Annotated in this window: 43 protein-coding genes and 1 pseudogene; 12 read left to right on the top strand and 32 right to left on the bottom strand. The window is 53.6% G+C overall.

Features of this window, described 5'->3' with window-relative positions; all coding sequences use genetic code 11:
- Positions 1-433: 433 nt before the first annotated feature.
- Positions 434-1582, top strand: a complete 1149-nt coding sequence (locus EKM97_RS04580; protein WP_125571103.1) for an HNH endonuclease — start codon at positions 434-436, stop codon at positions 1580-1582.
- A gap of 156 nt (positions 1583-1738) precedes the next feature.
- On the opposite strand, the gene EKM97_RS04575 is transcribed toward EKM97_RS04580, so the two are convergent.
- The 7 genes from EKM97_RS04575 to EKM97_RS04545 form a co-directional block, all read right to left on the bottom strand.
- On the bottom strand, positions 1739-2170 hold the full coding sequence (locus EKM97_RS04575; RefSeq protein WP_125571102.1) for a PTS sugar transporter subunit IIA domain-containing protein: 432 nt from the start codon (positions 2168-2170) through the stop codon (positions 1739-1741).
- Between the two features lie 162 nt (positions 2171-2332).
- Positions 2333-3130 carry a PTS galactosamine transporter subunit IID gene (agaD, locus tag EKM97_RS04570; RefSeq protein ID WP_125571101.1) on the bottom strand — a complete coding sequence of 266 codons (798 nt, stop codon included), beginning with the start codon at positions 3128-3130 and terminating at the stop codon, positions 2333-2335.
- The gene (gene agaC / locus EKM97_RS04565; RefSeq protein ID WP_125571100.1) at positions 3120-3926 is read right to left on the bottom strand and encodes a PTS galactosamine transporter subunit IIC; all 807 of its coding nucleotides are present in this window, start codon (positions 3924-3926) and stop codon (positions 3120-3122) included. The genes agaD and agaC overlap by 11 nt, the downstream gene beginning before the upstream one ends.
- 30 nt (positions 3927-3956) lie before the next feature.
- A complete protein-coding gene (agaB, locus tag EKM97_RS04560) occupies positions 3957-5183 on the bottom strand; it encodes a PTS galactosamine transporter subunit IIB (protein WP_225419209.1) in 1227 nt (408 codons plus the stop codon).
- Between the two features lie 430 nt (positions 5184-5613).
- Positions 5614-7362 (bottom strand): glycerophosphodiester phosphodiesterase, encoded by a 1749-nt coding sequence (locus EKM97_RS04555; RefSeq protein ID WP_125571098.1) that lies wholly within the window; start codon positions 7360-7362, stop codon positions 5614-5616.
- Between the two features lie 74 nt (positions 7363-7436).
- On the bottom strand, positions 7437-7670 hold the full coding sequence (locus tag EKM97_RS04550) for a hypothetical protein (RefSeq protein ID WP_125571097.1): 234 nt from the start codon (positions 7668-7670) through the stop codon (positions 7437-7439).
- Positions 7670-8716: a hypothetical protein gene (locus EKM97_RS04545; protein ID WP_125571096.1), complete on the bottom strand. Its 1047-nt coding sequence runs from the start codon at positions 8714-8716 to the stop codon at positions 7670-7672. The genes EKM97_RS04550 and EKM97_RS04545 overlap by 1 nt, the downstream gene beginning before the upstream one ends.
- 718 nt (positions 8717-9434) lie before the next feature.
- Here EKM97_RS04545 and EKM97_RS04540 point away from each other — a divergent pair.
- A complete protein-coding gene (locus EKM97_RS04540) occupies positions 9435-10352 on the top strand; it encodes a helix-turn-helix domain-containing protein (RefSeq protein WP_125571095.1) in 918 nt (305 codons plus the stop codon).
- A gap of 236 nt (positions 10353-10588) precedes the next feature.
- Here EKM97_RS04540 and EKM97_RS04535 read toward each other — a convergent pair whose 3' ends face one another.
- From EKM97_RS04535 to EKM97_RS04520, 4 genes are all read right to left on the bottom strand, one after another.
- A complete protein-coding gene (locus EKM97_RS04535) occupies positions 10589-11161 on the bottom strand; it encodes a GNAT family N-acetyltransferase (protein WP_125571094.1) in 573 nt (190 codons plus the stop codon).
- Between the two features lie 63 nt (positions 11162-11224).
- Positions 11225-11746: an O-acetyl-ADP-ribose deacetylase gene (locus tag EKM97_RS04530; RefSeq protein WP_125571093.1), complete on the bottom strand. Its 522-nt coding sequence runs from the start codon at positions 11744-11746 to the stop codon at positions 11225-11227.
- Positions 11747-11895: 149 nt separating this feature from the next.
- Positions 11896-12546, bottom strand: coding sequence for a histidine phosphatase family protein (locus EKM97_RS04525; RefSeq protein ID WP_125571092.1), 651 nt, complete (start codon positions 12544-12546; stop codon positions 11896-11898).
- A gap of 9 nt (positions 12547-12555) precedes the next feature.
- Positions 12556-13308: a phosphosulfolactate synthase gene (locus EKM97_RS04520; RefSeq protein ID WP_125571091.1), complete on the bottom strand. Its 753-nt coding sequence runs from the start codon at positions 13306-13308 to the stop codon at positions 12556-12558.
- Positions 13309-14097: 789 nt separating this feature from the next.
- Here EKM97_RS04520 and EKM97_RS12200 point away from each other — a divergent pair.
- The 3 genes and pseudogenes from EKM97_RS12200 to EKM97_RS04505 all read left to right on the top strand — a co-directional run.
- Positions 14098-14661 (top strand): annotated as a pseudogene (locus EKM97_RS12200) (DNA/RNA non-specific endonuclease); the annotation flags it as partial.
- A 444-nt stretch (positions 14662-15105) separates the two neighbouring features.
- Entirely contained in the window at positions 15106-15573 is a 468-nt protein-coding gene (locus EKM97_RS04510) for a DUF2975 domain-containing protein (RefSeq protein WP_125571089.1), read from the top strand.
- Between the two features lie 201 nt (positions 15574-15774).
- A complete protein-coding gene (locus EKM97_RS04505) occupies positions 15775-16059 on the top strand; it encodes a type II toxin-antitoxin system RelB/DinJ family antitoxin (protein WP_225419211.1) in 285 nt (94 codons plus the stop codon).
- Positions 16060-16499: 440 nt separating this feature from the next.
- Here the strand turns inward: EKM97_RS04505 and EKM97_RS04495 are convergent, their stop codons facing one another.
- From EKM97_RS04495 to EKM97_RS04455, 9 genes are all read right to left on the bottom strand, one after another.
- On the bottom strand, positions 16500-17186 hold the full coding sequence (locus EKM97_RS04495; RefSeq protein WP_125571086.1) for a Crp/Fnr family transcriptional regulator: 687 nt from the start codon (positions 17184-17186) through the stop codon (positions 16500-16502).
- A 121-nt stretch (positions 17187-17307) separates the two neighbouring features.
- Positions 17308-17865: a ferritin-like domain-containing protein gene (locus tag EKM97_RS04490; RefSeq protein WP_125571085.1), complete on the bottom strand. Its 558-nt coding sequence runs from the start codon at positions 17863-17865 to the stop codon at positions 17308-17310.
- A gap of 432 nt (positions 17866-18297) precedes the next feature.
- Positions 18298-18522 carry a heavy-metal-associated domain-containing protein gene (locus EKM97_RS04485; RefSeq protein WP_125571084.1) on the bottom strand — a complete coding sequence of 75 codons (225 nt, stop codon included), beginning with the start codon at positions 18520-18522 and terminating at the stop codon, positions 18298-18300.
- A gap of 81 nt (positions 18523-18603) precedes the next feature.
- A complete protein-coding gene (locus EKM97_RS04480; RefSeq protein ID WP_225419208.1) occupies positions 18604-20469 on the bottom strand; it encodes a heavy metal translocating P-type ATPase in 1866 nt (621 codons plus the stop codon).
- A gap of 386 nt (positions 20470-20855) precedes the next feature.
- Positions 20856-21980: a DUF2075 domain-containing protein gene (locus tag EKM97_RS04475; RefSeq protein ID WP_404820202.1), complete on the bottom strand. Its 1125-nt coding sequence runs from the start codon at positions 21978-21980 to the stop codon at positions 20856-20858.
- 175 nt (positions 21981-22155) lie between these two features.
- Entirely contained in the window at positions 22156-24018 is a 1863-nt protein-coding gene (locus EKM97_RS04470; protein ID WP_225419210.1) for a diguanylate cyclase, read from the bottom strand.
- 152 nt (positions 24019-24170) lie between these two features.
- Positions 24171-24830: an EAL domain-containing protein gene (locus EKM97_RS04465; RefSeq protein WP_125571081.1), complete on the bottom strand. Its 660-nt coding sequence runs from the start codon at positions 24828-24830 to the stop codon at positions 24171-24173.
- A gap of 192 nt (positions 24831-25022) precedes the next feature.
- A complete protein-coding gene (lepB, locus tag EKM97_RS04460) occupies positions 25023-25724 on the bottom strand; it encodes a signal peptidase I (protein ID WP_225419207.1) in 702 nt (233 codons plus the stop codon).
- A 638-nt stretch (positions 25725-26362) separates the two neighbouring features.
- Entirely contained in the window at positions 26363-28138 is a 1776-nt protein-coding gene (locus EKM97_RS04455) for a heavy metal translocating P-type ATPase (RefSeq protein WP_191985984.1), read from the bottom strand.
- Between the two features lie 444 nt (positions 28139-28582).
- Here EKM97_RS04455 and EKM97_RS04450 point away from each other — a divergent pair, with 444 nt between their 5' ends.
- From EKM97_RS04450 to EKM97_RS04440, 3 genes are read left to right on the top strand one after another with little or no spacing between them, the layout of a single operon-like run.
- Positions 28583-29785 carry an acyltransferase gene (locus EKM97_RS04450; RefSeq protein WP_225419206.1) on the top strand — a complete coding sequence of 401 codons (1203 nt, stop codon included), beginning with the start codon at positions 28583-28585 and terminating at the stop codon, positions 29783-29785.
- The gene (locus EKM97_RS04445) at positions 29782-31317 is read left to right on the top strand and encodes an AMP-binding protein (protein ID WP_125571079.1); all 1536 of its coding nucleotides are present in this window, start codon (positions 29782-29784) and stop codon (positions 31315-31317) included. Before EKM97_RS04450 ends, EKM97_RS04445 begins: the two co-directional genes overlap by 4 nt.
- Positions 31305-32276 carry an aliphatic sulfonate ABC transporter substrate-binding protein gene (locus tag EKM97_RS04440; RefSeq protein ID WP_125571078.1) on the top strand — a complete coding sequence of 324 codons (972 nt, stop codon included), beginning with the start codon at positions 31305-31307 and terminating at the stop codon, positions 32274-32276. The genes EKM97_RS04445 and EKM97_RS04440 overlap by 13 nt, the downstream gene beginning before the upstream one ends.
- 66 nt (positions 32277-32342) lie before the next feature.
- On the opposite strand, the gene EKM97_RS04435 is transcribed toward EKM97_RS04440, so the two are convergent.
- On the bottom strand, positions 32343-33437 hold the full coding sequence (locus tag EKM97_RS04435) for a glycerate kinase family protein (RefSeq protein ID WP_125571077.1): 1095 nt from the start codon (positions 33435-33437) through the stop codon (positions 32343-32345).
- Positions 33438-33806: 369 nt separating this feature from the next.
- On the opposite strand from EKM97_RS04435, the gene EKM97_RS12020 reads away from it, so the two are divergent.
- A complete protein-coding gene (locus tag EKM97_RS12020; protein WP_191985983.1) occupies positions 33807-34562 on the top strand; it encodes a hypothetical protein in 756 nt (251 codons plus the stop codon).
- A gap of 133 nt (positions 34563-34695) precedes the next feature.
- Here EKM97_RS12020 and EKM97_RS04425 read toward each other — a convergent pair whose 3' ends face one another.
- Positions 34696-36057 (bottom strand): cytosine permease, encoded by a 1362-nt coding sequence (locus EKM97_RS04425; RefSeq protein ID WP_125571076.1) that lies wholly within the window; start codon positions 36055-36057, stop codon positions 34696-34698.
- A 161-nt stretch (positions 36058-36218) separates the two neighbouring features.
- Complete coding sequence (locus EKM97_RS04420; protein WP_125571075.1) at positions 36219-39992, bottom strand: MMPL family transporter; 3774 nt, start codon at positions 39990-39992, stop codon at positions 36219-36221.
- A gap of 986 nt (positions 39993-40978) precedes the next feature.
- Here EKM97_RS04420 and sstT point away from each other — a divergent pair.
- Positions 40979-42220, top strand: coding sequence for a serine/threonine transporter SstT (gene sstT, locus EKM97_RS04415; protein ID WP_125571074.1), 1242 nt, complete (start codon positions 40979-40981; stop codon positions 42218-42220).
- A gap of 62 nt (positions 42221-42282) precedes the next feature.
- Here the strand turns inward: sstT and deoD are convergent, their stop codons facing one another.
- From deoD to EKM97_RS04380, 7 genes are all read right to left on the bottom strand, one after another.
- Positions 42283-43005, bottom strand: a complete 723-nt coding sequence (gene deoD / locus EKM97_RS04410) for a purine-nucleoside phosphorylase (RefSeq protein WP_125571073.1) — start codon at positions 43003-43005, stop codon at positions 42283-42285.
- A gap of 29 nt (positions 43006-43034) precedes the next feature.
- Positions 43035-44237: a phosphopentomutase gene (locus tag EKM97_RS04405; protein ID WP_125571072.1), complete on the bottom strand. Its 1203-nt coding sequence runs from the start codon at positions 44235-44237 to the stop codon at positions 43035-43037.
- Entirely contained in the window at positions 44230-44901 is a 672-nt protein-coding gene (deoC, locus tag EKM97_RS04400) for a deoxyribose-phosphate aldolase (RefSeq protein ID WP_125571071.1), read from the bottom strand. The genes EKM97_RS04405 and deoC overlap by 8 nt, the downstream gene beginning before the upstream one ends.
- Before the next feature lie 130 nt (positions 44902-45031).
- Positions 45032-45325 (bottom strand): hypothetical protein, encoded by a 294-nt coding sequence (locus EKM97_RS04395; protein ID WP_125571070.1) that lies wholly within the window; start codon positions 45323-45325, stop codon positions 45032-45034.
- Positions 45326-45354: 29 nt separating this feature from the next.
- Complete coding sequence (locus EKM97_RS04390) at positions 45355-45831, bottom strand: DUF805 domain-containing protein (RefSeq protein WP_125571104.1); 477 nt, start codon at positions 45829-45831, stop codon at positions 45355-45357.
- Positions 45831-46322, bottom strand: a complete 492-nt coding sequence (locus EKM97_RS04385) for a DUF805 domain-containing protein (RefSeq protein WP_125571069.1) — start codon at positions 46320-46322, stop codon at positions 45831-45833. The genes EKM97_RS04390 and EKM97_RS04385 overlap by 1 nt, the downstream gene beginning before the upstream one ends.
- Before the next feature lie 361 nt (positions 46323-46683).
- On the bottom strand, positions 46684-47163 hold the full coding sequence (locus EKM97_RS04380; RefSeq protein ID WP_125571068.1) for an effector binding domain-containing protein: 480 nt from the start codon (positions 47161-47163) through the stop codon (positions 46684-46686).
- 91 nt (positions 47164-47254) lie between these two features.
- On the opposite strand from EKM97_RS04380, the gene EKM97_RS04375 reads away from it, so the two are divergent.
- On the top strand, positions 47255-48202 hold the full coding sequence (locus tag EKM97_RS04375) for a helix-turn-helix transcriptional regulator (RefSeq protein WP_125571067.1): 948 nt from the start codon (positions 47255-47257) through the stop codon (positions 48200-48202).
- 1167 nt (positions 48203-49369) lie between these two features.
- Here EKM97_RS04375 and EKM97_RS04370 read toward each other — a convergent pair.
- Positions 49370-50350 carry an AEC family transporter gene (locus EKM97_RS04370; protein ID WP_125571066.1) on the bottom strand — a complete coding sequence of 327 codons (981 nt, stop codon included), beginning with the start codon at positions 50348-50350 and terminating at the stop codon, positions 49370-49372.
- Positions 50351-50425: 75 nt separating this feature from the next.
- Positions 50426-52084 (bottom strand): malolactic enzyme, encoded by a 1659-nt coding sequence (locus tag EKM97_RS04365; RefSeq protein WP_125571065.1) that lies wholly within the window; start codon positions 52082-52084, stop codon positions 50426-50428.
- A gap of 147 nt (positions 52085-52231) precedes the next feature.
- Here EKM97_RS04365 and EKM97_RS04360 point away from each other — a divergent pair, with 147 nt between their 5' ends.
- The gene (locus EKM97_RS04360) at positions 52232-53098 is read left to right on the top strand and encodes a LysR family transcriptional regulator (RefSeq protein WP_164507431.1); all 867 of its coding nucleotides are present in this window, start codon (positions 52232-52234) and stop codon (positions 53096-53098) included.
- Positions 53099-53371: the final 273 nt, after the last annotated feature.

The raw sequence follows: 53371 nt of genomic DNA, 5'->3' as shown, positions 1-53371 counted from the left end.
CAAGAATAGGTCTTCATGACCTTTTTGTGCAAATTGGTCTGCTTTATCAGGTGTTGCACTTCGATTTTAAACCAGGGTATTTTTTAAAGACATCAATACGTTGTACAAACTAGTACTCCGCAGTCCTTCTTCTTCATTTATTTTGGTTAATAACTTCGCCAATGTATTTTGCAACTGGCGCGTGAGTTCATTCATAAACACAAGACCTTTCCTGATCCTATTTTTTGGTTATATACTTTAAATTTTAACATGCATAACCATTATAATGTTAGCTGTATTAACAAAAGTTATCGTACATTTGCAATCGTTGTCATAAATTGGAATGATTGCTTATTGAGTAAAAAGCCTCATCCAAAGATACCAAGTCTGCTTGGTATCTTCACATGAATACTGGCTCGTATGATAAGAGAAAACAATAAATGGGATTGGTAAAATGAACAGTCTAAATATCAAAAACCAGTACGGTGAGGCCTTATACCGACTCAGAATTGATACACATCGTTCTCGTCAAGATGTTGTCAATCACAATGACATTTCTCTCAATGCACTTTCTAGTATCGAAAATGGTCAAGCACTTGTTAAACTAGACACTCTTACAATGCTACTAAATTACTATGCAATGAGTCTTTCTACTTTCACGGACCGCTATTTAACCCCCGTGACTACAACAGAAGACAATTTTTTTAGTTCACTACCAATCGACGCAAATTTCTTCATCTTCGACACTCGCGGTGCCGTTAGTGAGAATAAATATGCAGATGAAGACTTCAAGAATTATCAGTGGAATGCACACCAGTTCAATAAGGTCCAAGAGGGGGACTGGTTCATTTACCGCCGTCCCAAAACAAGCAAGCGGCAATTCATGCTATTTGGAGCGGGCCAAATTGAACATATTGCACGTGAAGTTGACGGTACCTGCACAGCAACGTTAACTAACACCTTCTCCTTCACTCACTATTTACTCGGTAACGAAGATTTACTAAATTATTCCTGGTCATTTAAAAAGCGTGAGCGTGAAGACTGGCAGCACTTTTTCAATCAATACGGAATGACCCAAATCAACCGAACTGATTTCACCGAGTTGGTAAAGTTAGGAACAGGCAACAATGAACTTTTACCAACCTCACTCGTTGCAGAAGAAAGTGCCATCTACAACAACATACAGCTTGGCAACTACAAACTAACTAATAGAGTCTCACTGGCTAATCAGCGAATAGGCCAAAATGTCCTAGCCGAAATTGTCAAGAACAACTATGACTATCGCTGCGCAGTTACCGGAATTAATACTCGAGAATTTCTAATTGCTTCACATATCATTCCTTGGGCAAAAAGCAGTAATCGCCGTCTCGATCCGAGCAATGTTATTTGCCTGTCTCCTCTGTGGGACAAAGCTTTTGATCAAGGCTTCATTACCATAGATGCGAGAACCAAAGCTATTCGTGAATCTCCACGAGTTCGGCGTGATTCAAACCTTCGTGCGGAATTGGATCGGTTTGCCGGGAACACTATTTATCTACCCGCAGTTGGCGCCCCCAGTGCTGACGCCCTCGAATATCATAACGATGTTGTCTTCAAAGCCTAACTTACTAGGGGCATGGTGACGTTGCATACTCCCTGTTCCACGCAAAAAGGAGCCCGACCAAGTCGAGCTCCTTTTCCATATTCAAGTTGTCACCGATTCGCAACCAGCCGTTGCTTAGCCAATCGCAGAGGCGTCGAGGCAATTTTGGAGGAATGCCTAGATACCGTCTTCGTCAGTGTCTTCTTCTGGTTCATCGGGCGTCAGGTCGAGTACCTGTGCGGCGCGCTTCGTGGCATCCACAAGGGCGTTCGCGTACTCACTGGCGTTAGCGTAGTCGTCGAACATGGTCTCTAAGAGAGATGCCAGGTTGCAGCCGGCCACGACCGCGATGTCTTGCTCCGGGTGTGCCACTGCCAGCTTGGCAGCGCACTTGTACGGTGTGCCCCCGAGCAGATCAGCGAACACAAGCAGTGGTTCGCCGCTCGCGTTCAGCTCATCAAGCTTGGCGCTCACGTCTTCTTCAGACATGTTCTCAGTGAAGTCCAGGAAGTCGAAGTTATCAGGAACTCCGGCAAGCAGCTTCACGGAGCTACGCATGCCGCTGGCAAAGTTACCATGCCCTGTAATAATCGTGTGAATCTTTGCCATGTGTTACCTCCTGGTAAGTGTGCGGAGCGGGACGTTTAGACTTTGAGCATTAGCATGACTTTGGAATTGACGCGGGTTTTGCGTCAGTTTCAAAGTCGGGCTAAGCGCAGAAGTCTGCCCCACATAGCCGTTCTAATAAGGGTGCTATCCCGTGCAACTGTCCTACATGATCCCGAAGAATGAGCAGGCGATGCAGAGTACGAACACTACACCAATCAGCACAATTGGGGATACCTTCTTCTTCAGCAGCCAGAACAGCAGGAAGGTGAAACCAAGTGGCAAAATGTTAGGAAAAATTTTGTCCAGGAAGTCCTTCTGCAGTGAGACTGAACCAATCTTGAGCTTGAGTGACAGACCAACGTAAGAGCTGATCAGCGCCCCGATAACGGTCAGACCCATGATGGTTGCAACACGGGCAATGATTTCGGAGTTATCCTGGATGACATCGATTGCCTTAGTCCCCAGGTTGTAACCCAAGTGTGCGAACGGAATCCGGCAAAGGAAAATGCCCAGGTACACGATGAAGAACAGCAGTGGGCCGAGGATGTTCCCCTTCGAAGCGAAGGAGGCCGCAATCCCGCCGACGATTGGCATCAGCGTGAACCAGTAAATGGCATCCCCAATCCCAGCCATTGGGCCAAACAACCCGTTCTTCAAACCACGGATGGTCTGCCGGTTAACGTGCTTTTCTTCCAAACTGGTGAGCAGACCCATCAGGATGGAAACCAGTGGTGGTGAGGTGTTGATGAATTCCATGTTGTCGGTCATGGCCTCGGACATGCCCTTCTTGTCATCACCAAAGATTTTCTTCCAAACTGGCACCTGAGCCCATGCCCAGCCACCGGCCTGCATGCGTTCGTAAGAGAATGCCGCTTGCAAAAGTGAGGAGCGAACCCCCAGCATGGTAATGTCATGGCTGGTCAGCTTACCGCCTTGCGTCTTCTTGTCGTCAGATGCCATCCTCTTCGCCTCCATTCACACCGGATTCCTTCAGTTCCTCAATCTGCGCTTGCAGATCCTTGTTCTTCTTGTCACGGAAGAATTCAATCATTGCGAACACAATCCCGATAACGGCTGCTGGCAGCACGTTGGAGAAGTTGATGAAGCTTGCCACCACGAAACCGAGCAGCAGGTATGGGACGTACTCCACACGGAGCAAGACCTTGAGCAACATCGCGAACCCTACGGCTGGCAGTGCGCCCCCGGCGAGTTCAAAACCATGGATGAGCCATGTTGGCATAGCCTTAACAAGGGCTGCCATTGGTGCCTGAGCGGCGTATGCGGACAGGAAGATGACGATGAAGAAGGAGATGCTAACGATGGTCATAATCAGGTAAGGAATACGTGCAAACTTCTTCGTATCAGCTTCTGCCGCTGCCTTGTCCATAACGGGCATGAATACTGAGAATACTGAGTAGAACATCAAGAGAATGTATTGCATGAGCATTGCGAATGGCAGTGAGAGCCCAATCGCAGTTGCGGGCGCAACGCTTGTCGTGTGCGCAATCACAACGGTCATAATACCGCAGACCGCTGGGTTAGGTGGCTGGGTCCCACCGGCTGGGGTCAAACCTGCAAAGGCAAGTTCGGTGAGCCCACCGGCGATGATTCCGAGGCGCAAATCGCCGAGAATCAAACCAGCCACTGTACAAGAAATAATCGGACGGAAAATATAGAATACTTCAAGCCAAGAGTCCAGCCCCGCTAAGATAGCGAAGACCCCAAGCATGATGCCTTGTGTCAAGGTTATTGCCATGACAATTCCTCCTCAAAAGAAGACAGTGATTTAAAAGTTAACAGACGTTTTGCGGTCGCCAGGGACATCCTGAATGTAGACGTTAACGCCCTTGTTGACCAAAGCCATGAGGTCATCTTTATCCTGCTGGTCGACGTAAACCTTCTTCGTCACTTCAACCTTGCCAGGGGCGAAGTGCATATTACCGACGTTCAGTTCGGTAATTGGCACGCCGCCTTCAACGAGCTTCAGCGCGTCGCCTGGGGTCTTCACAACGATGAAGATCTTCTGCCGGTCAGCAGCCTTGCTGATCACCTGAATGGTTTTCTCAAGTGTGAAGAAGCGAATGCCAGCGCCTGAAGAATCCGCGGTGCTCTTCATTAGTTTCTGCTGAAGCACGTCCTGCGCTGCCTCATCGTTGGCAACCAGAATCAGGTTGGCGCCCAGAGTCTTGGTCCAGGTCACGCCCACCTGTCCGTGGACAAGACGATTATCAATGCGAGTTAACAAAATATGTGGTGTTGACATACTAACTTCCTCCTTATGGCCAACGAGGAAAATCCGGGCCGTTGATGGTGAGATGGTGCGACTCATATACGCGATATGGCCGGCCTCATTCCGGTACTCAGTGCGCGCTTCAACGAAGGAGCCGCGCGGCGCCGTGTTCGGCAGTCCTAGCCAGGCGCGGGTGTGGGAATCCACTCCCGAAATAATCTGGTGAACCATCTGCGTGGTGTCCATCCCGAAACGCTTCTCCAGCATCGGAATGATTTCTCTATCAGCGGCTTCGGCGGCGGTAATCATCGGGAAATCCGCAAAACGCATAAACGTTGTGCGCCAGATGACGTCCACGCCGTCCAAACTGTACACATGACTGATGAAGTACAAGTAGTCGTACGGGCCTAGGCCCATCTCTGTGCGTACGGTCGGTTCCTCGCCGTTAGCCAAAATCTTAAAATCGCGCAAACTAATTTGAACCTTGTAACCCCGCCGCGCCAATTGCCGACCAGGCATTTCAAAATAATCAACTTCAGCGTCCGCGGTTTGAGGATCCTTGACGAAACTTCCTTTACCCTGTCGTTTCTCGATGTAGTTCTTTTCCTCGAGTTCGGCCAAGGCCTTACGAATCGTGATGCGGCTGACGCTGTACAGTTCGCCAAGCTGCTGTTCACTCGGAAGCTTCGATCCCACCTCAATCTCGCCGGAATCGATTTTTCTGATTAAGTCTTCACTAATTTGCTCATATTGCCAAAATGGCTGCCTATTCAAAATAATCACCTAACTTGTATTACCTGTATGACAACCATGGCTAGAGTATATGACGCTACCCCATTAATTGTCAACGCTTACATTACAATTTGTTCGGTACTTTTGTTCCACAATTGATGAAAACTCATGTGGCACAAGCGTTCCCGAACACGACATTTTCACGAATTAATTTGTTTGTACTTGTTATCTCGATGAGCAACTACTGTTTAGGTCATAATACAAGTTCGTAAACCGTAATTAACCTGTACACAAATACTTGTCATATCGACTAGATAACTTATCCAACATGGTTAATATTTTAAACCACAATCCACATTAACAGCCACTATTCACTGCCAATTGCTCGTTTCGTGCACAACTGCATTTTCCCGAGTGTGCAAAAAAACGTGTTCGCGATTGTGAACACGCCATTTGCTGACTTCATTCATAGCTATCCTGACTACTCCAATAAGCCACCCAACCACAAGTCATCCCCGCTATCACTGATCAAGCGGAGCCACTGTGCGTATGCCGGTCGGCGCTGTTGCTGGTGCATAACGGCCTGCAACGTACTCGAGCGGTCCGTCACAATTCCGTCGCTACCGGCAAACATCATCTGCACCATGCTGGCTTGGTCGTTCACCGTCCACGCCCAGACTGCCTGCCCGCGGGCATGTGCCTGGCTTGTGAACACCGTATCCAGCATTGGCGTACCCATCGAGTAAGCATTCAACCGCGTGTTGGGGAACATCAGACTGCCGCCAAGTACGTAACTGGTATAAAGGCCGGGAACCAGCCGGCGGATTTTCTGCATGGCGGCATCATTTAGCGAGTGCACCTTGCTGCCGCGTTGGCGCAAGCGCTGTCCATAGCGCTCAGCAAAACGCGTCAGCACGTCCGAACTATCCCCCCGCGTTATCTTGAGTTCCACAATGAGTCGCTGGTGCAGACACTCAGCTGTGCGCAAATACTCAGCAAAACTAGCCAGTTTCGCGCGGCGACCATTTTCACGCACCGTGACAGCCTGCAGCTGGCGTAAAGTGAGTTGCCGCGGCGTTTTGTTGACATCCGCTAACTGGCGTAAGTTCTCGTCATGCAGCACCACAAACTGTTTGTCCTTGGTCTCGTGCACGTCCATTTCGACATAATCCGGATGGTGCGCGGCAGTGCGGCGGAGCGCGGAGATGGTGTTTTGCACGCCATCATGACCGTCAACACCACGATGGGCAATCGTTAACGGGTGCGGATTGAACTGGTAAGTGGCCAGTGCAGTGGTGAGCGGGACAACTGTCATCACTGCGCTCAAAAGCAGCAGTGGCCAGCACGATTGTTTTTGGCGCGTAGTTGCCACCAGCGCCGATTTTGCCAGCGGTGTGTTCAGCCACAGCAAGAGCAGTGCGCAGCTCGCCGCGGCGATTAGTGATTTGCCAAGTAGCAAAATTGTCGCCAGTACCACGGCACTGCGAAATGCCCAGGGATTGCCATCAAGTAGCGATTGCACCCCCGCAATTAGTGCGGTCCAGCCGTAACTGCAAGCGGTAATAACAGCGAGTAGTACAGCCAAAGTCCTGGTGTGCGACCAGAAATGACCGCGCGTCTGCCGCCAACTTTTGGCCAGTGCCGTGGTGGTGCTGGCGTTCTGACACATGTATTGCAGAGCCAGCAGCCAGCGGATTCCCAGCCAGTAGCACAACAAATACAAGACCAGCACACTAAGGGCAAGCGCCGGCCGTAAACTTAACCACCAAGCCAGAAAGAGCGGCAAGCGGAACTTGGCCACCCAGCTGCCATTCAGAATCAAACCGGTCAGCGGCAGCAGTAGCAGGCTGAACGTCGTCAGCAGGGGAACACTGCTTAAGCGCAAGCTGTGCGCCCCTTGCCAGCCGGCACGCACAGCCATCAGTAGCGGGCGCGTCTGCAGTGTACGCACGGCTGCCACCAAAAACATCAATTGTGCGCAAGCAGCAACCGCGACACCGCAAAACACAAGTAGTAATGCGCCGCTCACCAAGGGTTTGGTGCGCAACACCATTAGACCATTGCTGAGCGCCAGAAGCGGCACACCGCCGACGCGCAGCAGCGCCCCAACCAGCAGGCGCAGCAGCGGCATGACAATCATTAAGGGCACAAAACCGCAAGAAAGTATCAGCAGCAAATCGCGTGCCCACTGCTGGCGGAACTGTTTGAGTATGCTCAGCGCTCGGTGCACAATCTTCCCTCCTCACTAATTATCACCGCTGCAAAATAAAAGCCCCGGCTGCACGCCAGGGATTCATTTACCGCTTATTCCACAATCTCTTCTTGCTGCCAGCGCATGTTAATGCCATAACCATCAAAGAAATCGCCGTGGTCCTCTTCATCATTGAGCACCATGTCCAGCGACACTTCGTCCTGTTTGGCGAGCAGACCGTTCACCAGGTTCTGGAAATCGGTGCGGCATTTAGCAGCGTGTGCGTACACAGAACTTTCCACCTGGTCGGGGCTAGCGAGGGTCAACACGTAAACTGATTTAGCCATTAATTCTTCTCCTCTAATTTCTTGCGGGCATCGGCCAGGTCAATCACCTTAGCCGGCTTGTGGGGGGCAGTCTTCACAGTTGGGACGTGGTTTGCTTGGCCGAAGCGTTGACCGGCACGCGCCTGGTCAAACTCGTCCGTGGCACTGGCATCCGGATTAAAGCCGAAGTAACGCCGCAGAACCTTATCGTGGCGGGCAAAGAAACGCATTTGCGACGCGGCGTCGACGATTGGGTCCCCATCGATGCGGGCGGCGAACTGCATCCGAATTTCACTCGGCAACTCGCTCGGGTCGTTCACGAAACTATCCAGCACCATCTTCTCGGCCTTGCGCCGTTGCTCTGGCTTTGTCAGGTTCAGCTTGTGCTCACTGGCGATACTATCAAAGTCAATCTCCGGCCGCACCACCTGATCGAACCAGCGATTCAGAAACTCATCACTAGGACTCGCCTGGCCAGCAGCCAGTGCGCTCAACAGAATCAGATCCATTCCGTCTGCGCCGTCCGCGAGCATGACCAGCTCGCTGAGATGATCATGTGCAAAAGCCGTGATGTCACCTTTTGCCTGCTCATCTTCCCCGTACAGCGCGGCCAGTTTCATAATCGGAATGGACGGGTTGAACCCATCGCCGGTCGCCTTAGTGCCACCGAAGTCGTCATCGTCTTCCATATCGGAGAAGGAGAATTGGGCGTCACCAAAATCATCCAGTGCGGATGAAATCGTGTCCGCGTTGTCCATGTGGTGCTGGTTCTGCAAATAAGCCATGTACGCGTACATGACACTCGCTGCGTCCAACCACTGCTCATCAGTGAGCTTCAACCAACTGGAACCTTTTTGGTTCAGCATGGCCAGCACGCTCTTACGCGTCCAGCGCCGCACTTCCCGTCCGCTGCTAGCGAACATGTCGCGGGTGAATTCTTCAATGATCAGCCGTGCGTCGTCGCTGTCAATGCCAAACTGTTCCAGCATCCCCTGGTTTTCAGCTTGCGCAAAGAAGCCATCGGCCCACTGCTGCAACGTTTCTTCCATGTGCTTTTTATCTGCCATCGTGCTTCCTTACCTTTCAGTGAGGGCTGCCGTCTGGTGCGCGACAGCGCTGTGCATCTTCCCGCGCACCGCTTGCCTCACCAACAAAACTTTCCAGTCCCAGTATACACTAGGCCACTGCCAGCGTCTGCTCCGCACGGACGACATTATTTTGGCGAAAATGAGAACAACACACGCAAACGTTCGATTTTCAGTTATGTAAAGCTACTTGAAAATCTAATCGTTCGCGAACCGTGCACATTTACGGGAAGGTGTCTTTACAAGTATTCGGAATTATTGACGAGAATGTTTCACCCGCAGCCGTCAAAAAAGAGTCATCTATCCCCGTCATGTCGGTAATTAGGCGCTTCGAGACAGTAATTTTTTGCGGAGATGGTTTACGAACGTAAATTGCGACTTGCTTAATCCGTGTTCGGGAGTAGCAGCCACTGCCTGAACCAAAGTTTGTCAAAGTTCATCATAGGCACCGCTTTCAATAACGATTACAAAAGCTTGTATGCACACGTATTCCGTATTTGAATTTTGATTTTCAAAGCAAAATGCCGCTATTTAACCATTTGTGCGCCACTTAATCGGCTTTTATGCAATTTCTACCAATTTCGCCAAATAACATTTTTCTCGTTTATTTGCTTGACTTAACCACCCTGCCGTAGTTTATACTGTTAGGCGGGGAAACTTAGTATTACAGGATTGATACTTTATTTAGGAGGAGTCTACATTGGAAGACTACGATTCAGAATTAGGTCCGTTTTTCAGACATATTCGTAAACGGCGTGGACTCAAAATCCGGGACGTGGCCAGTGGGGTCTCTGAGACCACATTGTCACGTTTCGAACGGGGACAAATCGATTTAACCATCGCCAAACTGGCACCAGCGGTTGAAGCAGCAGAGATTGATCCAAGCGACCTGCTCTTGCAATCCAACCAGGCAACGAAGGCATACGCCCTGGCGCAGCGCCGCGTCGACGCCGCCATCATTACCGGCGACATCGAACAGGCCGAGCTCGCCTACCGCACTTACCGGACGGGCACCCAGCACTTGCAGCTCCCATTGCGCGAGTACAACCTGTTGATGCTGAAGTACGCAGTCGCCTACATCCGCGACCCACTTGTGCGCATGAGCGGCGATGACGAGAAGCTTGTCGTTGACTTTCTCACCCGCGATGATGACTGGCACCGGTTTGAATACAACATCGTTCAGCGGCTGATCTACTTCATGGATGGCCACGCTGCTGAGCGGTGCCTGCGCCTCATGCGCCGGTCGTTCATGCAGCGGCGGCACCCTGAAGATGATTCACTTGCTTACCGCGATGCCCTGCTTAACGCCATCCGCCGGCCGCTTGCCGACCGCAATGTGGCGATGGCTGAAGAGATTGCCGAGATGCTCACCGCGCTGAACATCGACCCAACCCAGCCGGAGCAGAACTACCGCCGCAAGTTGTACATGGATGTCCTGACTTACATCAAGTCCGAGTCCAGCGTGAACCTGAACGCCATCCAGCAGCTTGTTGACGCACTGGGCATGGCTGGCAGTTGCCAGCTCGCCAACATGACCGCCAGCTGGCTGATCATGATTGGCATTCCGCTGCGTAGCGACGCCGCCGAAGACATCGAACGCCAAAGCAACGTCATCTAACTGAATAATCAAAGGGGCTGTGCCAAAAGGCGGTTAGCTCCCGATATACAAGCAAGCACCGGCCGGAATCCCGAACTTAGGATTCTGGTCGGTGCTTGTTTGTATGTTAGGGAGCCCTTCGGTGTCCGTCTCACTACGCGCTAAAGCGCGAGGTCGACTGGCTGCCTTTTGGCGCGCGACCACGATGTAACATTCGCGTGCTAAATCTTTTTGTCACGGCCCCTTTTGTTCTCGCCTTAGTCCGCAAACTTCTCCACCATGTGCACGGTCGACTGCTGCCAGTAGAGTGGAAACGCTGGCCGCGTCTTACCATCGAGACTCAGTTGATAGAGCCGGAAAGTCACCAGCTCATTCTTCGGCTGCCACTGCTCCTCATAACTGTACTGATAAATCATCCCCAGCCGTTGCATCACCGCGCCGCTCTTCGGGTTCCGCACATCATGCGTGGCCGTCACGAATGGCCAGCCCAGCTCACACAGCCGTGCCAGCACCGCACCTGCAGCTTCGGTCATGTAACCATGCCCTTGCGCACGGCGCGTCAGGCCGTAACCCAAATCATGCGCGCCACTGTCATCGGCGTTCACGTAGCCGAGAAGCTCACCAGTCTGCCGTAAACACACGGCCAGGTGCAAGCCGGCCGTCGCGTTTTGCAATTCCGCCAACATCTGGGCCGCCTCAGCCGCGGTCGCCGGCGGAAACCAAGGCAAGAAACGATTCACTTGTTTGTCTGCCTGCATGGCAAAAAATTCCGGCAAATCTGTCATTGTGAACGGCCGCAAGGTCAGTCGCTGCGTCTCAATTACCGTCATCCTGTTTCCTCCAAAAACACCCCGCGCACGCAAATGCACGGGGTGATAATCATCATGTTTGTTTTAGAGCACACTTGCGGACAGCGCCTGCTCGTAGGCCTGTTCGGTCACGCGGTCGTACGCGACCATGCGTACCCGCCGAATCGTGCCGGGATTCGTGGCGAGAAACTCGTCAATGGTGCGCACCGCCACACTCGCCGCCCGATCCATTGGGTAGCCGTAGATGCCAGTACTAATCGAGCAAAAATCAACGGTACGGCACCGGGTTGCGGCCGCCAGCTCAAGACTCTTGCGGTAACAAGCCGCCAGAATCCGCGGCTCACCATCGCCGCCGCCTTGCCAAACTGGCCCCGGTGTGTGGATAACGTAGTGCGCGGGTAGTCCAAACCCGGCCGTGATGCGCGCATCGCCGCGCTGGCACGGGCCAACTTGGCGGCAAGCCGCTGTTAGTTGTGGCCCCGCGACGCGGTAAATGGCGCCACTGACGCCGCCGCCACCGAGAAGGTTGGGATTGGCTGCGTTGACGATGGCGTCAACGCGACTTCGAGTAATGTCGCCACGAACGACTTCAAATTTTGCACGCATAGTAACCAACCTTTCTCACGAATCACTGGCCCCCACCAGCAGTTACTCCTCTAAATTAATATCATTATAGAAGAATAACTTCGTGATTAAAGCACCTCAGCAGCTCTTTAATATAACTGTATTAATACTGCGATTTTGTCTGCAAACCGTCACAATATCGAGACGTTGCCTTCGTTTAGATCCACGTGCGTGAGGTAAGCGGTCTGGTTGTAAACATCGAGGTAAAACCGCTCATCCTGCACGCCAACAATGGATGTCGACAAGTTCTTCAGCCCGAGCAGCCGTTCATTACCGGTCACGGCCTTGATTCCCAGTTGGCCGATACCGCCGTGCGTGAAGATAAGCGCGTTGCTGTCTGCTGGCATGGCAGCGGCAATCGCGCGCAGGCCCGTAACGAAGCGCACCCGAGCGCTGGCAAAATTCTCCATGCCTAAAGCGGCCAGGCCGGGATCGTCGCGGCGCTGCGACATAGCGCGAAACATGGCTTCATTCTCCGCAATGAGTTCCTTGCGCGTACGCCCTTCCCACTGGCCAAATGATAACTCGCGCAAGTGTTCATCCGTTTGAATCGGCAAGTTGCGTGCGCCCGTCATCGCCAGGGTCAGGCGAGCACTGTCCACACTGCGCTTAAGCGGACTAGAGTAGACTGCGGTGAATTCGTACTGATCGAGGTAAGCCGCCAATTGGCCATAAGGCGTGATGTCATCGGTGATAATGGGGCTATCGGCGCCCGCGCCTTGCAGCCGTTTCGCCTTATTCCATTCTGTTTTGCCGTGCCGAACGATAAATAGTCGTTTCATCGGCGCACCTCAGACTCGGCCAAGGGTATCGCCGCGTAAGCCGCGACGCAGCGTCGTCAGCGCGGTCACCTCATCAGCGGCGATGTTGCCCAAGTTCACCTGCGGGCCGAACTTCAGAATGAGCGCGGCTTGCTGACTTTTGAGTGGTGCTTCGAAAATGAGTTTGTCCGCGCCGACACTGGCCAGCGCATCCAGCTCGTCCTCGATAATTGCACCGTTGGCGTCGTAAAAGCCGATGTTCTTACCGGCCTCGCGCGCCTCCATAATCACGTAACTCGCGCCGCTGTCCAGGTCGGTCTGAATCAGGTGCAAGCGCTCGGCAACACCCAGTTCGTGGTCCGCCTCTGGGTTCTTTTTGCCGACTTCCGTGATGACCGCAAAACCGGCTTCACGTGCCCGGTCAATCACCCGTTCACGTGTCTGCGCCCCAATTTGCGTTGAGCCATCACTCACTTCAACGGCCAAAAAGCCCAGGGCGCGTGCTTCAACCAAGAACTCGGCATATTTGTCCTGCGCGAGTGCGGCCTCGAGCAAGGTGCCACCAGGATATGGTGTGACGCCCGCTGCCGTGTACAGATCAATCTTGGCAGCAACCAAATCGCGGTCCATCGTGGCCGCCGTCCCGAAACCAAACTTGGCATAGTCAAGCTCAGCACCTGATGTCTGCAGCAAGTCGGTGACAGCGTTCATCCCCAGCCCCTTGTCGAGCATCATGGTCTTACCCTTTGTCTGTGTGTGATTTAAGAAATCAAAAGCCAGCATATTATTGTCCCCCAAGGAATTATTGTTGGCTTTAGCATAGTCACTGAATGTGTCATACTCGGTGCGAAAATGCGATAAAAGTGTGAAGGCTGCGAATCGGAGCGGGGTGCCAGTCGCACTTGGTGCTTTAGCACCTAGTAAGACGGACATCGAAGAGGTCCGGTCGCGTAAGATACCCGAGGTGTAAACCCCGGGCTTAGGATTTACGCCTTGGGTGTCTTACACGTTGAGGACCAGCTCCGGTGAGCGCGACTACGAAGGCCGCGAACGTGAGCGGTTTGCCACGTTTACATGTTGAGGGGCAGCTCACGGGAGCGCGACTGTGCAGTTGCGCGCTTGCCGACCCAGATGTGACTGCTCCGCGCCCACTCTCGCAATTCGTGACAGTTTGTATTTTGTAATTTCAATTCCTGCACCACGTAACCATTCCCACCAGCTAAAGGGCCATTGCCCAGTGCCTGCATTTACGCAACAATCCCCGTTGCAGCAAGGTTCATCCTCCGCAATCTTTTCGCAAAAACTCATCCAATTTCTGTTGAAATTACTCGTGAATTGTCGCACGATTAGAGACGGAAAAACGCGGACGGGGCGCGTGCTCGCATGACTTTTGTAGACACACGCAGTTGGGTTCCGTGAACCTATTGGAGGGTAAAAATGAATAAAGCAACGCATCGCGCGCGGCTAACTGGGCTCATTGCCTTGTTTGCTGCAACCGTCGGCATGGCCTTTGGTCAGCCGGCCCAGCAAAACGCACAGGCCGCAGCCAAGACTGGGACTTACGCCTGGTTTGCCGCCCAGAACTACAAGGGCAAGCAAGTTGTCACCGTTAGCGGCAACAAGACAACCTTCAGCAAAGCTGACCTGTCCACCAGCAAAGGTGCCTGGCAGAAATACGGTAACTTAGACCGCTACAACCGCGTCACGGGTGCCAACGCGCTCTTAAACAAGCGCCTCATGCCTAGCGCCAAGCGCCAGGAACTGACCGTGACACCAACTGGCTGGCACAACAAGAAGATTGGTACCGGCTACTTGTACAACCGCAGCCACCTCATCGGTTACCAGCTGACCGGTCAAAACAACAACTGGAAGAACCTGATGACCGGGACTGCTTCTTTGAACGCACCATCCATGGAGCACTACGAAAACCAGGTCGCCGCTTTCCTGAAGGCGCACAAGTACTCCTACGTGCGTTACCGCGTTGAGCCTGTCTTCCGCGGTAAAGAACTGCTCGCCCGCGGGGTGCACATGATGGCCCAGAGTGTTGGCAGCAATGCCATCCGTTTCAACGTTTACATTTTCAACGTGCAAAAGGGTGTGACGCTCAACTACGCCAATGGTACCAGCGTCGTCAGTAAGGCCGCTATGGCAAAGCCGGCTAAGAAGGTCGTGAAAAAAACCGTCAAGAAGGCCCCTGCCAAGAAGACCGTCAAGAAGAAGGCCCCCGCTAAAAAGGTGACCAAGAAGAAGGTCGTCAAGAAGGCCGCCGTCGGTAACAACCGCGCGGTTTACATCGTGCCTAACGGAAAGGTTTACCACCTCAGCCGTGGTTGCCGCACCCTGCGCCGCAGCCGCACCGTCTACAAGATTACGCTGAAGCAGGCCAAAGCCCGTCACCTACGCCAGTGCAAGGTGGGCTAAAACAAACAAGGTGCTTAATCAAAAGACATCCCCAAACGAATTTAGTTCAGACTAAATCACGTTGCGGATGTCTTTTTACTTGCGGCGACTTAAGTACTTCTTAGCACTCTCTTTTGCCCGCGCGTGGTACATTGAGAGCATAGAGAAGGAGTGATTGGGATGCGCATCCGCACACTATTCTTGCGTTTTTTTATTGTTGCAATTAGTTTGTTTGATTTAGCACTAGGTATCTTTGCACTCTGGCGCATACCGCCACGACTGGTGGCAATCTATGGTAATCCCTACACCGCCTATATCGCCGGTGTGGGGATGTACCTGTGCTTCATCTGCATCCTGACAGCTGGGTGGTTCGCCTGGATACTTCTGAACACTATTGACCGGGAGCAGGCTTTCACCAGCAAAGCGCTCGATCAACTGCACGACGTCACGCTGAGCATTTACGGTATCGCAATCGAATTCTTCATCATGTTGCCGCAGATTTACGTGACGGCGCAATTTGAAGATGCGCCAGGTATGATTATCGCCGTCTTCTTTGCCGGCATGTTGCCCCTCACGGTCGCCGTCACTTTGGACATTGTGCACTACTTGTGGACAAAAGCACTCACCAAAATTAACGCGACCAAGTAAGTCCCGGACTTATCCACAAATAAACGCGCACCCGCAAAATTTCGAGTGAATTTTGCGGGTGCTTTTTTTCACGGTCACATAATGTGTCTTGCGTCACCTTCACTTAGCCGTTTGCACTACAAGTGATGGCAGATAACATGTCCATGAGATTGAAAGTGGATTATGTTCGGAGTAGTGTTGGAGGTAAAGGAAGTGTTGATTATGGATGCTACTAAGAAGAAGATTCAAGCAAATGTCGACCGTGACTCAGAAGAACGAGCGAAACAAGTGCTTTCATCTCTAGGAATTAGCACTTCATCAATCATTAACGCGATGTTCAAGAGAATTGCAGCAGAAGGAAAGATTCCGTTTGCGCTGGAACTCACAGAAGACGAACTGGCAGACATTCGCTTGGCCCATGCCGTAGAAAATTCAAAGACCCCTGTGTTGACAGATCCAAAGGAAATTCAAGATTATTTGTTTGGTGACGACGATGACAGTTACTAACAAAGTCGCCTGGGCTTACGTTGAATTCGTAGAAGGAGGCGTTGGAAAACGACGTCCAATACTTCTGATTAGCGGACTGACCTCGGCACCACACAGCCGTGTGTACAAGATAACTAGCAAATATCGGTCCAAATCAGACCGAATTCGGGCCAAATACTTTGAAATTATGGACTGGCAATTCGCAAATCTAACCAAACCGTCTTGGATTAACACCAATACGATTGTAGACGCGTCGAAGCTTCCACACTACAAAGTTATTGGCACACTATCGGTACATGACAAGAATCGGCTTTCCAGTTTTCTAGAAAGCCACTCATAGGACTAAAAGAGAGTAACATCCCGCAGTCTTGACGGGGGTGCATGGCAAAAACCATTCACCCAACAAAAACGCGCCCCGCTAAATTCCAAACGAATTTAGCGGGGCGCGTTTTTGTTGCAACTTAATTCGTTTCACTTGCTGCCAGCAGCAGGCCATCGCCATCAATTAACGCAATGTGGCTACGACCGCTTTGCTTGATGTAACCACCATCTTCAAAGCTGCGCAGGCGCCGACTGACAGTTTCGGGACTAGTACCTAGGTAGGCTGCCAAATCCTTCTTGCGCAGCGGCAGCTCATAACTGTCACTGCCTAATGTTGCAGCCGTTTCTACCAGATAGCTGGCCAGTCGTTCACCAACACTGCTAGTGCTGGCGGCAGTAGCCTGCGCTTCTAGCTGCACAACACGCTGGCCAAGCGCGTTCAAAACGTTCAGTGCCAATTCCGGTGTTGCCTGGAGCAAGGCTTGGAAGTCGGCCCGCGTAATGGTGCAGGCCTGCACGTCCGTGAGCGCCAAACCGGTAGTGTTGTACTCACCCTGTGTAAAGAGCACCGCTTCACCATCGAAGTCACCTGCGGTCAGGAGGCGCAGCATCTGTTCGCGACCACTCAGCGTATCCTGTGTAACCTTCACCTGGCCGTTGGCAATGATGAACAGCGTTGTTGCATCATCGCCAGCGGCAAACAGATACTCGCCCGCGCTGAAACTGTGATCGCGCACTAGCCCGGCAACCTGCGTGACTGCAGCGTCTGGTAGGTTTTCAAAAATGGGGACTAAGCGCACACATTCCTCTGCTTCGTGTAAATCCATTTGGGCGCCTCCTTCTTCGGTCTGTTAATCACATTATAATGCTTGTGCGCCAAAATGCCGACCATTGGGGTCGGCACTTTGGGGGTAGTGCGCTGGCGTCAGCGGAGTTGCGCTCCGCAGCCTAATCTTCGTCGTCATCGTCCTCTTCATCCAGACCAAAACGCGCATTGTGGCCCAGAATTGCCTGGTACTGCCGAATTTGCCGGTTGTTCCAACCAAGGAGACTCACAAGTTCAGCCGCCAGTGCTGGCCGGTCTTCCTTCTGTGCCAGGGCGATTGCACGGGTAATGAACAGGTTGTCAGTGTTGAAGTCGTGCACCAAGATGTCCACCATTTCAGCAGCGGACAGGTACTTAATTTCGCCGTTTTCTTCCAACATGGACCAAGCACCGTACTCCGCGCTGATGTTAGCCGGAATCTCGTTTTCATCCAGCAAGTCATCACCTAAGCGGTCAATCCAAGTGCTGTTTTCAGTTGCCGTCTGCTGGAAATCAGCTGCCAATTGGCTAGCATTTGCACCCTTCACGAACCAGCGCAACTGCCGCAGACGGTTGGTGAGGACCACGTGGTTAGACACGATGTGATTCGTCATCGCGCCGGCCGTCGGGTTGTGGTGATCGTGGTCAGACTGCTTCTGTTCTGCGGCGTATTGTGCCTTGATTGCTTCTGTGAATTCCATGCTTTCTGTCTCCTTAGTTGTGTAAAAGTTTATCGTTAATCCCCATACGCTGTGCTTATCCCCGCTTAATTGGGGGTAACACTAAGCATTTGTGGATAATTTTTTTAATATTACTCGTGCTTGTCGAGTTATCCACTGGGGATAACTTTTTGGAGCGGTTCGTTTTTGAGCACTGACTTTAGTACGTAGTCGCGCTACCGTGGGCAGGCCCGGTCATATAAGTCACTTGAAGCATAAATCCAAGTTCGAAATTTATACTTCAAGCGCCTTATATGACCGGGCCTAAGCGCCCACGTCCGCAGCCTTTCTAGTTGCGCTCCGCGGGGCAGAGCCCTCGCATCTAAGACAGTGGCGGAATAAATCCTAAAATCGGGATTTATTCCACCACCGCCTTAGCTGTCGGGCTCAAACCGCCCCGCTCCGCAGCCTAGGCTAGTCCTTCACCTTAATGCTCTCCACTGTGTACCCGAGTTCCTGAACCACACTGGCAAGCTTGTCGGCGTCGGTTGCTTCAGGATCAAAGTGGGCCTTGAGCTTGGCCGCGTTGAACAGTACCTTCACGTCCTGCACACCATTTTGGCCGCCGACCGCGTGTTCAATCTTCTGCATGCAAGATGGGCAGGTCATACCGTCGAGTTTCATAATTGCGAGTTTCATAATGAATTCCTCCAGTTCCTTTTCTCTATGCTTCTATACTAACGGCGTCAGCACAGTTCGTAATTGACCTGCGTCAAGTCACTATTTTTTATTGAGCAGCCGCAGTGCGTTGGCAATGACCAACAAGATTGAGGCTTCGTGAACAAACATCCCGCTACCCATGTGCACAATACCCACCAGCAGGCCGAGGAGAAGTAAGACCACTGTCCCGACCGCAATCACAATGTTCTGGGTGGTGACGCGCGTTGTCCCCTTAGCGAGCCCCACAGCACGACTCAGCGTGGCAAAATCCGCCTTCACGAGCACTACATCCGCGGTATCGAGCGCAACGGCTGTACCGCCGCCCATGCCGATACCAACGTCCGCTGTCGCTAGTGCCGGCGCATCGTTGATGCCATCGCCGACAAAGGCCACCTTACTGCCCGCCTTTTGCGCCGCATTCACGATGTCGAGCTTTTCTTGAGGCAGTAATTCCGCCCGCACTTCATCGATAGGCAGTTCACTGGCAATCCGCTCCGCAGCGGCGCGGTTGTCACCCGTCAGCATCACAATCTTCTTGATACCGTTCTTCTTCATCGCGGCTAGCCCAACAGCTGCGCCCGGCCGTACCACGTCGTTCACACCAACTACCAGCGCGACCTGCTGATCAATGGCCAGAATGACCACGGAATCACCCGCATTTTGTGCGTCGTCAATGGCAGCTTGAACATCCGCACTGATGGTCACACCGTACTTAGCGAGTAGGCGGTCGTTGCCGACCAAGTACTTGCCATCTGCGCTCGCCAGACCAAGGCCCTTGATTGTGCTCATGTCTGGGGCAGCCGGTTCACTAACACCCTTTTGCGTCGCGTAAGCCACGATGGCATTGGCCAGTGGGTGGTTGGATCCACGTTCAATCGCACTGAGCATTCCGAGCGCCGCATTCTCGTCCGCGGCAAAATTCTTGTGCGTGTGCACCAGCATTTTGCCGGTGGTAATCGTGCCGGTCTTGTCCAGCATCAGGGTGTCCGCAGCTGCTAGGCTGGCAACCGTCGCGCCACCCTTGAATAGAATCCCGGTGCCGGCCGCGCGGCCAATCCCGGCGACGTTGGCAACTGGTGCCCCGATAACCAGTGCCCCTGGGCAACCCAGAACCAGCATCGTGATGGCCAGGCTAATGTCGCGGCTGACGAGTCCCACAATAATGGCAATAATGAGCACTGCAGGTGTGTAGTAAGTGGCAAACTTGTCGATGAAGCGGGCAACGGGTGCCTGAGCATCCTGCGCCTCTTCAACTAGCTCCACAATCTGGCCAAAAGTACTATCCTCGCCGGCCGCAGTCGTTTCCACGGTTAGTGTGCCAGAATCCAGCATCGTGCCAGCAAATACCTTATCACCGGCCTCCTTGGTCACAGGCTTTGCTTCACCGGTGATGACGGCTTCAAGCGTCCGCCCGGTACCGCTGGTGACAATTCCGTCAACGGGGACCTGACCACCAGGGCGCACCAGCACGTGGTCACCCTCGTCGATGTCGTCGATGTCGGTGGCAACGGTACTGCCATCAGCTTGCACCACATCGGCCTGTTCAGGGGCCATGTCGGTCAGGTCCTTAACGGCCGAACGGGTCTTGGCCAGTGTCCGCGCTTCCAGAACGTTCCCAAAGAGGAAGAGGAAGGTCACAATGGCCGCTTCATCTGGTTCACCGATACCCATGGCGCCCAAGCAGGCGATGGTCACCAGCAGTTCAATACTGATGGTTTTGGCCTTCAGCGCCGACCATGCGCGCAGTGCAACCTGCACTGTGCCGACAATTCCGCCGGCGTACATAATAGCCTCGGCAGGCATCCCCGCGTGCAGCAATGATAGTAGCCAGCTGATCACAATCAGTCCGCCGACCGTACCGGAAACCTTACCTGGATTCTTTGCGAACCACATATTCATTTTTAACATTGGTTGATTAATCGCCATAATGGTGACCCCCTCGCATCTGATGGTTCTAGAATAAGGGGATTCGGTCAAAGTCACCTTGACGCGGGTCAAGTTCAGAAAAAGGCTGCTCAAAAGGGCGCCCAGAATGCGATATACAAGGTAGCTCTGGCTAAAATCTCGGGCTTAAGATTTTGGCCAGAGCTGGCTTGTATGTTAGCATTCTGCTCTTTTGAGCGCGACTGAAAAAGGCTGCGGACTGGGGCGGTTTGGTCCGGTCATGTAAGGTGGCTCGGAGGTAAATCCCGATTTTAGGATTTATCTCCGGGTCACCTTACATGTTGAGGACCAGCCCCAGGTAGCGCGACTAGGCTGCTCAAAAGTGCAAAAAAACACCCGCGCAGCCAGGCCACGCAGGTGTCATCACATTAACGATTCAGTTCCGCCAGCCGCTGCCTTAGTCGCGGATTCACGGCGTAAATTCCCAGTCCCATACGGCCGCGCTTTAGCAAAATATTAACGGTATGCATAATCAGCGCCCGCACAGCAGCATCAGGATTGGCTAAGTCTCCCCGTTTGCGCATCGCCTCCTGGTCCTCAAAACGTGCTGGTACGGTCACCACACGGTCTGCCTGCGGGTCATAATCGATGCTCGGACCAAGAATCACCCCAGCGTAATTGAGATCAAAGCCCTGAATCGTGTAAATGGAACCCACCTCGTGCAAGGTTTCGGGGCGCCCCGCCCATGGTCGGTCCGTAAAGTTAATTTTGTCCCAAGGCAAATGCAGACTCCCCGCATCGACAAACCACTGCTTATCATCAAACACCCGAAATGGAAAGTCGCTGGTCGCAATGAGTCGCGCGAGCCCATACTGCCGGTCGCGTACTTGCACCCAGTCATACAAAGGCTGGCCATCATTGAACAGCCGTAGTTCGTAATCTTGCGGCTGTGGTAATGGCCGCAACTTACCGGCAATCAAGTCATTGATCCACGCGCTCACCGCCGCATTTTGCATGCGCAGCTGCTGCGTTAAGCGGAACTCCTGCACGGGGTGACCGGCCAGAGTGGCCCGCAAGCGCGTCTCGTTCCAGTGACTCTTGAGCTTCACCACCTGATTGAAATCCACGACCAGCACCAACACGTGCGTGAGTTGCAGCAAATCCTGGATTTGATTGCTGCCGCGGTAGCGATTATAGGGGTCGCTGCGGCTGAGCAGTAGGTGCGCCTCATCCACGAACACCACATCCGCGCGGGTACCCGCCTTTTGCATCCGGTTGATGAAGGGCGTGGGTTTCTCGAAATCCTTCTTGCGTAGCGCCGGACTGTCCGCCGCCACCTCTTTATAGACCTTCAACATTTCGTTGTGGTTCACCAGCAGGTGGTTATCGCCGCGGCCGCGTGCCTGCAAGTGGGTGAACACCTGCGCGAGTACGGCACTTTTGCCCGAGCCCGCATCCCCGCGCAGCAAGAATACAGCACATTCTGCATCGTCCTGGTGTGCGTCAATAAAGGCAAACAGTTCGTCTTCAAGCTGGCGCTGCTGCCCCGTCATCTGCGCGTCGTCAGGCAAAATAAAACTCGAATTCGCCAGTTCATTCACAATTGCGACCTCCTTGTTCACTAGCAATAGCGTAGCGCACCAACTTGCCAGATGTAAGTGACAGCTGGCCACTCACTGTCCACACAAAAACCGCGTCCTTGCATTCAGGACGCGGCCAGATGGTGTTTTATGCTAATCGTGGTAAGTTCGGCCGGTCATAGTAGTAACCCTGCTGATACTTGGCTTTAATAACCTCACGGGCGTACTGAGCGTCAACGCTGTTCTCAACGCCGCAAATCACGAGGTTGATGTCATAATCACCGATTGCGGTGTACCAGGCCGCGGTTTGCGCCTGCGCCTCTTCATCAGTAAAGGCGTGGCGAATGTCGGCAATGCGGTACTTAAGCGCATCAATGTATGGAAAAGTACTGGCCAGCTCGTGTACATTCCGGCGCGGATCAATTTCAACGAGCGCAATGCGAATATCGAACTGCCGATAGCGTGGTCCTAAATCAGCCAGTTCGGTTAGACTCGGCAGTTCTGCCAGCTCCACAACGAGCACCGCCAGTTGCGGTTCCATCGCCTTGAAGGACACGAGTGCCTGCAGGGTGTCTGGGCTCCGGAATTGTTCAAGTGTCAGTTGCAGCATGATGCGGGTCGTTTTGTGGGCCTGCAAGAGGTCGTGCACATAATTGAGTTGCACTTGCACCGGCAAAACAAAAGCGCGCGGGAAGTTCCAGCGGTCGTGATCATATTCGTACCGGGCCACCTGCACCTCTTCATGGGTCGAAACGGGCGGCTGTTCCTGCATGTTCATCAGGTGCTGTGAGAACAACGTCCGTGTTGCGTAAAGGGGCTGGTTAACGCGCACATCTTCCGTTTGGCCCATAATCGTGATGGTATCGCGACCGTCACGTTTGCTCTGATACAGCGAGGCGTCACTGCGGGTGTAAATATCATCACTGGATTCATCCCCCAGTTGGTACTGGTCGACCCCGATGGAGACGGTCACGGTGATGTCAAACCCTTCAGCACGGAAGGTACCACCGCGTACATCGGCCCAGCAATCATGCAAAATGGGCTCAGCCTCCAGTGCCGTCAGTCCTGGAAAAGCAATGACAAATTCCTCGCCACCTGTGCGGTAAAGCTCATTCTCACCAGGATAAGCGCGCACCGTCTTTTGCATCAACTTCGCTACGGCACCTAGCAGTGAATCACCAACTAAGTGCCCGTAATGATCATTAATTTGCTTGAAATGGTCAATATCAATTACTGCGAGCGCCAGTGGCGTACCGTTTGTCTCCGCCGCCTGAAACATCTTCGTGATGTCCTCGCGGTAAGTCGTGTAGCTACGGGCGTTCGTCAGCGTATCAAAATGCGCCGCCTGCGCATTTTCTTCGTTCACAAGCAGTTGGCCATGGTCATACTGCATCACGAGCGCCACAAGCAGTGTTGCCGCAAAGTACATCGAGAACCCCTGCAGCTGAATCATTGGCGTAATGATTAAGCCTGCCGACCGCGGCGGCAAGAACAGCCAAAATGCCAGTCCGATATAACTGTACATGCCAATTTGGCGAAGCGCGCGATTTCGAATTTGGTCACGGAATAGCCACAGGGCCACAACCGCAACGGTGAGCAGCAGGAGCGAAATGCTGAACTGCGGCCGGCTGTAATAGTCCTCATGGTGCATCCACCAAATGGATAAAGTGGCCGCCACCTTCACTGCAAACTCAAACAAAGAATTGCGTTTATCTACTAAGGTGATGGTGAGCACAAACAGTCCCAAGTTGTGGAACATGAGTCCCGTCGCGTTGGTGAAGACGCGCCACCCAATCATGTGCAACTCAATGCCAATAGCGCAACAGGCAAGTGCGAGCAGCGCGCGCAAAAAATATTGCCGCCAGCGCAACTGGTCGTGAACAGCGAGGTGCCATGCACGTTCGTAGTAGTTACTAAATCCCGCGGCAAACAAGATAGTAATGAGAATTTGGGCCAACCACAAGCGCCAATCTAAGGGAGCACTACTGGCAGCAGCGGTCATATGATTCATATTCACGGCAAACTCGTCCCCCCAAGTTTGGAATTTGCGATATTAGCGCACAAAAAAATCGTTATTAAAACTTTAATAACGATTATAAACGGGTCTCTGTGAATGTGCACGCTTTATGCGGACATTTATACGCAATGTGTTAGCTTTATAACCTACTCGTTAACAGCTAGTAGGTGGGGCTTTGCAAAATAATAACCTTGGATTAAATCCGGCTTGTAGGGCAACACCTTCTGCAAGACTTCCTCGCATTCAACGCCCTCAACGGTCAGCCGTTTATAACGACTATGCGCCCGCTGCGCCCATTGGCGAAGCTCCGGCAGCGCCCGCACGGTACGCTCGTTGTAGTCAGTCATGTTTTGCAGAGCAAACTTGTACTCCATCGTGTACGGGTCGAGCAGGTTCACCATGTCCAAGTTATTCGCACCGCAACCGACATCGTCTAGGCAAACTTGGACACCATTGGCCAAAAACTGCGCAGCCGCGTGCCGAATCGCCTGCCGGTCGACCCCTTGCTCGTACTCGGTTAATTCAACGACGAGGGCCAGTTGGGGATGTTCGCGAGCCAGCGCGCCTAACGCCGCTGGCAACACCGGCAAAATAAACTGCTGTTGATCGAGGTTCACTGACAACAGCTGGGTGTCAGGCCGAATCGAAATCAGACTCGCCCGGATTAATCGACAAAGTTCTGATAAATCCAAATTCACGAAACTACGCGGCACTCGCCACGAACCGGCAACCTGTTCCTTAAGAAATAACTCATAACCGACAAACGTCCGTTGCGGTGAATACTGCTCCTGAGCAAAAAAACGCACGAAGTCCTCCCCTCATCCAAGCCACCCAGCTCAGATTAACTTTTTAGCTAAAACTAGCTCCTGTATTTATAATATATTATTAATGTATAAATAAGCAACGATAAATGCAAATCAGCCCTAAAAATTAAAAAAGCACCGGCCGCAACGCGATTTGGCGTTGACGTCCGGTGCTTAACCCATGCATTTTGGTTGCTAGAAAATCTTCATCTTGTTCAGTGGCCAGTAGCGCCAAACGACGACTGACTGGATGTTCTTACGCCCGATGAACCCGAAGGCCCGGCCATCGTGGGAGACGAAACGGTTGTCCCCCATCACGAAGTAGGAGTTCTTCGGCACAGTTTTGCGCATCGTGCTCTTCTGCGTGGCGAGGTTAAAGTCACTAGTGAACTTCATGTCCTTGTAATTCAATCCGTACGCGGTGGCGTACTCCTTCATTTCCTTCTTTTCAAAAGCAGGCTTCAGGTAAGATTCCTTGAGCTTCTTGCCGTTCAAGTAAACCTGGTTGTTTTTAGCGGACACAGTATCACCAGCCACCCCAATCACCCGCTTGATGTAGAGCTCGTGATCCTTAAGCGGCACCAATTTACCCTTGAGGTATAGGTTTCCGTTCTTGGTCGTGACATCTTTAGCAGTGGCGTTATTTTTCGTCAAGTAAGATTCACTAACGGCGTCCGGTGCGTACAGCACCACAATGTCGCCGCGCTTAGGTGTTTTCATGCGCAGTGAGAAGAGGCGGTCGTTATTTTGCAGACCCGGCTGCATCGAAGGCCCGGAAACCCGGTCCTTACTGATAACGAAGGTCATAAGGGCGGTCGTCGCGGCGAAGACCACGGCGAACAGGACGACCAGTTCGATAATAAACTTAAAGTTACTTTCTGTTTTCTTCTTCTGCACGAATTCTACCTCAGTCCATAGTTTTCCTATGTGCTGATAATACCATATTTCGCCCCACTACGTTGTGATTTAACTCACACTTAAGCAAAATTATGCCTCATTAGTCCTTGTTCTTTGGCTGTGTAGCAAGTATCGCGTACTCACGCCGCGAGCGGGTTTGGCTCCGCCGCAGGAGGCTGAATGGCGGGGACCGTTCAGGCCTGTTTCCGAAAGTCAAACCGAACAACACGTATTTGATTGGCAGGTCGGTTCGGTAAAATCAGCGACACTAATTTTAGCAAAAACTCACCCAAGTCGGCTCCCTAGATTTCCATCGAAATCAAGCAATCTCACTACTGAATTCAACTAGAAAGCATGTAGTGATTGGTGGGTCAAACCGGTCACTGCTGAGGCTACGCGAACACTCATGTAGGTCGCGCGCTGGTTCGGCAAGGGGTGGTAAACGGAGTGGCGAAAAAAATCTCATATGGAGACACGGCGCAAGCCGTGGCTTCACATGAGATTTTCGGGAGCGGAGATTTGACGGCGGTTTTGCGGCAAATCACCCAGTGGAAGACTCCGTAAGGAGGCTGAAACGGTCCCCGCCACGCAGTTTGCCACCGCGTGGCCGAACCAGCGCGCTACCGGCACCGGCCCTATTAGCCGTTACGCGCACGCAATGCATACAGAATAGTAACGGTGTCGACGACCTCTTGGAACATTGCCCCAATGATTGCCGGAATGACCCCAAACGCAGCAATCAGCATCAGTACAGTACAGATGCCAATCCCAATCAGCACGGCTTCGCGCGCAATACGCATCGTGTCGCGGGAAATTTTGACCGCATCTGCCACGTGGCCCAAATCATCGCGCAAAATCACAACGTCGGCGGATTCACTTGCCGCGGTGGCGCCATGCGCCCCCATGGCAATCCCCGCATCAGCTGCGGTCAGCGATGGCGCGTCGTTCACACCATCCCCAACCATGATGACAGGACGTTCGGCCGGTTTGCGGTTTTTAATGATGTTAATTTTGTCCACCGGCAACTGTTCGGCATAAACTTCGTCGATACCCACTTCGGCCGCAACCTGCTGGGCAATCGGCTTGCGGTCGCCAGAAATCATGATGAGATCCCGCACGCCCAACTGGTGCAAGCGGTCCATCGTTTCCTTGGCTTCTGGCCGCGTTTCATCAGCGAAGGCCACGTAACCAGCGTACTGACCGGCAACGCTAATATAGACGGCCGTCGCGTCCGTTTGCGGCGTAATTCCAGCATACGCAGCTTTCCCCACGTGGACTTCTTGGTCGTTCACAATGGCACTGACGCCACTACCAGTGACTTCCCGAACGTCTTTTGCCAGCGGCAGATTCTTAGGTGCTGCTTCAACCAGTGACCGGGCCAAAATATGCGTCGACTGGTGCTCCGCGCTGGCGGCGAGTGTCAGCAATTGGTCATCCGTGAATGGTTCTTTGGCGTGCACTTCGGTTACCCGCAGCACCCCGCGGGTGATGGTCCCCGTTTTGTCGAAGGCCGCAGTCTTAGCTGCGGCGAGCTTTTCAATCGCTGCCCCAGACTTGACCACAATCCCGTTGCGACTGGTCCGGCTCATCCCCGACACTAGGGCAATTGGCGCCGCCAAAATCAATGGACACGGCGAAGCGACAACCAGCACTTCCGCCAAGCGCACCGGGTCACCCGAGAAGAACCAGGCCGCCCCCGCGATGATGTACGCCACCAAGGTGAACGGCACAGCGTAGCGGTCCGCCATGCGGACAAAAGGCGCCGGTTGGGCAATGGACTCCTTAACCAATGCCACAATGCTCTGGTACTGACTGTTGGCACTCGTCGCCGTGGCAACGATGGTCAGTGCCGCGTCCCCATTCACCGTTCCAGACATCACGGCCTCACCAGGCTTCTTTTCCACCGGCCGGGATTCACCCGTCAAGCTGGATTCATCCACCATGCTAATACCATCCGCAACTTTAGCGTCAACCGGCACCACTTCGCCGGGCCGCACCAGCAGTGTGTCACCCACGACCACGTCGCTAACCGCGACGTCGGTCAAATTGCTGCCGTCCATGCGGTGCGCCTTGGTCGGGCTGGCCGCTAGCAGTGAGCGCAACTCACTGTTGGCGCGGTGCGCCGCGTAGTCTTCCAGCGCGTCACCCCCGGTCAGCATTAGGAGCACAATCAGTGCCGCCCAGTACTCGCCAACCAAAACGGTGGCGAGTACAGCGGTAATTGCGAGGAGATCAACCCCAAACTTCCCCGAGCGCAATGTCTGCACCATATCCCAGAACATTAACGCTGCTAGTAATAGACTTACCGTGCTGATGAGCACGCGCGCGGCATGTTGCTGGCCGAGCCCGAAGCCCAGCACCAATGCAACTGCTGCAACCGCCAGCACCACCCAAAGGCGCCAGTAGGTTTTCACTATTCGCATGTCTATCTCCTCCTTGTTTTGAATCGAATCCGTCGTAAACGGTTTCTGTGTATCTCTATTATAACTAATGACGCGATGAATAAGCTAGCTGCGCAGCGGTTTCCCCCCAGCGGCATTTCAGACAAAGTGTCCTGCACCGTTAGCCAACGTCCGGTGCCACGTAAAAGGCAAAACTTGCCGAACAACTATGCGGATTCTGCCTTTTGACGTGCAAGCTGCCACCACAATTTGGCACGGCCGCGGCGGAATGGGATTGCTACTTAACTAAACGCAACATTCCCGTCTTTTTTCGCAGGAGCGCCACAAAAAAGACACATTTTCAAACTAAGCTATTCATCGTCAGCAAGCCGTGACCCGCTCTTAATCGGGGTGCGCAATCACCAAATTTGCAAACAGTACACTTCAATTTACATAACAATATTTGGGGGAATTTCAGTGGCAAAACCAGTTAAACGCAAAAAGAAAGTCTACTTGTATGAGGTCGACCTCATGCGCGTCATTTTCATCTTCGGGGTACTCGCCAACCACGCAACCTCTGTAGTTACCGCCTACGTGTCCAGCTCATCAACGTCCTACGTCATCTTACTGGCAAGCCATCTGATTCTGCACTTCACGCGGATGGGCTTCATGTTCATCTCCGGGCTCGTGCTGTTTCTGCAGTACTACCACAAGGACAATGTCAGTTGGCCAGGTTTTTGGCTCAAACGCTACAAGGGCTCAGGCATCCCCTATGTCCTCTGGAACGCCATTTATACCGCGCTCGCACTGGTACTCACCAGTTCGCTAACCTTCAGCAAGTGGGGGCAAGACTTCTGGGGACACATTCTCCACGCCGATGGGTTCTACATGTACTATCTGCTGGTGATGTTCCAGCTGTACCTCATCTTTCCGCTGCTAGTGATGATGTTCAAAAAACTTGGCAGCACTCGCAACCAGCTGATTCTCATGGGCATCAGCGCAGCAGTGCAGCTGGTCTTCACCTTCTGGACCAAGTACAAATACCCCTACATCAGCACGGCCGGCTGGCCATACTTGCTCTCTCACTACAAGAACTTCATTGGCGCCTACCAGTTCTACTTCCTCGCCGGCGCGTTTGTTTCCATTAACTACCAAACCTGCAAGGACTTCTTGCAGGCCCACGCCAAGGCTCTTTACGGCATCACTGCCGTCCTGGCTGCTGGTACTTTTGGTCTTTACTACTTCAACACCAAGGTACTCGGCCTGACCCGCCACTACGCGGAGCTGATTCATCAGCCTTACCTGATGATTTACGCTAGCTTCATGGTCGCCACGGTTTTCCTGCTCAGTCTGGAGTACGCCAAGCGGCGCACACGGCCGGGGTGGCAACCGTTTGCCAAGTTCGTCGGAATTTCTTCCAAGATTTCCTTCGGGATTTATCTGGGCCAAACCGTCGCGCTAACCCTGCTGACCAAACTGCTGAGCTACGTCCACACCACCAGCTGGGCAATGCTGCTACTCACGCCGCTAGCCTACCTGTTCGCGCTCGGTTTCACCTGGATCATGTCCTACATCTTCTACAAGGTGCCACCGTTTGGCGTTCTGATTGGCCGGCCGCAGATGGTCACCCGCCGTATTTTGGCTAAATTCAAACAGAAAAAAGAGGTAACAGTGCAATGACAAAACTCACTTCCGAATTAAAACAGCAACTCCACAACGCCGAAAACGCCCGCGTCGTAAAGGACGAAGCCCGCGGCCGCTGGTTTACCGGCAGCGAGATTATGCATGATGTCCACGTCCTCACCCGCGAATTACGGCGTGCCAACATTGGTAAGGACGACGTGGTCTTCATGTCCTTGCAAAATGCGGCGGTTTACTTGCCCATTAACCAAGCACTCTGGTACATGGGCGCAACCGTCCACCCCATCGCACCATCAACTGGTCTCGACGGTCTGGTTGCCGACTTCAAGGAGTTTGACTACCCAGCCATGCTGCTGGACGCACCGCGTGCGGCTGCTTTTGCGGACATCGACTACTTAGAGCAGAAGCCACTCGATGACCTGCTCATGTTCCCTGGACTGGTACTGCTGCGCAACAAGCACCACACGCAGCCGGCCAGCACTGACGACCCAACAGAAGACACGCTGGGCATGATTTTGAACACATCTGGGACCACCGGCAAGCCCAAACGCGTCGGCCTCACCCACCAGATGATGATCAACACCGCCCACAACGACATGGCCAGCCACAAACTGACCCCGGCCGACACTGTGCTCATTGTGATGCCGATGTTCCACATCAACGCCCAACTCGTGCTGGTGCTCTCCAGCTTCCTGGCGGGCGGCAAAATGGTCATCGCGCCGAAGTTCTCCGCCAGCCGCTTCTGGCCGCAAGTACTGGATAATGACGTCACCTGGTCATCGGTGGTGCCGACCATCGTCACCATTTTGCTTAAGAATGAAGCGGCCAACGCTGCCTACCGTCCAAACCACAAATTGCGCTTCGTACGCTGCGCCTCTAGCATGCTAACGCTGGGCCACCACCAGGAGTTCGTGCGCCGCTTTAACACCCCCATCCTCGAAGGCTATGGCATGACCGAAGCCTGCAGTCAGTGCACGCTTAACCCGCTGGACGCCATCAAGATGGGCTCAGCCGGTAAGCCTTACAACACGGACGTCGCCATCGTCAGCGGCGACGACTTCGTGCAGACGCCCGGCTTTAGCGGCGAAATTGCGATTCGCGGCAACCACGTCATTACCGACTACCTCGACCCGCGTCCAGACGACTTCAAAGACGGCTGGCTGCTGACGGGTGACCTGGGCTACTTCGATGAAGATGGCTACTTGTGGCTCAAAGGCCGCTCCAAGGACATCATCAACCGGGGTGGCGAAAAAGTCAGCCCAACTCGCGTGGAGGGTGTCATTGAAGAGCTCGACTTCGTAAAGAACGTCGCCGTCGTGCCTGTTAGTGATGAAATCTATGGGGAAGCGGTCGCCGCTGCCGTCATCGACGAAAGTGACGACGCCCGCATTCAGGCACAGCACGCAGAGCAGATTCGCACGCTCACCGCGGCCAAGCTCGCGAACTTCGAACGACCAAGCCAGATTTACTTTTTGAAAAGTTTCCCGCTGAACCCGACCGGCAAAATTTTGCGGCCAAAACTCAGCAAGCTGCTGGAACAAACTGAGGAGGAAACGCGATGCGCCGAATAATCAGACGAATTTTCTACGTCCTCTTTGCCGCGTTCATCGTTGGCTTCACCATCTGGGGCTACACCCTGACCAAGAGCGATAGCAGTTCCGCCAGCCTGCAAACCATCACCATCGGTTACCAAGCTGGGGACCCGATCAGTGTTTCCAAGGCGCGCGGCCAACTCGTTAAGGAAATGAAGAAGAAGGGCTACCGCGTTGTCTTCAAGGAATTCCAGAACGGGGCCGCCGAAATGGAAGCCATGTCTTCTGGTACCATCGACTTTGCCCGCACCGGGGACACCCCGCCAATCACCTCCATCGCTAGTGGCAACAAGGTCACCATCGTCGCTACTGGGAGCTCCAAGGCCAAGGGGAGCGGAATTGTCGTGAATAAAAACTCCAGCATCAAGTCCATTAAGGACCTGAAGGGCAAGAAAATTGCCTACACGAGCAACACCAGCTCGCAGTACATGGTGCTGAAGGTGCTGAAGAAGGCCGGCCTGACAACCAGTGACGTAAAGCTCGTCGACATGAGTCAGTCCGCCGCTGCCGTCGCCTTTGCGAAGGGCAAAATTGACGCGTGGGCCAACTGGGATCCGTACACTTCCCAAGCTGAACTCAAGTACAACGGGAAGATGATTGTGAACGGGAGCGACGTCAACGTCAACAACCGTGACTACCTGCTCTCCGGCAAGTATGCCGGCAACCACAAGTCCGCAACTAAGCTACTGATTAAGTACCTGGCAAAGGACATGACCTGGGCCAACACGCACAAGAGCGCGCTGATCACGATGATGAGCAAGGAACTCAAGCTCAGCAAGGCCATCGTTGCCCGCCAGGTGAACCGCCGCAGTTTCGCCATGCACGCCGTGGGTAGCAGCCAGGTGGCCGAAGAACAAGCCATCGCTGATTTGTTCTACCAGCAGGGCATCATCAAGAAGAACATCGATGTCTCTAAGGACGTGCTTGATTTGAAGTAACACAATTCACTAAAAATGCTCCTGAGGTCGATGGTTGTCGACTGCAGGAGCATTTTTGCTTGCTTGTTACTCGTGGTTCACAAGTCGCGCCACGCCCAGCGCCACGTATTGCAAGTTGTCCGCAGTCGCGGCCAATTGCTCGGCCAGCGTCTGATTGCCGGGACTAATCGCCAGCGCCAAATCCAGGCCCAGCTGCTGCGCGCCCGCGTGACTAACGACGCCGCACAAAGCCACCGTTTTCGCATGGCCGTGCACCGCACGCAGACGCGTCAGCAAGCCGTCCAGCACCTTACCATGCGTGCTCTGGTCATCAAGGTGCCCTTCACCGGTAATCAGCAGATCCGCCGCCTTGAGTTTTGCGTCCACTTTGAGCACGTCCAGCACGTAATCAATCCCCGACTGTAAGTTGCCACCCAGCGGTCCGGCAACTGCAGCGCCCAGACCGCCGGCTGCGCCACTGCCGGCTTGGGCCGCCACGGCGTGTGGGTATAGTCGCTGCAACTCTTGATCCACTACCGTAATTTCTTCTATAGATAAACCCTTTTGCGGGCCAAAGACTGCGGCCGCCCCGCGCGGCCCGGTTAACGGATTATCGACGTCAACCAGGGCGGTGACTGTCATGTTCCAATCCGCAGGCGCTGCCAACGCGTTGATACTTGCCAGATCCGCGCCGCTAGCTAGTTGCTGCGCCGCTAGGCCCGGCAGTTGCCACCCCAGAGCCTGCAACATGCCGATGCCACCATCCGTTGTGGCACTGCCGCCCAGCGCGAGCACTGCCTTTTGTGCCCCCGCCTGTCGGGCGCTTTGCAAAATTTCACCGATGCCGTAAGTCGACAGCGTCAACCCGGATTGCCCTGGGCGTACGTAATCTGCATAGCCGACGACCTCAGCAGCTTGCAGATAAACAGTCTGCCCGTCTGCGCTGCGGTAGTACGTGCTTGCATGCATACTGCCATCTGCACCATGCACACGCACCTGCACAGGCTGCAACTGAAGCGGCGCTGCTAAGCTGGCAATTGTATTCTCACCGCCGTCACCGAGCGGTATGCACTCGATAGCTGCCGTTGGCGCGCCGGCACGCACCCCGCTGGCAATGGCATCAGCTACGGCCGATGCACTTAGGCTACCCTTGAAAGAATCTGGCATCACAAGAATCCGCATTTTGAATACTCCCTTCTTGATAGTTTCATTGTAGCAGGGTCGTTTGTAACATTAGTACCGATATTAACTGCTTTGTTGCGATTTCCGTAACATTCACATTAATTACGGCGGTACAATAAGACCAAAGTATGACATTTAAAGTTTCGCAACCGTTTTCTAAAATTGATTTGGAAAAGTTTCTTCGTTATTTATTTTGGATTTCAGCTTTGGCAGTAAAGAGCCGACACAATATATTACGTTTTTTAACACAGAATCACGAAAAAGTTGCTGAATTTTACAGACATATTACGAGTTCATGACGTATAATAGAACCATCAAGAAAGCAGCAGGGTATTGAAAGACCCGCTACATAATTTGGAGGTATCTATTATGAAGAAGAGCATGGTAACAATCGCAATGTTGAGCGCAGCACTGATGACCGGTGCAACCGTCGTGATGCCAGCCGCTAATATCAATACCGTTTCCGCTTCTTCCGTAGTTGTTACCCCTAAGGCGGACCTTAGCAAGACCCTGAAGGAAGCACAGGCAATCAAGTCTGGCGACGTCTCCGACGCCACTTACACAGGCCTGCAGCGGGCAATCGGCCTGGCAAAGACAACTCTGGCCAACAAGGCTAGCGACACGGTGGACTTCAACTTCGCAAAGTCCGTTCTCCGCGGCTTCATGGATCTGGGCAGCACCAAGGCTAACCACTTCGGCCTGACCTACCTGGTTAGCTCCGCTTCTGCAGTTAAGGCGAGCGACTACACCGCTAGCTCCTACGCAAAGTTCAACAAAGTTTACATGACCGCACAGGCAGTCAACAACAACACTGCGTCCACTCAGGCACAGTTGGACGCACAGACCAACAACCTGAACCAGGCCCTGGAACAGCTTGTTTACACGGCACCTACGCCAGTGGTTGGTAAGGTTACCGTTCACTACGTTAAGGGCTACGGCATCCAGATCTGGAGCAGCTACAAGGCAAGCAAGAAAGTCGTTAAGGACAGCAAGGGCAAGGCTAAGAAGCTCATGCACGGTTCTTCCTGGAAGGTATTCGCTTCCGTTAACTACAACGGCCACACCTGGTACAACCTCGGCGGTAACCAGTGGATTGACAGCAGCTACGTGGTTTACCACAAGTAATTAGAGTGTACCGCGATGCGGTTTGCTCTCGATATACAAACAGACAAAGACGGCGCAGAATAATTCTGCGCCGCCTTTTTGTATACAAAAGTGAATGTAAAAAAGGCCGCCCTGAGCAGGCGACCCTGGTGCACTAATTTTTCTGTGTCTGCATGCCTTTTGCCAGCAAGTAGTACACCAACGCGGAGAAGGCCATGGCGACAAAAGTAGCGCCAACAGTATACGCAATCAGTGGCAAGTGGCGCAACCCAAAGTACGCCGTAATCCCGAGTGCCCACGCGCAGATGGCCCGCCAGTTGAAGCCACCTCGGTACCAGTAAGCACCCGCCACCTTGGTGAACTCGGCCGTGTCGTACTGCCGCCGCCGGATGATGAAGAAATCAACTAGGAAGACCGCAATTTCGGGTCCCAGGAACATGCCAATCATATCTAGAAAGGCTGTGAAGGCGGTCAAGAAGGTAGCAAAGAACAACGGAATGAATGAAACCCCCGTCGCCACGAGCGTCACAATCCACAGCGCCGGTGTCAACTTTAACTTGTGAAACATATTCGTGAGCGCCGAACCAGCTGCCATCAAGTTGACAGCGTTGGCCGTTGTGCTAGTGATGACAATGACCAGCAGCGCCAGTACGCCCAGCCCCAACTTACTAGCAATCGTGGAAGGATCGGAATCGTTGGGGTCGTAGGCATGCGTGCCGATGGCCGTGGCAATCGTTGCCGTCAGCCCGATGAACGCGAACCAGAACAGCCCAACGTTTGCCCCCAGGAAAGAGTAAGTCGTTGCCGCACGCTTTTTGCCGGTGAAGCGCGAAAAGTCGGCCGCAGCTGTCACCCACGCCAAGTTGAATGCCGCCAGAACGTCGATGGCTGCCCCTGGTGTCATCGCAAACTTAGCACTCGGCCGCCACGCCAGAATCTGGCTGAGCGAAACGTGCTGGAAAACCACCACCGATTCCCAAATCACAAACAGCATGACCAGCACAATACCAACCCGTTCAATCATCCGCACGGAACGCTCGCCGAGTGAAATGGAGCCCAGGTGCAGCAAGGACATCACGAGGATGCCGACAATCAGACCGCGGTTGCCACCAGGCGCGCCGTAACTCGGCCACCCGAGAATGTCCTTCAGAATAACCGAGATGGAAATGGCGGCAATGAAGGTATTAGCGGCCGCCCAGCCAATGAATTGCACAATGTTGATAATGGAAGGAATGAAGGAACCCTTGAGCCCAAATGACGGCCGCGTCAGCGCCATCGCCGGCAATCCGGTACGGTAACCCATGTAACTGGCCAGTGCGAGCAAAATGTAGGAACAGACCCCAGAAATAATCAGGGTCGTCGAGGCCGCCAGCATCCCCGTCGCGGCAATGACACCCCCGATATACCAGGTCCCGTTGTTGGCATTCGCCCCAATCCAGGTGGCGAACATGTCCCAACTCCCCATTTTGCGTGCATCGTCAGGCACCGGCTCAACCCGGCCGAACTGTTTACTCATGCTTCGTCCTCACTTTCTGCTGAAAAACGTACTGCTTGCAATGTTACCATGCTACCTGCAGAGAGTTAACGGCTGCATGGCAAAATGTTTCATGCGGGCGACAGCACGTTCAACAAAAAGACCGCCGACATTAAATGCCGACGGTCCCTTTGTTAACGCAATTATGCTTCGTGCTTGCCTTCCTTGGTGTCCCCACCGTAAGTCAGGCTAATCAGCGCTGGCAGGATGATTGGGATGAAGATGACGAGCAGAACGAGCCCGACGATAACCCCCATAGCAACCTGAATCAGCGTCAACACGCCGGATGGCATCAGGGCTGCAAAGGTCCCACTCAGGATAATCGCAGCGGAGATGACAACCGCCCCGATGACCCCGCTGGCACTCATAATGCGTGCCTTCGGGTTCGGAACCTGCGTGCCGTATTCACGATACTTCATCATCAGGAAGATGCTGTAGTCAACACCCAGCGCGAGTAACATCACGAAGGTGAAGAACGGCGTGTTCCAGGTGAGCTGCGGCTGACCCAGAATCCAGGTCGACAGCAGACGCGTAATCCCAAGAGAAGCGATGTACGCGAGGAGTAGCGTTCCAATGATGTAGAACGGCTGCAAGATGGAGCGGGTAACCAGCATCAGTGCCAGCAAAATGCCGACAACCATGATGGCTGCAGTCCGCATGAAGTCACTGCTTGCAATCTTGTGCGTATCGCTAGTTTCAGCGGTCTGGCCACCAATGGCGACCTTCGCATTCTTGAGTGCAGTGCCCTTCAGTTCGTTCTGCACAACCTTTTGCATCTTATCAATTCGGTTCATGGACTTATAAGCTGCTGGGTCAGTGTCGAGAACGATGGTCATCTTCGTGGTCTTGTGATCACTGGACATGTAGGAATCAATGGCCTGACCGTAAGTCTTACCCTTCAGAACCTTCTTTGGCACGTAGTAATCATCGGCGGCCGCAGAATTCTTCAGACCCGTGAGGTAAGAGTTAGCAGAGCCAACACCCTTGTTCACGGTTCCGACACCCTTACCGGCTGTTTCCAGACCGCTTTGGAGCGTCTTCATCTGGCCAACCACACCCTGGAGTGTGCTGTACATGGTCTTTTGACCACTCAGTTCCTGGCTCAAGCCACTTGTCAGTTCAGGTGTCTTGCTTGCCAAGGTGCTGGCACCGCTTTGCAGTTTTGTCGCGCCAGTCGTAATCTGACCGGCACCACTTGCGAGCGTGCCTGCACCAGTATAAAGCTGACTGCTACCGTTAGCGGCAGTGTCAACACCGGCCGTGTAGGTCTTAATGCCACTGGCCAGCTGCTGAAGCTGACTGCTGAGCGTGGAGTTACCGATTGTGGACTGAATGCTTGCCTGACTCGACAAGTTAACGCCACTACCGTTAACCTTGCTGTTCAACTGGGTCGCAATGCTGGAAGCCTGACCCGTAGCGGCCTGCAACTTCTGCAGACCGGCACTCAGCGCAGCCATCTGTGTTGGCAATGCACTGAGTTTGTTCAAAGAACTACCCAGATTGCTGGTTTCGCTCAGCAGGGTGCTGGCGTTATCCACCATCTGACTAGTTGCGTTCAGCTGTGTCTTCAGCTTAGCCACTTCACTGGCATCCGGAATGGCCTTGGCCAAGGCGGACAACTGGCTGATGGTGCTACTGTCAACGTTGCTGAGGCCAGCGAGGCTGGTCTTGAGACCGGAAGACAAGGCCTGGTCGCTCTGCACGTTTTCACCAGCGAGTGTGGCAATCTTGGTTCCAGTGGCCGCCGTTGCAGCGTCTGATGACCCGGCAAGACCCTTTGCCAACTCGGCAATTTCACCATCATTGGTTGCAGTAGTAGTAATCGTCTTAGTCAGCGTGCTCTGCAAAGTGCCCAGAGAACCGGCCATGGTGGCCATGCTCTGCAACGTATCCTTGCTTGCGCTGGCCTGATCGAGCATCGTCAGCATCGAGTTAGCCTGGCTGAGCATCGTCTTGGCAGTAGTCAGTTCTTGCTGCAGGGTCTGCGCCTGGCTAAGGATGGACTTCATGTTTGCCTGCTGACTGCTGAGGCCATTCAGCTGGTTCTGACCCGCGGCCAGTGCAGTCGACAGCTGCTTGGTGCCGCTGTTAATCTGCTGGTTGTATGCAGCAAGCCCCGCAATTGCAAGCGGCAGCTGTGCACTCTGGCTGCTGAGCTGGTCAACACCAGCATCAACCGTGCCGGAGTTGCTGGACAACTTTTGCAGGCCAGAGTCGAGGGTTCCGATGCCACTTTCGAGGACACTAGCACCACTCGTCAGCTGCTGGGTGGCACTGGCGAGTTGGCCACTGCCATCAGCGAGCTGGTCGGCACCGCTGGTGATCGCGGTACTCCCAGTCATAAGCTGGTTAGTGCCAGCAATCATGGTCTTCACGCCATCGAGGCCGCTGGCCATGTCCGTCTTACCAATCTTCTTGCTAGCAGCGGTCAGACCCTTGTTAATCTTGGCCAGACCGGCACCGGCATCGCTCATCCCAGACGTCACGGTTCCGAGCTGCTTGCCTTCGTACAGCGCCTTAACGCTGCTACCGGCAGGTTCGGTCACGGACGCGACGGTCTTGACGCCGTCTTCGCTGGCAAGCTTCTTGTTGACACGGTCAATGATGCGCAGGTACTTCTCCCTGTTCAGGGGCTTATCGCTCTGAATGTAGAGGGTGGCCGGTTCCGCCGTCCCCTTGGAGAAGTGCTTCTGCACAACGCGGAAGCCGACCTTGGCAGGCAAGCCGTCCGCCAGTTCGGCAGTCGTGTCGTAGTTCAGATTATTGTTGTAGGTAACCACAGCCGGAATGGCCAAAATAATGACCAAGCCAAGTGCCAGCAATGGGTGGAACACGGCGCTCTTAGAGAGGCGTGCCCACATTTTGCTCCGAGAACCACCGGCAAAATTCTTAGTCGGCCAGAACATCCGCTTGCCCAAAATCGCCATAAAGAATGGGTTCAAGGTGAGCAGGACGAGCAGCAGCACCGCAACCCCCACGGCAACCCCAACAGCAGATTGGTAAATGGAGAATTTGGCGAGACCCAGCGCGCTGAACCCAATCAGCAGGGAGCTCCCACTGTAGAGGATGGTGCGCCCAGCAATTTTGCGAGCCTTATTGGTCGCCGCGACGGGATCCAGCCCGCCGCTAAGCTCTTCCTTATATTGGTCATACAGCAAAATGTTGTAGTCAGTTCCAATCCCAAACAGGACCACGACCAGGAACACTTGCGTGAACGAGGACAGTGGGAACCCGACGTGGGACACAAGGTTCATAACCACGCTGAGAGAGGTGATGACCGCTACCCCAACGGTCGCCAGGGAAACCAGCGGCACAACGGGTGAACGGAAAACCAAAACGAGCACGATGAAGATGAAGATGGCCGCAATGATCTCGGTCTTCTTAATCCCCTCTTCGGTTTCCTGCTGGAAATCGTCGTTCAGGATGTCACCACCAGTGACGTAGGTTTTCACGCCATTGGTCTTGGCCGCGCTCGTGATGTCCTTAGTCATGTTGCGAACTTGCTGTTTCTTATCAACTTGCAGTTGAACCAGCTCGGTCGTCTTGTCCTTAGAAATCAGTTGCTTCTTGGTCGCGGCGTTGTCGTTAGGGGCAAGCACGTCCTTGATGTGCAGCTTGTCATCGTTATCACGCAGGCGTGATACGGTGTCTTTAATATTGTCTTTTTGGGTAGCAGTGAGTTTATTGTCGCCGTTGCTAAAGACAACAACCACCTGCCGCGTATTGCCTTGCCCGCGGCCCCAATCTTTCTGAATCGCATTCGCAACCTGACTCTGCGCACTGGCAGGAATCTTGGTCTGGCCGTAATCACGGACCAGTTGCGAGATGTTCGGCAGGAAGACGACGGCAAGAATGATGGCTACCAGCCACGCAATCAGCGCGCCAAAATGATGTTCGCTAAAGTAGTTCTTCTTCATGATGAAACTGTCGACCCTCTTTTCAATTAAAAAGGGGTAACCCCCGGATTTATGCAAACCCGGTGATCACACCTCCGCTTGTTAGCGCGTTTGTACGTTACACATGTTACCTATCTTAGTCATTCCTTTAATTGACGTAAATCAATTTTCTGAAATCAGCGACACATTACGGATATTGTGGTGAAAACTGGTTGGGTGTTCTTTAATGTCGGAACTGGCGAAAAGTGGCTCCGTCAATGGGGGTTCCGTGGCGGGGACCGCTACAGCCTCCTTAGGAGTCTTCCGCTGGCGGATTTGCCGAAGCCCACGTCAAATCCGCGCTCCCTAGAAAATGAGCGGTGTACACCCGGCAAGAATCACGCCGGGCATACACTGCTCATTTTCTTTGCGCCACTACACCCCCATTGACTGCGCCACTTTCCACCAGTCTCTACAGTTGAGCACTGATCCACTCCGCCATCGCCTCCTTCACTCGAGGTAACAGAGTCGTGTCACACAAGGTGCCGCAATATTCCGCTCTAATTCATCAGCCATGCTGGGTGGTAAATCAACGCACCATTGCCTCCAGTTCTATAATTCGCACAACCATCTAAAGTAAAGCGTTGTATTGGCTGATTACTAATTTATTCTGAGTGCTACAGGCAATCTGGTAACCAATGCATAATACTGTTACCACCACAGTAGGGAATGGGCCGGATTAGCGGAGTGGGCGGCAGTGGGCCGGCGAAAAGATGATTGTTTGAAGACGCGCAGCGGCTTTACACAATCATCTCGGGAGTGCGGATTTGACGCGATTTTCGGCAAATCCGCCAGCGGAAGACTCCGGAGGAGGCTGCAGCGGTCCCCGCCGGACCGCTACCGACCACGTAGCTAATCCGGCCCATTCCCGGCGTCAAGCCCTGACAAAGTAGCATCACAGGACGTGGCAAGGTATGATATTAGAAGCAATTATTTCGTAGTTTCCATCTAAAAGGAGGGCGAACGCCATTTTCGAGCGTTACCGTAATCTCAGCCTCATCATCCGCATCATCGCCGGCCTCATCGTCGGGGTTGCCCTCGGCCTACTCGTGCCGTCTTGGCATTTCATCAGCATCTTCGGCCAGCTTTTCGTCGGCGCCCTCAAGGGAATCGCCCCAATCTTGGTTTTCTTCATTATCATGACGGCCATTTCCAAATTCGAACGCGGGGATAATAGTCACATTAAGACTATCGTCGTGACGTACGTCTTCGGGACGGTGCTCTCCGCGGCACTGGGCATCATTGCCAGTTTCATGTTCCGCATCAAACTTATTTTGCCTGAAGCCGCCAAAGTTGCGACCCCCGCGCCGAAAGACCTGGGCACCGTGCTCAGCAACCTCTTCGTCAGCGCGGTCAGTAATCCCATTGCCGCAATGACGGACGGTAACTACCTGTCCATCCTCTTTTGGGCACTGGTCCTCGGCGCCGCTCTGCGCCACGCCAGCGTTAGCACCAAGAAGGTTCTCACTGACTTCACCAATGCGGTCGGTAAGGCGGCCAGTTTCATCATTGAATTCGCACCACTCGGGGTGGCCGGTTTGCTCTTTGACACCGTCAGCAGCACCGGGTTTGCTGGTGTTGCCAAGTACACGCAGTTGGTCGTGCTGCTCGTTGCCACCATGGCTGTCGCGTATCTGGGACTTTATGCCTTCATGGTCTGGCTGGCAACGCGGCAAAATCCGTTCCCACTCACCCTGTGGACGCTGAAGGAATCCGGCATTCCTGCCTTTTTCACCCGCAGCGGCGCCGTGAACATCCCCATTAACCTCGGCGCCTGCAAAAAGCTCGGTCTGAGTGAGAAGTCCTACGCCGTCTCCATTCCTCTCGGCGCCAGCGCTAACAGTGGCGGCGCGGCCATCACCATCGCCATCATGACGCTCGCCACTTGCTTCACTCTCGGCGTGCACGTCACCTTACCCCTCGCCATCATTTTGTGCCTGCTGACGGCGCTAGCTTCGACCGGTGTGTCCGGTATCGCCGGCGGTTCACTGCTCATCATTCCGATGGCCGCCAGCATCTTCGGTATCAGCAATGACATCGCGATGCAGGTCGTCGGTATTGGCTTCATCATCGGCGTCATTCAAGACGCGGTGGAAACGGCCGTCAACTCCGCGGCCGACCTGCTGTTCACCGCTGCGGGCGAGTACCACGACCTACGTAAGGCTGGCACTCCCGTTGATATGAACGCGGTACTCCGCAAAATTCGCTAACACGCAAAAACCACCTGTTCTGCAGCCCTTGTGCTTGCAAAACAGGTGGTTTTAATTTGGTCTTATTCGGCACTCTTGGCAACAGTTGCTGCGGTTTCAAAACCAATCGTCAGCATGTCGTCCAGAGTCAGTTGCCGCTCGTCGGCAGACAGGTGCTCATCGCGCCCGAGGTGATCGGACACAGTCATGATGGCCAGCGCGCGGCGGTGGTACTTCGCCGCGAGCAGGTACAGTGCGGGCGTCTCCATTTCGGTGGCCAGCACGCCGTAATCCATCAACTTTTGCTTGTCGAGCTCGTCATTGTAGAAGCGATCTTCACCCAGAACGTTGCCGACCAAGGTGCGGTAGCCAGCGTCCTTGGCAATACCGGCCGCCGTGGTCAGTAGCTCAAAATCACCGGTCGGTGCAAAGTACACCCCAGGGCCAAAAGTATTGGCAATGATGGAACTGTCCGTACTGGACGCCTGGCCCAGCACAATATCACGCAACTGCACGCGGTCGGCCATCCCGCCACAAGTACCGGTGCGAATCAAATTTTGCACGCCATAGTCGCGCATCAATTCAGTCGCGTAGATGGAAATGGACGGAATCCCCATCCCGGTCGCTTGAACCGAGATGCGCTTACCCTTGTACGTGCCAGTGTAACCGAAGGCGTCACGCACACTGTTGTACAGCGTCACGTCTTGCAGGTAGTTCTCCGCCATGTACTTGGCGCGCAGCGGGTCGCCGGGCAGCAAGACCGTATCGGCAATACTGCCGGCTGGTGCGTTAATGTGAATACTCATGCAATCTCCTCCTTAGGCTGTCCTTGCGCTTACTGCAACTGGTCCAGGAATGATGTCCCGTATTCGCCATTGGCCACGTTGAAGTTGTCCAAAATAGTGGCACCAAGGTCGCTAAATGGCTTGCGAATACCCAGGTTCACATTGCCCTGCATCGAAGGACTGTAGGCCAGCAGTGGCACGAATTCGCGGGTGTGGTCCGTCCCCTTGTAAGTCGGGTCGTTGCCGTGGTCAGAAGTAATCAGTAGCAAGTCGCTTGGCCGCATGTTGGCTAGGAATTCACCGAGCTGCTTGTCAAAGAGCTCCAGCGCTTGTGCGTCGCCTTCTGGATTCCGACGGTGGCCGTACATCGCGTCAAAATCAACCAGGTTAGTGAAGATGAAGCCTTTGCGGTCACTCTTCACCTGAGCGATCGTCTGGTTCATGCCGTCTTCATTGCTGACGGTGTGCACGCCATCGTCAATCCCCTGACCGGAGAAGATGTCGTTAATTTTGCCAACACCATACGTTGGCACGCCCGCCTTTTGCAAACGGTCAAGGTCGGTCGGGCCGTCTGGCAAGAGCGTGTAGTCGTGGCGGTCACTGGTCCGGGTGAAGTTGTCCTTATCCACGTAGGTGTAAGGACGCGCAATCACGCGGCCAATGTGGTAAGGCGCCGTGCGGGTGATGCTGCGGGCGTATTCACAAATGCGGTAGAGTTCCTTCAGCGGAATGATGTCGATGTTGGCGGCAATCTGGAGCACAGAGTCGCCGGAAGTGTAAACAATCAGGTCGCCGGTCGCCAGCTGCTCATCCCCGTAATCGTGGATGACCTCGGTACCAGAGTACGGTTTGTTAACAATGATCTTGCGGCCAGCAAAATCGCTAATCTTGTCGAGCAATTCCTGCGGGAAGCCGTTCGGGAAGAAGCCAAGTGGTTCCATAACCGGCAGGCCCATCATTTCCCAGTGCCCATCCATGGAGTCCTTACCGGCAGAGATTTCCTGCATTTTGCCGAACGCACCCAGCGGCTTGGCCACTGGCTTCAGGCCCAGCATTGGCTTATCGGCGCGGATATTACCCAAACCGAGCTTGAGCAGGTTTGGTAATTGCCAGTCGGCCCCCTTGAATTCACTGATGTGGCCGTAAGTGTCAGCACCCTCGTCGCCATACTTAGCGGCATCTGGTGCGGCCCCAATCCCCACGGAATCGGTCACAATTGCAAAAATCCGGTCGTACTTTACTTCTTTAGTCATTAGCTTCCCCCGCTTCTTTCATAATGGCGACACCAGCGCTAGCGCCCAGTCGGTCGGCACCGGCAGCAATTAGCGCCTTGGCGTCTGCGTACGTGTGAATACCGCCCGCCGCCTTAACTTGCAGCTTGTCGCCGACGGTCTTGCGCATCAGGGCAACGTCGTGCACCGTTGCGCCGCCGCCAGCAAAGCCTGTGCTGGTCTTCACGAAGTCCGCACCAGCGGCCGCACTCAACTTGCAGGCACGCACCTTCTCCTCATCCGTCAGCAAAACGCACTCGATGATGACCTTCAGCAGCTTGCCCTCTGCGTGCACCGCATCCGCAACAGCAGCGATGTCAGCCTGCACAGCGGCATCGTTGCCACCCTTCAGTTCACCAATGTTGAGCACCATGTCGCACTCATCCGCACCGTCAGCGATGCTGGATTTGGCCTCGGCCACCTTAATCGCCGTGGTGTTGGCGCCCAGTGGGAACCCAATTACGGTGCAGACATTCACATCGCTGTCTGCCAGACCCTCCGCCGCTGTCTTCACCCAGTACGGGTTGATACAAACGGACGCAAAATCGTATTCCCGCGCCTGCGCGAGAATCTCCTCAATCTGCGCACGTGTCGCTTCTGGTTTGAGCAGCGTGTGGTCAATGTACTTAGCTAATGGTTTTGTCATCTTCAAGTCCTTCTTTCACCGTCATAATAAGGTTGGCAACACTTTCATGATACCACCTCAACGATATTGATTCATTAATACTGCATGAAAAAGGCATGGCCGCGGCCATGCCTGATCGTTCATAGCGTTATCAGTAACTAATTGTGTACAGCATCTCATCTTCACCGAGGTCATTATCGCCAAGGTGAATCATGAACTGGGGAAGCACGCTGGCGCGCAATTCACGCGTCATTGCAGCCACTTCCTGCTGAATGGCCATCATGTTGTCATTGCGCGGGAAATAATGCAGACGCGCGTAAAACTGACTGCGAGGCATAATGATTTCGTGATCTGGTGCGTCCATCCACATGATGAGTCCGCACACCTGCTGGGCGCGCGGTGTTAAAGTCGCGATGACAGCTAACTGTTGCGCGTTAAACTGCATTTTGCTTGCCTCCAGAACTATAAATACCCTTAGTTATGGAACGCCGGCATCGACCGCCGCGCCATCATCACCATGTGTGCAATTACCAGCGCCAGCCCCACCACGGTGCAAACATTGCCAAACGTCGTGAAGACGTTGTTCGACAGTGACAATAAGACCGCCGGCAGCGCCATTGTCAGCAGCAAGTACCACGGCGAGTAATCGGCATCGCGGAAGCGACGAACACTCAGGCTGACCCACGGTACCAGCGTCGCTACGCTCACCACCGCCACTACAATCAGCGGCGCCATCAGTGCCCGCAAAATACTTGGCAAGGTGTAATTGTTCCCCATGAGCGGCATGTGCAGAATTGCCATGAACACCCAAACTTCCATAATGGCGCTATAAATGGCATTCCACAAGAACATGTACCAGTACTCACTGCGGCTACTGCGCCCGCGGAAATTGGCGTAATTCTTGAAGAAGAGCCGCAGCGCTTCGATAAAGCTAACCTTTTGCGTTCCCATCACGAAAGTTCCTCCGTTTCACGGGGCTTACTTGGCTGCGCCGCAATCACCCAGTTGGCTATTTCCAGCGCTAAAGCAATGGTGCTCAAAACGTTACTCATGGTGTCACTGACACCAAAGATGTCAGTGCGCGTGAGCAGGAGGGGCAGCAGGTAAGTCGCTAGCAACCACCATACTGAAATTCCCGCATCGCGATAACGTCGCACTTGTAGCGCCACCCAAGGAATCAGGACTGCAAAGGCAACCAGCACAAAGATAATCAGCGGCAACCCCAACGCCACTAATAAGTTCGGCGAAAAACCTGTCTTGTTGTGCGCCAGAATCTGAATGAGCACTGTGCCAAAATACACAAAGGCCAGCACCACAAAGATGGCGTACCACAAAAACATAAACCAGTACTCACGGCGCGTGCTACGACCGTGAAAGTTGAAATAATTCTTGAAGAACAGGACTAATGCCCGGCCCATCCCCACCCGAGATGTTTCTTCCATCGCTAACTCCTCCACAAAGTTGACTATTGATGATGGCGCCGATTGCTCCGCGCCGCGGACGGATTATCCGTCCCGAGTAAAATGATTAACAGTACCGCCGCTACAACAACCGCTGCACCCACGACGTTGTCCCCCTTCTACTTTAGCTTTTCTTAATCCTCGTTACTAAAATAGACCTTTTCAATGGTAAATGGAATACACCTTTGGACTGATAACGTAAAAAAATACATCAATTAAAAATACAAGTTTCTTGATATTCCTCCTCCCATTCCACACGTCTACAAAATAAGCCGGGCAACGATTCCCTCTACGAGTTCGTTGCCCGACTATTTTTGAACATTCATCCCATATTGGAAACAGACTAGTTGCGCACGACCGGAATGTACATCTTCGCGGCGTATGTACCGTCAGTCTGCGCTTCAACTGCGGCGGCGTTTGGCCCACCAACGTAAGCCACGTCACTCAGCTGCCCCAGCACGCCGCCAAAGGCTGCACCGATCACACCTTCAGCCGCACTGTAGGCATCTGCACCGGTGCCATCGACGAGGACATATTCACCAGCTGGGAATTCAATGCGGCGGTCGGCACTCGCGAAATCCTTGTCACTACGAACGGCCACGTAGTACATCATTTTGTTCTGGTAGGCTTCATTGACGAAGAACAGCTTGTTGTCTGCGGCAATCGCCTGCAGTTCCTCCAGCCGGCCGTCCGCTTGCACTGCATTCCAGAAAGCACTCTTCTCGGCGGCCATCCCCGCGAAGTCGGTGTAATGACTCTTCAGTTCGGTTCCAATACCGAGAATGCTGAAAGCAGGCTGAGTTGCGATAGTGTAATTTGTCATGTGAATATTCTCCTTTGATTTGCTGAACTCTTTAACGGTTTCGATTATAGGGTATAATGGTGTCAAATTTTGAACCTTTTACGGAGGCTGCATGCAGAAAACAGAACGAATCAACACGATGATGCGCTACATGAACAACCGTGGCGTGTTTACCCTGCACGATCTCATGACTGAATTCGGCATTTCACGTTCCACCGCGCTGCGTGACATTCGCGAAATCGAAACACTCGGGATGCCCCTCGAAGCCACCGTTGGCCGCGAAGGCGGCTACGCGGTGATGCACAACTCGCTGCTGCCGGCCATCCGTTTCACCGACGAACAAGTGAAGGCGCTCTTCATCGCCTTCATGGCCTCGCGCAACCAGCAGTTGCCTTATCTGCGTAGCCGGCAAACACTTGCGGAAAAGTTGCTCGGCCTCATCCCGCCGCAACAGCAAGAGTCACTTATTGTGCTTAACGACCTGTTGCGCTTCCCGGGTACCAACACGCGTAATCCCAATCTGCTCGACCTGTCTGACATCGCCCACCCACAGCTGGAAAAACTCATTCAATTACTGCTAGATGCACGCACCCTCAATCTGCATCTCACGAGCGGCAGTACGTTTACCCTCTACGTTCAACACCTGTTCCGGGATGCGGATACCTGGCAATTAGTCGGCCTTGATGTCGACAACCACGCGCAACGTCTCATCGCGGTTGACGACCTCGTGTCTGCAAGCGACGCAGATCATCAAATCTCAACAAAAACGGCCATAGCCTGGCAAAATGCGGCCGGCCCGCAGCAACTGATTGCCAACTTGCGGCAAGGCGCCATTCACCAATTCAAGAAATACCACCCGCAAAATGCGCAACTCACTTACACCCATCCCTACCAGGCGACGGCGCGCCTGCAACTGCCAATTGCCGAGCACGAAAATCTCGACGCGGCGGTCAACTGGCTACTGTTTCTCGGCACCGAGATCACGCTGGTCTCCGTACCAGAACGACTGCAGACTGCGTTGCAACAACGTGCGGCGTGGATTGGTGAACAAGGTGACTAAAGGCATACAAAAAGAGCAGGTGCGTCCAGACACCTGCCCTTTTCGTTCACCTCGGAGTTAGCGGCCCCCGTGGTGATCACATTATGAGGAGTAGAAAATGAAGAAGAAGTTAGTTTCTATTTTGGGAGGAGGAGCGGTTTTCCTTGCCGCTCTTCTATGTTGATTACTATACCGGCGGGCTATGAAATAAATCAGGCCGAAATGTGAAGATTTTTGGGTCTTTACCGCTGCACGCTGTCCGTCAACGTAAGCGTTGAAAATTTCAATTAAATCATCCGCAAGGATGAAAATAGTGGTTAGACCGAAGGTCGAAACTGGGGCGGATTAGCTTTGCTCCCGGGAAGGGGGTGCGTGGGACCGTTCCAGCCAGCTGTGCTGTCTTCCACTGGCGATTTTGCCGCAAACCCAGCGTCAAAATCGCGCTCCTAACGAAAATGGCGGTGTACATTTCGCACGAAGTTCATGTGCGAAACATACACTGCCATTTTCGTGGGCACGCACCCCCTTCCCGTCCGCTGTCGCCAATCCGCCCCAGTTCCGACGAGCATTCACATGAGTGTGGTGACGAAAGTTTCAGGTTACGCTAGTGGAAGCACCAAACGAAGATGGACAAACACTGGAAACAGTAGGGCAACAATCTATACACTGCGCTCTCGAGCGTGTTGGATACCGCAACAGTGGCCTTTACAAGTACTAGAGATAGTTAATCACTCAGTTTCTAGCCGAACGTCTATCCGACGTTTCGGTGCGTTGTCACTCGGCCATGGGGATGTTTCCCACACAGTAACGTGTCGGCCACGGAGGTGGTGGTGTGCTTGGGCGAAGCGCAGGGAACGAAGTCGGGCGAAAAGATGATTGTCTGGAGACAGGACGGCCGCACTTGCCGTCGTGGCTGCACACAATCATCTCGGGAGCGCGGAGTTGACGCCGTTCTTGCGGCAACTCCGCCAGCGGAAGACCGCGATAGCGGGCTGAAGCGGTCCCCGCCCGACGTAGTTCCCGGAGCGCAGCCCAAGCGCACCACCACCGGAGTTGCCGACCCCACCGCCTTGCGGCGTTATGAAAACTGCTTAAAGTGCAAAACTCACCATTGCGGGCACGGACTTACGCTGACGGACAGCGAAGGTATCAAAAAAGGATGAGCCAAGGCTCATCCTTTTTTGAGTATTACATCCCCTGAATCAGCATCATCACAACTGGAACAACAATTGCGAAGAGTACGGTTGAGGTTGTGACCACGTTGGTGGCGTACTTAACATCACCATGTGCCTGATCAGCCAGGATTGGCAGAACGGCAAGGCCAGGTGCACTGGCCTGCACGATGAGGGTCTGTGCTTCAAGGCTAGGCAGACCGAAGCCCGCGTGTGCGCCAAGCACAATCAGCATCGTAATCAGTGCTGGAGCGAGTACGAAACGGCCGAGCAAGGCCACGATAGTGTCGCGGTCGAAACGAATGCTGCCGAGGCCGGCTTTTGCCAGCACAATCCCGATGTAAATCAGGGACAGTGGTGTTACCAGGCTACCCACGTAGTCCAGCGTGTTCACAGCAAAGCTCAAAGCCTGCACGTGGACGAACGGAATCCGCAGTAGCAAGAAGACCAGCGCTACCAAGAAACCAAGCAGTGGTGGTGGCAGCAGCTTCTTCCAGTTAAAGTTACCAGAAGCTTCGCCCTTCACCTTCGTTGGATCGTCGTTTGCCATCAGGAAGGCACCCAGTGTCCAGGTCGATACCGTGTTGACCACGTAGTAAACCAGGAAGTATGGGAGCGCCTTGTCACCGAAGAGCGCCATGTTCAGTGGCAGGCCGATGAAGATGGTGTTGGCGTTAACGAACATGTTGATAAAGGTCCCGCGCCGGCCTGGACGCACCTTCAAGACCTTCACGAGAATGAAGGCGATGATGTAGCCCAAGATGACGCCACCGAAGCCGTAAACCAGACCGCTGGACAAGCTAATCAACTTGTTCAAGGTCAGGCGTTCGAGAACGGACGTGAAGATGGATGCTGGCAGTGCCACCTTCATCAGCAAGTTAGAGATGGTGCCGCCGAACTTGTCGTCGAACCAGCCCTTAGTTTGTAAAATGTAACCCAGAGCAATGATGAGCACGATGGTCAAAATGCTCTGAATGGATGTTGTTAAAGCAGTCACAATGTTACCTCCTCAATGATGATGCAGCATGTGCACCAAGCGACAAGCTTGCGCACACATTTTGCATCCCGCTAATTAGTCCTGAATCTGCACGTCCTGGAGTGGCTTGTATTCAGGTTCCCACTTCATGTCGGCGACAGCCTTCTTGACGTCACTGATTTCGTCAGCATTCAGCTTTTCAGCAACTGCTTCAGCAGCGACGGCGTTAGCAACCGTCTGGCTGAAGACGTCAAGCTTCTTAACTGGTGGTAAAACAGCAGCGCCCGCTTCGCTAGGATCCACGATGCCACCCAGACTGTGGGCAGCAGCGGAAATCATACCGTCAGACAGGCGGGTTGCCGTTGCGGCGATGGTACCAAGGCCAAGACCTGGGTAAACGAGAGCGTTGTTGGCCTGCCCGATTTCGTAAGTCACGCCCTTGTACTCAACAGGTGCGGCAGGAATCCCGGTTGCAACTAGGGCCTTCCCATCAGTCCAGGCAATCAGGTCTTCAGCCTTGGCTTCAGCAAGCTTGGTTGGGTTGCTCAGTGGGAAGATGATTGGACGCTCCGTGTGGGCAGCCATTTCCTTAACAACACCTTCCGTGAAGGTACCAGGAACCGTGCTGGTCCCGACCAGAACTGTTGGGTGCACAGCCTTAACGGCAGCTTCCAAGCTGGTCAGTTCGTCAGCGTTGGCAAATTCACTGCGCTTGCGGGCAAAAGGCTTCTGTTCAGGCGTCAATGTTGGGTCATCATCAAAGAGCAGACCCTGCTTGTCAACGAGGTAGAAGTGCTTGCGTGCTTCCTTGGCGTCCATCCCCTGCTGGAGGTATTCGTCGTAGATGCGCTTGGTAATCCCAGCACCGGCAGTTCCGGCACCAAAACTCATGTAGACCTGATCGGTCATCTTCTGCTTGGAGATGTTGAGCGCACCGAGAATTCCGGCGAGCACGATGATTCCGGTCCCCTGGATGTCATCGTTGAAGGTGGTCATTTCCTGCTGGTACTTGGTCAGCAGGTTAGCGGCGTTGCTCCGACCGAAGTCTTCAAAATGCAGGTAGAGGTTAGGGAACTGCGCGCGCGCTGCGTTCACAAACTTATCAACGAAGGTGTAGTACTTGTCGCCGTATACCCGCTTCTTGCGCAGACCCAGGTACAGGTCGTCGTTAAGCAGTGATTCGTTGTTGGTCCCGGCGTCGAGAACAACTGGCAACACCTTGCTTGGGTCAATGCCGGCAGCGGCGGTGTAAACCATCAGCTTACCAACGGCAATGTCGACACCCTGTGTACCCCAGTCACCAATCCCGAGAATTCCTTCAGCGTCGGTCACAACGATGAGACGAATATCGCGGCCGTTCGCACCGTTCTTGATGGCACTTTCGATGTCATCTTGTTCGTCGATGTTCAGGTAAACGGCGTTCTGTGGTTCGATGAAGAGCGCGCTGTAGTTTTCAATGGTGTCAGCAATCGTTGGGTCGTACACGATTGGCATGAATTCAGCGATGTGCTGGGAGAAGAGCTTGTAGAAAAGCACGTGGTTGTGGTTGAAGATATCCATCAGGAAGATCCGCTTTTCAAGTGGGCTGTCCTTGCGCTGCAACTGCGCGTAGGTCTGTGCGACCTGCTGGTCAAGGGTCTGCACGGCAGGTGGCAGGATGCCGGCAAGGCCAAACTGCTGACGTTCTTCCTTAGAAAAGGCGGTACCCTTGTTCAGGAATGGGTCGTTCAAAATTTGTTCTGGTGTGTATTTCATGTTTCTGCCTCCAACTGGTTAACTTATTTTTTGTTAATATTTACTATCCGAGAGTCAGCATACATGCCCATAAAAAATATAGTCAAACTCGGCAGGAGTGATAAAATATATTTATATGAACCCGCAAACCCCTGCTGGAGGTACGTTTTGAATACACGCGATTTAGAGTACTTTGCAAAACTTGTCGAAATAAAAAATTTTTCTGCAGTTGCTGACCATTTTGGCGTCAGTCAACCCACCGTCTCGCTCGCACTCAAGCGTCTCGAAACGAGTTATGGTATCGAACTATTGCACCGTGACCAAAGTCACAACACCCTAACGGTCACCCCGGCCGGACGGCAGTTCGCACGCCACGTACGCGTCATTCTTGGTGAACTCCAGCAGGCTGACAGTGAATTGGCAGGCATGCAGACGGAAACGGTCCGCCTCGGACTGCCACCTATTATTGGTAACTTTTACCTGCCAACGGTCATTCCCCGCCTCGTCGAGGAGAACCTGATGACCCACCTGCAAACCGTCGAGGCCGGATCCGCGGAACTGCTGCACCAGTTGCGCAGCGGCGAAGTGGACATGGCTTTGCTCGGCAGCGCGGGTCCGCTTGCCGATGATGACCTGCGCGTTCACGAAATCAGTGCCACACCTTTTGCCATCATCACTAGTCCTAAGCGCGAACTGAGCCTGCCACTGGATGTACACGCCTTAGCGAACACGCCCTTCATTGCGATGACCGAAGGCTTCGTTCACGACCAGGTCTTCACGGCCATGCGCACCAAGGCGAACATCAATCCGCCAATCGCTTTCCGCACCAGCGACTTCCAATTGCTCAAACAGATGGTGGCGCAGGATGTCGGCGTCGCGCTACTGGCAACGCTGGCGCTACGTCCTGAAGACGGCTTGCGCGTCATCCCGCTACTCGGATCCGGGCAACCACGCTTCTCCATCGCGGTCGTAACCCGCAAACAGCAATTACTGAGCCCTATCATGCGTAAGCTGCAGCAGACACTGGAGGGGTAATCGCTGTCCGTCAACGTAAATCCGCACCCGCAAGGGTGCGCTTTACGCTTGGGTTTGTTTTCAAACCGCCGCTAGGCGGTGGGTCGGCAACTCCAGTGGTGGTGCGCTTGGGCTACGCTCCGGGAACTACGTCGGGCGGGGACCGCTTCAGCCCGCTATCGCGGTCTTCCGCTGGCAGAGTTGCAGCAAAAACCATCGTCAACTCTGCGCTCCCGGTATTATTGTGTGAAGCCGTGGCGAAAGTTCGCGCCACGTCTCCACACAATAATACTT

Source organism: Lacticaseibacillus songhuajiangensis (genome assembly GCF_003946025.1).
Lineage (GTDB): Bacteria > Bacillota > Bacilli > Lactobacillales > Lactobacillaceae > Lacticaseibacillus > Lacticaseibacillus songhuajiangensis.
The sequence above is the reverse complement of the archived record's forward strand: the minus strand, read 5'-3'. Positions and strand labels throughout refer to the sequence as shown.

Excerpts from the sequence above, each read along its gene's own strand:
- deoC (WP_125571071.1), bottom strand. The coding sequence starts at position 44,901 with ATGACAAAACCATTAGCTAAGTACATTGACCACACGCTGCTCAAACCA.
- EKM97_RS04510 (WP_125571089.1), top strand. The coding sequence starts at position 15,106 with ATGCGCATCCGCACACTATTCTTGCGTTTTTTTATTGTTGCAATTAGT.
- EKM97_RS04580 (WP_125571103.1), top strand. The coding sequence starts at position 434 with ATGAACAGTCTAAATATCAAAAACCAGTACGGTGAGGCCTTATACCGA.
- EKM97_RS04435 (WP_125571077.1), bottom strand. The coding sequence starts at position 33,437 with ATGCGGATTCTTGTGATGCCAGATTCTTTCAAGGGTAGCCTAAGTGCA.
- EKM97_RS04380 (WP_125571068.1), bottom strand. The coding sequence starts at position 47,163 with ATGACAAATTACACTATCGCAACTCAGCCTGCTTTCAGCATTCTCGGT.
- EKM97_RS04390 (WP_125571104.1), bottom strand. The coding sequence starts at position 45,831 with ATGGGAACGCAAAAGGTTAGCTTTATCGAAGCGCTGCGGCTCTTCTTC.
- EKM97_RS04485 (WP_125571084.1), bottom strand. The coding sequence starts at position 18,522 with ATGAAACTCGCAATTATGAAACTCGACGGTATGACCTGCCCATCTTGC.
- agaC (WP_125571100.1), bottom strand. The coding sequence starts at position 3,926 with ATGGCAATAACCTTGACACAAGGCATCATGCTTGGGGTCTTCGCTATC.
- EKM97_RS04470 (WP_225419210.1), bottom strand. The coding sequence starts at position 24,018 with ATGAATCATATGACCGCTGCTGCCAGTAGTGCTCCCTTAGATTGGCGC.
- EKM97_RS04375 (WP_125571067.1), top strand. The coding sequence starts at position 47,255 with ATGCAGAAAACAGAACGAATCAACACGATGATGCGCTACATGAACAAC.
- EKM97_RS04505 (WP_225419211.1), top strand. The coding sequence starts at position 15,775 with ATGGATGCTACTAAGAAGAAGATTCAAGCAAATGTCGACCGTGACTCA.
- EKM97_RS04575 (WP_125571102.1), bottom strand. The coding sequence starts at position 2,170 with ATGGCAAAGATTCACACGATTATTACAGGGCATGGTAACTTTGCCAGC.
- EKM97_RS04525 (WP_125571092.1), bottom strand. The coding sequence starts at position 12,546 with ATGAAACGACTATTTATCGTTCGGCACGGCAAAACAGAATGGAATAAG.
- EKM97_RS04420 (WP_125571075.1), bottom strand. The coding sequence starts at position 39,992 with ATGAAGAAGAACTACTTTAGCGAACATCATTTTGGCGCGCTGATTGCG.
- agaD (WP_125571101.1), bottom strand. The coding sequence starts at position 3,130 with ATGGCATCTGACGACAAGAAGACGCAAGGCGGTAAGCTGACCAGCCAT.
- EKM97_RS12020 (WP_191985983.1), top strand. The coding sequence starts at position 33,807 with ATGAAGAAGAGCATGGTAACAATCGCAATGTTGAGCGCAGCACTGATG.
- EKM97_RS04495 (WP_125571086.1), bottom strand. The coding sequence starts at position 17,186 with ATGGATTTACACGAAGCAGAGGAATGTGTGCGCTTAGTCCCCATTTTT.
- EKM97_RS04395 (WP_125571070.1), bottom strand. The coding sequence starts at position 45,325 with ATGCAGTTTAACGCGCAACAGTTAGCTGTCATCGCGACTTTAACACCG.
- EKM97_RS04445 (WP_125571079.1), top strand. The coding sequence starts at position 29,782 with ATGACAAAACTCACTTCCGAATTAAAACAGCAACTCCACAACGCCGAA.
- EKM97_RS04475 (WP_404820202.1), bottom strand. The coding sequence starts at position 21,980 with ATGACGGGGCAGCAGCGCCAGCTTGAAGACGAACTGTTTGCCTTTATT.
- EKM97_RS04490 (WP_125571085.1), bottom strand. The coding sequence starts at position 17,865 with ATGGAATTCACAGAAGCAATCAAGGCACAATACGCCGCAGAACAGAAG.
- EKM97_RS04535 (WP_125571094.1), bottom strand. The coding sequence starts at position 11,161 with ATGACGGTAATTGAGACGCAGCGACTGACCTTGCGGCCGTTCACAATG.
- EKM97_RS04480 (WP_225419208.1), bottom strand. The coding sequence starts at position 20,469 with ATGGCGATTAATCAACCAATGTTAAAAATGAATATGTGGTTCGCAAAG.
- EKM97_RS04405 (WP_125571072.1), bottom strand. The coding sequence starts at position 44,237 with ATGACTAAAGAAGTAAAGTACGACCGGATTTTTGCAATTGTGACCGAT.
- EKM97_RS04520 (WP_125571091.1), bottom strand. The coding sequence starts at position 13,308 with ATGCTGGCTTTTGATTTCTTAAATCACACACAGACAAAGGGTAAGACC.
- EKM97_RS04385 (WP_125571069.1), bottom strand. The coding sequence starts at position 46,322 with ATGGAAGAAACATCTCGGGTGGGGATGGGCCGGGCATTAGTCCTGTTC.
- EKM97_RS04530 (WP_125571093.1), bottom strand. The coding sequence starts at position 11,746 with ATGCGTGCAAAATTTGAAGTCGTTCGTGGCGACATTACTCGAAGTCGC.
- EKM97_RS04425 (WP_125571076.1), bottom strand. The coding sequence starts at position 36,057 with ATGAGTAAACAGTTCGGCCGGGTTGAGCCGGTGCCTGACGATGCACGC.
- EKM97_RS04440 (WP_125571078.1), top strand. The coding sequence starts at position 31,305 with ATGCGCCGAATAATCAGACGAATTTTCTACGTCCTCTTTGCCGCGTTC.
- EKM97_RS04365 (WP_125571065.1), bottom strand. The coding sequence starts at position 52,084 with ATGAAATACACACCAGAACAAATTTTGAACGACCCATTCCTGAACAAG.
- EKM97_RS04550 (WP_125571097.1), bottom strand. The coding sequence starts at position 7,670 with ATGGCTAAATCAGTTTACGTGTTGACCCTCGCTAGCCCCGACCAGGTG.
- deoD (WP_125571073.1), bottom strand. The coding sequence starts at position 43,005 with ATGAGTATTCACATTAACGCACCAGCCGGCAGTATTGCCGATACGGTC.
- EKM97_RS04545 (WP_125571096.1), bottom strand. The coding sequence starts at position 8,716 with ATGGCAGATAAAAAGCACATGGAAGAAACGTTGCAGCAGTGGGCCGAT.